Genomic DNA, 54,911 nt, shown 5'->3' with positions numbered 1-54,911 from the left:
TAGTGAAATCTTTGCCAGACGAAACACAATACTCATTTAATTTTTCAGAAACAGCTTTTATCTCAGATAATAGAAGTTTTTTAAGATGTTTAGGTTTCATATGCGACCTCCTTGCAATCAAGATTCCCTTAATTACAAGGGCCGCTTTCGCTACATCATTATCATTCAATAGCGAAAGCGGCCGCACATTTTGATTTTTGTGTCAAGTGTTTATATAAAAAAAAGACCCCAGTATTATTTCTAATACTGAGATCTTTGATTTTGTCACCTTAACTTAATGACATTGACCGAATCGGTGAGAATCTCTTAAAAATATTATTCCATATCACAGGAAATCTTTTTTTGGTTACGCTCCGTCAGTACCTCATCAATCGCCGCAAAATCAAAAATGCGGTTGCTGATTGCGACAATGAGACAGGCATCCCGCACATCTTTCGAATACAATTCCCGAAAGCCGTATAATTTCAATGCCCGGTTCGTCTCCTTCAAGTCAAATTTGCCGGCAAGACAGAAACGCAGAATCAGATCCCGGTTTTCGGTATGTTTTTCCATTCTCAGAATCTGTCCGCCATAGGATTCCGAAACACCGGACGCAATGTATATGTCTTTCAAGGAAATCTTTCTCTCATCGAAAACATATTTCATATAATAATAAAAGGCTTTCTTCTCATCAATCAGATCTCTTCGATGAATTATCAGATAGTCGTTTAACTGCTCCGGTCTCATCTTTTCCAACATTCGGTTTAATTCATCCGTGGATTTGTCTTTCTTCAAGTCTATTCCTCGATTACTTCCGTTACATCCAATGCCTCTAGTGCCTCAATTACTTCTCTTGCTGTAAACCGCTGGTCTGCATCCAATCGGATACACCGCTCAATAACATCCCATATTTTTCCGGATGCCTTCTTCTCTTTTGGAAATGTACCCGTAAGCATCACATTTAACAACATACCTACAGCATAGATATCCGATTTCTCACAGGAACCGGACAATCCGTATCCGACCTGTTCCGGTGCAGCGTAGTTCTCGGTTCCAAGATAACGCGTATCCTCTGACTGATCCGGTTTATACCATTTTGCCGCATTCATATCCAGCAGATAAACCTCCGCATCAAATGAAAGAATAATGTTCGACGGTTTGACATCACGATGTACAATCGGGGTCGGCAGATGATGCAGTGAATCCAAAATCTCGCAAATTCTCTTTACAATATCTATCGCGTGTTTTGGAGATATCAGCTTGTCCTTCAGAAGTTCTTCCAGAGTAATCCCATGAATATACTCCTCAATAACGATTAATCCATTATCTCCTTCATATAGTTCCACAATCCGCGGCATATGTGCTACCGGATGCTCTTTCAGGTACTGATACACGCTTTTATCATAAATCCGAAGGAACTTCTTAACATAGATGATACCCTGCTCCCTGTTATATACAAGAGAAATGTCGTCTCTTCCGGCAAGAGGTTCCTCATCGGTATAAACCGACAGCATCAATACCTCATCATCCGTCATTCCCTTGTACGGATTGTTTTTTTCTGCCAGGAATTCTTCTTCCGTAACGTATATTTCTCTCTGATCGAGTTTGTTTTCATATCCACAGAATATACATTTCCACTGGCCGAGCGTTTCATCAAAACCAGGCTGATCATTCATGGGTTCACCGCATTGATCACAACACCAGACAATGTCCGATTCCGTTTCAATGTCAGGATTGATCAGCATCTGACCACAGCCTTTGCAAACCCAGTAATTCATGCTGGGATCGAATCCCTTCTGAAGCAAAAGCGAGGCAAAACAGCGTGTGCAATAATCAAAGGATCCCTCTTCTTTTTCCGAAGAAAAAGCAGACGGATCCACATATTTTATCTTTTGAGTCGACGCAGAATTCATTTTTTTATCTTTCGTATCAGTTCATCCGCAATGATATCCGCCATATACAGCTTATACGCCAGTCTTGTCGGCTGCGGCGGAACCTTGCAATCATAGCCTTCCGTCTGCTCTCCTGTTGCAATCGCAAAATACACTTTCCCCGGAACACTGTCCGGGTTGTTCGGATCCGTGTTCCCGAAGCTTCCCGTCACGCCGATCCCGATATCGGTTCCATAGAAGTCGCGGCATACCCTGGCCATTTCCGACGCGGTCTCCTTTGAATAGACACCATATCGGTCAATGACCTCCGCTGGAACACCCTGACGGATTTTCGCCTCATTGCTGTATGTGACAAATGCACCCTTCATAATCGCGGAGGCCCCTTCCGTGTCCGTAAGCAGAGACGCAATCTGCCCGGAAGTACAGCTTTCCATTGTTGTGATCGTAATTTGTTTTTCAATCAGCTCACGGACAAGAATGTCATATTTTTTTCGAACCTTATCATAATCGAGCATTTGATCCTCTTCTTTTCCTGCCGTTTCCGCTGGGGTCTGCCTGGCTGCGGTCCCGCAACCGACAGCACAAATACATCCTGCCGCAAACACAGCAAACATGCATTTCCTATTCACCGAAAAAAACATCCTCTCTGCCTCTTGATTTTCGCGTCTTGCTCCGTATTATCCGTCATATTCCGGCCGACGGTCACGAAACACCCCCCAGGACATACGAAAGTCTTCCAACTCATCCAGATCATAGGAGGCGGTCAAAACTTCTTCCTTATCCCGGCTGCCGTCCCGAACGATCGCACCGGTCTGATCCGTAATAAAGGATGAACCGTAGAATTGGAGAGAAGAATCCTGCATATTGTTCTCCGGACACGGAGTTACATGCTCCAGTCCGATGCGGTTTGCTGCCGCCACCGGCATCAGATTGCTGCCGGAATGTCCCTGCATACATCTTCTCCAGTGCGGCATGCTGTCCGTTTCGAGAACCGGCTCCGAACCGATTGCCGTCGGATACAGCAGCACTTCTGCGCCAAGGAGCGCCATCTTCCTTGCCGGCTCCGGGAACCACTGATCCCAGCAGATTCCGACACCGATGGTGCCGAACTCTGTCTTCCAGACTCTGTAACCGGTGTCGCCCGGCGTAAAATAGAACTTCTCCTGATAGAAATGGTCATCCGGAATATGCGTTTTCCGGTAGACACCCATAATTTCACCATCGGTCCCGATCATTGCAATGCTGTTGTAGAGCACCGTTCCGTCCTTTTCGTAGAAACTGATCGGCATCGCCACATGGAGGTCTTTGCATACTTTTTGAAAATGCCTCACAGCGGCATTATCCTGAACAGGAGACGCAAACGCATAATATTCGTATCGTCTTTCCTGGCAGAAATACGGGCGCTCAAAGAGTTCCGGCAGCAGGATGACCTGCGCGCCGGAAGAAGCTGCCTTTCTGGTCAGCTGATCCGCTTTTTCAATGTTTTCCTCCGGAGAAGCGGTCATCGACATCTGAACCGTTCCGATTGTTATATTTCTCATCTTCGTTTCTCCCACCGTTTTCACAGATCTGCACAGCTTCCGGCATAGCCGCCGCCAGCCAAAACCCGCCGCATCCATCTTATTCGAACTTCGCAGTATCCGTCTCATGTACGCCGTAATTTATATGGGATACATGAGACGGTCCGGAATCAGGCGCCCTGTCCGGGAGTTCCCGGAATCTGCTGGGTGATGCAGTGAATATTGCCGCCTCCGACAATAATCGCTCTCGCCGGAACCGGAATCACTTCCCGTCCCGGAAAAAGCTGCTTCAAAAGTTCACATGCGCTGACGTCATTCTCATCCCCAAACTGCGGAACAAGAACACAGCCGTTTCCTACATAAAAATTTACATAGCTTGCCGCAAGACGTTCTCCAACTTCCCGCTCGTCTTCTCCCGGTTCCGCCTGAAGTCCTCTCAGGTCTTCTTCGCCGATACGAACCGGCTCTTTGGGAATCAGAAGTTTATGAACCCGGATTCTTCGTCCCATCGCGTCCGTCTCTTTTTCCAGCACGTCCAGATCCCGCTTACTGAGTTCGTACTGCGGATCCTCCGGGTCATCGGTCCAGGCAAGAACTGCCTCTCCCGGTGCGGTAAACGCAAAGATATTATCCACATGCCCATCTGTCTCATCATGATAGATTCCGCTCGGAAGCCAGATGACCTTTTCCGCATTCAGCATCTTCTTCAGACGTTCCGTAATCTTTCCCCGTGTCAGTTCCGGATTCCGTCCAGGACTGAGAAGACATTCCTCCGTCACGACAACGGTACCTTCGCCGTCGGTGTGGATGGAACCTCCCTCCAGAACAAAGTCCTGCGCGTCATAACAGTCGATATTCAGCGCTTCGCAGATCGAACGGGCTGCTGCATTATCTCTCTCCCAGGAAGCATACAGACCGTTGTATTCGCCGCCCCACGCATTAAACCGCCAGTCGATTCCGCGAACCGTACCCTCGGCATTCACGACGCAAGTCGGGCCGACGTCCCGCGCCCAACTGTCATCGGTGGGTATTGTCAGTACATGAATCGGGTAGTAAACCGAATCCAGAAGACGTTCCGCCTGTTCACGATGCTCCCCATCGGCCAGAACCCATACTTCCTCGAAACGGGAGAGCTCATGTGCAATCCCCGCAAAGACCTTCTGTGCGTCCTTTCCGTCATACGGCCAGGATCCCGGACGAACCGGCCAAATCAGAACCGTACCACGATGGTTTTCATATTCCGCCGGCATGCGGAACCCGTCATCCGCCGGCATTTTATTTTGTATAAGCATATCTGACTTTTTTCCTTCTCAACCATTTAAAAAAATGGTTCCGTCCGATCACTCAAATAATTTAATTAACGTTCAAATTATCTCCTGCGCTATTCTCAGGATAGACGGTTCTTAAAATCTTCATATCCGAATCTGCGGATGAGACGGCAGTCTCCGCTTTCATCCATCGCCCAAATAGATGGCAGACCGATGCCGTTAAACGTATTGTTTTTCACCATCGAATAGATCGCCATATCCTCAAAATAAAGCCGCTCTCCCTCTTTCACCTCATGGTCAAAGGAATAATCTCCGATGATGTCACCGGAAAGGCAGGTACAGGAAGACAGACGATAGGTGAAAGCCTTTTCGTCCGGTTCACCCGAATCCCGCAGCGGCGGCCGGTACGGCATCTCAATCACATCCGGCATATGGCAGGCGGCGGATGCATCCAAAATCAGCGTCGTGATCCCGTTTTCCACCTGATCCATCACCTCGGTAACAAGATATCCTGCATTCAGCGCAATCGCTTCTCCCGGTTCGAGATAAACTTCGACACGGTATGTTTCTTTCATATGACGAACCAGCCGGATCAGACGCTGCCGGTCATAATCCGGCCGCGTAATGTGATGACCGCCGCCCATGTTGAGCCAGCGGATCTGCGGCTGTGAAAGAATATCACCGAACTTGTCTTCGACCGCCTGAAGCGTTGTCTCCAGATCATCGGAATTCTGTTCGCACAGTGTGTGAAAATGAATTCCTTCCACATACTTCCAGGCCTCAGGATTCCGCCGGATCGCCTCTTTCAGCCGTATGGACGTCACTCCGAACCGGGATCCCGGCGCACACGGATCATAAATTGCATGGTCCGTCTGCGTGGAACACTCCGGATTGATCCGGAGACCGATGCCGGTGTGTCCTGCCGGATGAAGAGATGCTATCGTCTCTCCGTATTTCTCAAGCTGCGAATAGGAATTTACCACAATATGATCGCAGATTTCCGCAATCTCCCGGATTTCCTCCGGCCGGTATGCGCAGGAAAAGATATGGTTTTCTTTTCCCATCTCCTCATGCCCGAGCTTCGCCTCGTGAAGACTGCTGGCGGTCGCACCGGCAAGATACCGGGCGATCAGCGGATACTCACAGAAACCGGAAAACGCCTTCTGGGCAAGCAGAATTTTACAGCCGGCCTGATCGGCGGTATCCCGCAGAATCTCGAGATTCTCCTTCATTTTCTTCTCGTCGATTACATAGGCCGGTGTCGGAATCCTGCAAATATCCATTCTTCTGTCTCCTCGTATATTATCTCTTATAACCGTTACATTTCATACATCGTATCGCTGAATCTGTGACACGACGATCTCGCGGCCGTGGACTTTTTCCTTCGAATCTGCCGCAGCTCAACCGCATTTTCCCCGGATCAGTCTACGAGAGTCGGATTTTCGACAACCTTCCACGGGAGACCCCATTTGTTCAGTGCCTCCATGTAAGGATCCGGATCAAACTCGTCGGTGGTAAACACACCCGGTTTTCTCCACAGACCGTTTGCAACCAGCATGGTTCCGATCATCGCCGGAACACCGGTGGTATAGGAAATCGCCTGAGAGCCGACCTCGCGGTAGCACTCCTGATGATCACATACGTTGTAGATGTAAATGCTTCTCTCTTTTCCATCTTTTTTGCCGGTGAAAATGCAGCCGATGTTGGTCTTTCCCTTTGTGCGCGGGCCGAGAGAAGCCGGATCCGGAAGAAGCTCCTTCAGGAACTGAATCGGGACAATCTCCGTACCGTTGAAATTCACCGGCTCAGTGGAAAGCATGCCGACATCTTCCAGACAGCGCATATGATCCAGATAACTCTGACCAAAGGTCATGAAGAAACGGATGCGCTTTACCTCCGGCATATTTCTTCCCAGTGCCTCAATCTCCTCGTGATGAAGAAGGTACATATCCTTCTTCCCCACACCCTCGAAATCATACTCGCGATGAATACTCATCGCCGGGATCTCAATCCATTTGCCGTTCTCCATGTAGGAACCCGGTGCGGAAACTTCACGCAGATTGATTTCCGGATTGAAGTTGGTGGCAAACGCGTATCCGTGATCGCCGCCGTTGCAGTCCAGAATATCAATGGTGTCAATGGTGTCAAAATAGTGTTTCTTTGCATATGCCGCAAACACGGAAGTCACACCCGGATCAAAACCGGTTCCGAGAAGTGCGGTGAGACCGGCCTTTTTAAAACGCTCCTCATATGCCCACTGCCAGGAATAGTCAAAATAAGCGGAGAATCCCTTTTCTTTGCATCTCTTCTCATAGATCGGACGCCAGGTCGGATCCTCGGTATCTTCCGGCTCATAGTTTGCGGTATCAATGTAGTGAACGCCGGTCTCCAGGCAGGCATCCATAATCGTCAGATCCTGATACGGAAGCGCAACATTGAGAACTGCTTCCGGCTGATAGGAACGGATGAGTTTGACCAGTTCCTCTGTGTTGTCCGCATCCACCTTTGCGGTCGTAACCTTCGTTCTGGATCCGCTCTTTTCAATCTTATCCTTTAACTCGTCGCACTTGGATAACGTACGGCTTGCAATCATCAGTTCCGTGAAGACCTCATCGTTCTGACATGCTTTCTGAATTGCCACCTGCGCAACACCGCCGCATCCGATCACTAAAATTCTGCTCATCCTCTATGTTCCTCCTCTGACAAAATGTCCTCTACGTATTTCGGAAGCATAAATGCTCCCTGATGAAGATTTGTTGTATAATACCAGGTTTTTAACCCGCGTGCATTCCATCGCTTCGGATCAAAATCACGAAGCGGATGATATTTCTTCGAGGCAAATCCAAACATCCAGTATCCCGCCGGACAGGTCGGAATGCTCGCCTGATAGACTCTGCTGATGGGGAAACTGCGGAATGCTTTCCGATGCATCGCCCGAAATGCCGCCTCGTCCTCATCATAGAATGGACTTCCGTGCTGATAGACCATCACGCCGTCAGCGTGGAGGGCACGGCTGCAGTTTCCGTAAAATTCCCTGGTAAACAGTCCCTCGGTGTGGCCGAAAGGATCCGTCGAATCGTTGATGATCAGATCGTATTTATCCGCGCATCGGCGAAGGTAACGAAGTCCGTCCATATTGATGATATTCACCCGACTGTCGTCAAACCCTTTGGCGGTTTCCGGAAAGAACTCTCTGGAAACCGAGATAAACATCTCATCCGGTTCCACCACATCGATGGATTCAATCTCCGGATACTGTGTCAGTACCTTTGCGACGCCGCCGTCGCCGCCGCCGATGATCAACACGTTCTTTACATTCGGATGGACAGCCATCGGTACATGAACAACCATCTCGTTATAGATAAACTCGTCTGCTTCCGAAAAAACAATGTCGCCGTCCAAAACAATCATTTTTCCATATTCATCGGACTGAAATACATCAATCCGCTGATAATCACTCTGCCCGGAAAACAGCTGTTTTTCAACCCGGACCGTTGTCTTGACATTCTCGGTGTCAAGCTGCGAAAACCAGAATTCCATTTTATCCTCCAGCCTCAGGCAGTCTTGCCAGTCTGTCTGAGCCTCCAATCAACGTCTGAACGCTTACTTTCAAACGTTCCCTCTTCTTCCTGTCCGAACCGTTCTTATCGGATCACATTGAGTTTCCGGCATTCCGGATCCATCGTTCCCTGCAGAGAACAGCCCCGTTCTCTGGAGAACTCGATATATTCCACAATCTCCGGAGTGATCCGCTCACCCGGTGTCAGAATCGGAATCCCCGGCGGATAACACATGACAATCTCTGCGCAGATCCGGCCGATGGATTCCTGAAGCGGCAGCTGGACTTTATCCGCATAAAACGCTTCTTTCGGATTCACCACGAGCTCCGGACTGATGAAATCCCCACAGTAAAGGTCCGTGGAGTCTTTGCCGTACCGCTCTTTGATGTCTTCCATCGCACCGACAAGACGCTCGATATCCTGAAGACGGTCGCCGATGGAAATATACGCCAGAATATTGCCGATATCGCCGAACTCGATCTGAATGTCATATTCATCACGAAGCAGGTCATAGACCTCAATACCGGTCAGACCGATTCCCTGCGTGTATACCGAGAGTTTTGTCACATCAAAATCATAGACATCTTTTCCGTTTACGAGTTCCCTGCCGTAGGCGTAATATCCGCCGATCTCGTTGATCTCGGAACGGGCATATTCCGCCATTCCAAACACTTTACCGAAGGACTCGCGGCCATGGAGGGCAAGATTTCTTCTGGAAATATCCAGTGAAACCATGAGCAGATACGATGCACTCGTAGTCTGGGTCAGATTGATGATCTGACGCACATACTCCGGATCGATGTTCGGTCCGGTGAGAAGAACGGAACTCTGGGTCAGACTGCCGCCGGATTTGTGCATGGATACCGCCGCCATATCCGCGCCGGCCGCCATACCGGAAATCGGAAGATTTTCTCCAAAGTACAGATGAGTGCCATGGGCTTCATCCGCCAGAACCTTAATTCCCCTTGCATGGGCAAGTTCAACGATTCCCTTCAGATCGGAAGCGATTCCGTAGTAGGTCGGATTATTGACCAGAATCGCTTTGGCATCCGGATGGGCATCCATTGCTTTTCGGACTTCCTCCAGTTCCATACCGGTTGCAATGCCGATCTTTGGATTAACCTGAACCGGAACGTAAACCGGAATACCCCCGCACAAAACCAGCGCATTGATCACACTCTTATGTACGTTTCTCGGAAGAAGGACTTCTTCCCCTTCCCGGATGTTGGTAAAGATCATCGCCTGAACGGCGCTGGTCGTTCCGCCAACCATCAGGAATGCATGATTTGCACCGAACGCATCCGCCAGCAGATCCTCTGCTTCCCGGATCACGGAGATCGGATGGCCAAGATTGTCCAGCATTTTCATCGAATTGACATCGATTCCAACGCATTTTTCCCCCAAAAAATCCAGAAGCTCGGGATTTCCGCGTCCCCTCTTATGTCCCGGCACATCAAACGGAACAATTCTTCTTTTTCTGAGTTCTCTCATGGCATCGAGAATCGGTGCCGAGCGCTGAGCGATAAGATCCATTTCCTTTTCCCCCACAAAAAACAAAGCGGACACGTCCACTTCATATTACAGAACAAAGTCCGCAAGGGGACTTTGAATCCCCATCCCCTCAATCCTGAGGTTTTGTTTCATAGGGATTTCCGAAGAAAATCCCATGAAAAAAAGCAGACCGAAACTCGCGGTCTGCTTGTGCATTCTTCTGTAATAGTAAACAGATATCGCATTCTGAGTGTCCTGCATGCGATGGTGCCGACTGCTCTTATTGACCGTTCTATAGGATTCCTATCCTTATAAAATTTGAGTCCTCCTGAAACGAATATCCCGTTCAGGGTTGGCCGGAATTTGTCATCAGCCAACAACTTAATCAATAAAAACTTCGACGTGGGCAAACCCACATCATTGTTTACTGCTACAAAAGAAATAGTATCATTTCTGTGCTGTATCGTCAACAGAATAGTGTCCGTTATCCGGTATGTCTCAGACAAGCTTTGTGGTCCATTCCGAACAGTCAATCACTCTGGTCGCCAGTCCCTCATAGAAATCCGGTTCATGACAAACCATCAGGATACTTCCGTTGTACTCCTTCAGCGCTCTCTTCAGTTCGTCTTTCGCGTCGACATCCAGATGATTGGTCGGCTCGTCCAGAACCAGAATATTGGAAGGACGGTTCATCAGCTTACACAGACGAACCTTCGCCTGCTCTCCTCCGGAAAGAACCTTGACGCGGCTCTCGATATGCTTGGTTGTCAGACCGCACTTCGCAAGAGCTGCACGGATCTCTGCCTGATTCCATGACGGAAACTCATTCCAGATCTCCTCCAGACAGGTCGTCTCAATATCCTGAGACATCTCCTGCTCAAAATAACCGATCTCCATATAGGGATCCTTCTCGATCCCGCCCTTCAGCGGACGGATCAGTCCCAGAAGACTCTTCAACAGCGTCGTCTTACCGATACCGTTCGCACCGGTGAGCACCAATTTCTCCTTGCGCTCCATCGTAAAGTCAATCGGTTTTGAGAGGGGCGCCTCATAACCGATCACAAGGCCCTTTGTCTCAAAAAGAATTCTTCCCGGCGTACGGGAGGTCTGGAATCGGAATTCCGGCTTCGGTTTCTCCGCCGCAAGTTCAATCAGCTCCATCTTGTCAAGTTTTTTCTGCCGGGACATTGCCATATTACGGGTCGCAACTCTCGCCTTATTTCTTGCGACAAAGTCTTTCAAATCGGCGATTTCCTGCTGCTGACGGTTGTAGGCCGCCTCCATCTGTGCCTGCTGTACGGCAAATACTTCCTTAAAATGATCGTAATCTCCCACGTAGCGGTTCAACTCGCAGTTGTTCATATGATAGATGATGTTGACCACACTGTTCAGGAACGGAATGTCATGGGAGATCAGAATAAAGGCGTTCTCATATTCCTGGAGATATCTCTGAAGCCATGCAATATGTTCCTGATCCAGATAGTTTGTCGGCTCATCCAGAAGAAGAATGTCCGGTTTTTCCAGGAGAAGTTTGGCAAGAAGAACTTTTGTTCTCTGTCCTCCGGAAAGCTCCGTGACATCACGGTCCAGACCGAGATCGAGAAGACCGAGGGCTCTTGCCACTTCCTCTATCTTAACATCGATCATGTAGAAATCGTGAGCTGACAGAAGATCCTGAAGAAGCCCCGCTTCTTCCATCATCGCGTTCATCTCGTCCTCGGAGACTTCCGGATCTGCCATCTTCTCGTAGAGTCCGTTCATCTCCCGTTCCATATCGAACAGAGAATCAAAAGCCTTGCGGAGGATATCCCGGACGGTGTTCCCCTGCTCCAGAACAGCATGCTGATCCAGATATCCGGCCTTCACATGCTTGGACCACTCGACTTTTCCTTCCTCCGGCTGCATCTTTCCGGTCACAACGCTCATGAAGGTCGATTTTCCTTCTCCGTTTGCGCCGACAAGACCGATATGTTCCCCTTTCAGCAGGCGGAAAGAAACATCATTAAATATCTGCCGGTCTCCGAACCCGTGTGTCAGATGTTCTACATTTAATATGCTCATTCACTTTTTCTCCCTGATTGCAGTCTATGCGGGAAACAAACCATACGTATGACGGAAGTTTCACCGCGAATCCCGCCGGAACCCACGCATATCGCAGAATAACCGATAAACCGCGATGCCTCATCCGGCGAAAATACCTCCGTGTCAAAGCGGCACGATCCAGACAGCCGCCATGGCATTATACAGGAAAGAACAAGAACAGCGCAACAAAAACCGAGAAAAAAGAGAGGGAAGAATTCACTGGTAATAGAACACCGTGAGATAATGCCCCCGGTGAACTGTCGTCCCCTCCATCTGATTCATCCTCCGGATCTCATCAATATAGTCATGATGACTGATGTTCGTATTAACATTATACTTTCGCGCAAGAGACCACAGAGTATCACCATCCTGAAGTTGAACGCTGGTATAATACTTCTTCAGATTCGAAGTGTTGTGGTACGCTTCTGTCTCAATCCGGCCGATCCCGATCACCAAAGATGCTACTGCGGTCAGAATCATCAGGGCAAAAAACTGGACGCGGTGTCTCTTCTGCCTGCGGATTCTGCAGGCCTGACGGACACGGATGTTCCTACGGATATACCGGCGAAACTTCGAATCTTTCACCTCTTCTCTGTCCGAATTCCTGTCTGCCAAAAGACGAACCGATGCTTCCATAACCTGCCTCCCTGTTCTGCCGCTCTTCCAGCCGGCCGCAAATCATTTTCAAACAATCATTTCCGGACAATCGTTCCGCACATCCATCTCAAACATCTGCCCCGAACAATTGTCTCGAACATTTGTTCCTCATGGCATCATTATAATTCCCGAACATTTGTTTGTCAATAAGATTTTCGAACATTTGTTCCCAGGGTTCCATCCGGATTTTCCGAATGTTCTGTCAGCCATATTCATCCAAAGCAATACCGGCCGGCATTTTTTCCGGACCGGCGGAAATATTACCGAACAGCCGTTTGTAAAAAGAGAGAATCTGTGATAGGATAGAAACGAACAGAATTTCGATCACAGGATCTGAAACGATCGGTTCCTATGCCGAAAGTGAGGTATTACATATGAGCAGAGGAAAAGCTCTTCTGAAACAGGAAGAAATATTGGAATATATCAAAGATAACCTTCTCAGCAAAGGTTATCCTCCGACGGTCCGCGAGATCGGCGAAAAAGTCGGTCTCCGTTCCACATCATCCGTTCACTCTCATCTTGAACAGCTTGAGAAGCAGGGCCGGATCCGCCGTGACCCGTCGAAACCGCGTGCAATCGAGATTGTCGATGATGATTTCAATCTGACCCGCCGTGAGGTTGTCAATGTGCCGATCGTCGGAACGGTTGCAGCCGGAGCTCCGATCCTCGCCGAGGAAAACATCGAAAACTATTTTCCGATTCCGGCGGAGTTCCTGCCAAATGAGAAAACCTTTATGCTGACCGTAAAGGGTGAAAGCATGATCGACGCCGGAATCTACAACGGCGACCGTGTGATTGTCGAACAGACCGGCACCGCCTCCAACGGCGAGATTGTTGTGGCACTGATCGACGACGGCGCAACCGTAAAACGTTTTTATAAAGAAAACGGTCATATCCGTCTCCAACCGGAGAATTCAACCATGGATCCCATCATTGTGAAGGATGTCCGGATCCTCGGCAAAGTCATCGGCCTCTTCCGCATGATGAAGTAATTCTCTGCTTGACCGCTTTCGTATCGATGTTTATACTTGAATACGAAAAAAGGGCAGCGTGGTCCGATCTCGGTCGGATTATTCTGCCCTTTTCTGTATTATTTTTTTATGTCACAGGATTGTTTTCATACATGCTTTGTGACGTGAAACCCGTTGTTTTCTTTTTAAAGGAGATCCTATTATGTCATTTTCATTAACGGGCGTACACGAAGAATGCGGCGTTTTCGGCATCTATGATCCCGAAGGGCGTTCTGTTGCCTCCGACATCTATTACGGGCTGTCCGCGCTCCAGCACCGCGGCCAGGAATCCTGCGGAATCGCCGTCACAGACACCTCGGGCCCTGCCGGCAATGTCTGCTACGACCGTGGTCTCGGCTTAGTCAATGAAGTCTTTCACGAGACCAACCTGAATGCACTGAAAGGCAATCTTGGAATCGGACACGTCCGTTATTCCACCACCGGTTCTTCCGTCCTCGCCAACACACAGCCGCTCGTAATGAAATACCTGAAGGGAACGCTGTGCCTTGCGCACAACGGCAATCTGATCAATGCCGCCGAACTCCGTCACGAACTGGAACTGGGTGGAACCCTGTTCCGGACCACCATCGACTCGGAAGTCATCGCCTGTCTGGTTGCCAAGAACCGCGTCACCTCATCTTCTGCCGAGGAAGCTGTCAAGAAGACCTGTGCTTCCATCCGCGGCGCTTATGCCCTCACCGTCACCAGTTCGCGAAAGCTGATCGGCGTACGCGATCCGTACGGCTTAAAACCTCTCTGTCTCGGCAAAAAAGGATCCGGCTGGATCCTCGCATCCGAGAGCTGCGCGATCACATCCGTCGGCGGCGAATTCATCCGCGATATCGAGCCGGGTGAGATCGTCATCATTTCCCACGACGGAGTCCACTCGGATTATCTGGAGGAAAAGCCGTCCCAGCGCGCTCACTGTATCTTTGAATATATCTATTTTGCCCGCCTTGACAGCACCATCGACGGAGTGAGCGTCTATGACGCAAGACTTCGCGGCGGACGTTTTCTTGCCAGGGAATACCCGGTAGAAGCCGATCTGATTGCCGGCGTTCCGGACTCGGGCCTGATCTCAGCCTACGGCTATGCTCAGGAATCCGGAATTCCGTTCGGTTTCATTTTCCACAAAAACAGCTATGTGGGAAGAACCTTCATCAAGCCGACCCAGAAAGAACGGGAAAACGCGGTTAAGATCAAACTCAGCGTTATTCCGGCTGCCGTCAGGGGAAAGCGGATCGTGCTGGTCGATGACTCCATTGTGCGCGGAACCACCATCAAGAATCTGATCCGGGATCTAAAAAAAGCCGGTGCACTGGAGGTTCATGTCAGAATCTCCTCACCGCCTTTTCTTCACCCGTGTTTCTTCGGAACCGACGTTCCGGGAACCTCGTCCCTGATCGCACATGAGCACTCCGTAGAGGACATCCGCCGCGAGATCGGCGCAGACAGTCTTGGTTATATGACGGTCAGTGCGCTTTCCGAACTCTCCGGCGGACTGCCGATCTGCAGAGCCTGCTTCACCGGATCTTATCCGATGACCGTTCCGGATCACGATATCAGTATGGATCTGGAACAGTCAACCTGATCAGAGATCTTTTACGTCCCCGATCATTTTTCCATCCATCCACATTCTCTCCAGATCGTAGAATTCACGTTCTTCGGTCTGGAAAATGTGGACGATAATATCCCCGTAATCTTCGAGGATCCACGTTCCCTGTCCGTATCCTTCCGTCTTATGGACGCCTTTCCCCGCTTTCGCGAGTTTTTCTTCCAGATTGTCCGCAAGTGCATGAACCTGACTGGCTGATGCGCCGTCGCAGATGATAAAGTAATCCGCTATCACGGAGATCTCATGAATATCAATGATGCGGATATCATTTGCCTTTTTGTCTTCCAGTGCATCCACCGCGATTTTTACATATTCCTTCGTTGTCATTTCAGCCATGCAGTGCGTTCTCCTTTTCTTTTCTGCAGTATTCAAATGATGCCAGTGAGTTTGAATCAATGAAACTTCCGGTGGTCCTCAGATAATCCAGAATATTCTCCTGAATCTCATAAAATGCCTCGTCCAGATCCGTAAATGCCATCACCCGGAATTCCTCCATCCGCGGCAGCATTTTGCGCCCCGGTTCAATATAATCGGCAATATAGACGATCTTATCGAGAAGCGACATGCCGGGTTTTCCCGTCGTGTGATTTGCGATCGCGGAGAGAATCTCCGGATCATGGATCCCGTATTCATGTTCCGCCTTCCAGGCCCCAAGTTTTGCGTGGATGACGGCCGGCGCGGCAAGTTCATCCGCGGTCAGCCCGATCTTCCGTCTTCGGCATTCTTCAACAATCGCGGAATTATCATAACATTTCGCGCAGTCATGGAGAAGTCCTGCCGTCTCCGCCTTTTTCAGATCCGCTCCCCAGCGCATCGCAAGCGCGCAGGCTGTGTAGCAGACTCCCAGCGTGTGCTCATAGCGCGATGGCTTCAGAATCTTTTTTAACCGTTCCCGGATTTCTATATTATGATCATTCATCCTTAACCCTCACCCGCGGTATAACCGATGCCCTTCGATGTATTCCAGCGTCTTCTCCGGTACCATTCCGGTAATATCCAGTCCTTCTTCCACCCGCCTGCGAATCTCGGCTGACGAAACATCGATCTCACGGCAGTGCAGGACGGAAATCTTCGCGCCGTATTTTGCCTCAAGATACCGGATATGCGGCGTCAGTTCGTCCGTCTCCGGTCCATGTGTCTCATCATCTTCGCGCTGGGCCGCCAGAAACGGCACATGGCTCAGAATATAATCCGGATGATACCAGGTTTCAATGTGCCGGACAGAATCCTCCCCGACGATAAAATAAAACTCATCCGCGGGATAGTCTTCCGCGAGAAGCCGGAGTGTATCCGCCGTGTAAGTATATTCCGCATCCCGTCGCAGCTCATAGTCCGAGCAACGGAAATACGGGCGGTCGGCAATGGCTGCGCGAATCATGGCAGTCCGATCCTCCTCGTCCGTGATGCGGTGATCTTTTTTGTGCGGCGGAATCTTGGACGGCATGAACCAGATCTGATCCAGACCGTACTCGCGGTAGGCCTGTTCCGCCAGAACCAGATGACCGACGTGAATCGGATCAAAGGTCCCCCCCATTATGCCGATTTTTGCCATGTGATTTACTCCGGAAGCACGATTTTTCTCTTTTTCTCGTCTTTTGCCGGTTTATAGAGCACGATCTTTCTTCCGATTACCTGAACCACCTCGGAACGGGTGCGCTCGGACAGCATCCGGGCGAGCACATTGCCGTCATCCGCACAGTTCTTCAGAATATTGATCTTAATGAGCTCTCTCTTTTCCAGAATCTCTGCGATAGCCTCGGTAAACTCCGGGGTCAGACTGGATTTGCCGATCTGGAACGACGGCTCAATGTTCATTGCAAGTCCCTTTAGATAGGATCTCTGTTTGCTTGTCATGGAAAAACCTCCGTTTTTTGCCCACAGACTCAAACTGGCAATCTTGTTTGTCTGTTTGAGCCGCCAATCAAAGTTTGAAAAAATGATTCTCAAACTTACTCTCTGTAATAGTCAAATGCATGTCCGTACATTCGAACCGTATCGCCTTCGTTGATGCCCATCTCCTCAAGTTTATCGAGAATGCCGGCTTTCTTAAGGAATTTCTGGAAGAACTGGAAGCCCTTCTCCGACTCCAGATTGGTATATCCGAGCATCTTTTCAATCTTCGGACCTTCGACAACGAAATTGCCCTTGTCGTCAATCACCACCGTATACGGAAGATCTTCCACCTGCGGCACATATTCATACTCGGACTCATAGAACATGGCCTCCTTCGGAACGGTCTTCAGAACGTCATTGACGTACCACAGCAGTTCTTTCACACCCTCGCCGGATACTGCCGAAATCGGATACACCTTGAAGCCTTCCGGCTCAAATGTCTCACGGATACGGCGGATCGGGTCTTCTTCCCCTTCTTCCGTCACAATCGAATCCACCTTGTTGGCCGCGATAATCTGCGGCTTTTTGGAGACATCCACACTGTATTTTTCCAGCTCATGCTGAATCGCGCGGATATCCTCGATCGGGTCTCTTCCCTCCGTCGATGCGGCGTCCACCACATGAATCAGCACACGGGTTCTCTCGATATGGCGAAGGAAATCAAGGCCGAGCCCTGCGCCTTCCGCCGCACCCTCGATAATTCCCGGGATATCGGCCATCACAAAGCCTTCTCCCTGGGCGAGATCCACTACGCCGAGATGCGGCTGAAGCGTTGTAAAGTGGTAGTTGGCAATCTCCGGTCTTGCGTTGGAGCACCGGGAAAGCAGTGTGGATTTTCCGACGTTCGGGAAGCCCACCAGACCGACGTCCGCGATCATCTTCAGTTCCAGCACGACATAGAGTTCCTGTGCCGGTTTTCCCGGCTGGGCGTACTGCGGCACCTGCATGGTCGGAGTCGCAAAATGGTGGTTTCCGAGACCGCCCTTTCCGCCCTTCAGAACAACCACTCTCTGGTTTTCTCCGGACATATCGACGATCACCTGACCGGACTCCGCATCTCTGACCACGGTTCCCTCCGGAACCTTCAGGATAATATCCTCGCCGTCGGCACCGTGACGTTTTCTCTTTTCACCCGCGCCTCCGTCGCCTGCCTTGTATTTCCGGACGTGGCGGAAATCATTCAGCGTATTCAGGCCCTTATCGACCTGAAAAATGACGTCGCCGCCTTTTCCTCCGTCACCGCCGTCCGGGCCTCCCGCAGCCACAAACTTCTCACGGCGAAAGCTGACATGGCCGTCGCCGCCTTTTCCGGATCTGATATAAATTTTTGCATTGTCAGCAAACATGTCTTCTCCTCCGTATGTTTCGATCTATTCATTATTTTCCGTTGTTGTTTCGTTTTTGCGCGCAATGGCTTTTTTCTGTTATAGAAAATTCCCGTAATTTCCCATAACAGAAAAAAGCCCCGTACGCGCGAGACGTACGGGACTTCGGTTTGATTACTCGTTGATTGCTCTCGGGTAAACAGAAACCTGCTTCTTGTCTCTGCCTTTACGCTCGAACTTTACAACACCGTCAACCTTAGCGAATAATGTATCGTCCTTACCAAGACCTACATTAACTCCCGGATGGATATGTGTTCCACGCTGTCTGTACAGGATGTTGCCTGCCAGAACGAACTGTCCGTCTGCTCTCTTGGCGCCAAGTCTCTTGGACTCGGAATCACGGCCGTTCTTTGTAGAGCCGACACCCTTTTTATGAGCGAACAGCTGAAGGTTCATGTTGAACATAGTTTACACCTCCCTGTCAATTATCCTGATATACTCATCTCCGTACTGCTTTTCAATGCTCTCGAGACCGAGAACAAAGGAACGCGCAAGGAGAGCTGACTCTTTACTGATCTCACCGGTAAAGGAAAAGTGAAACACCCCGGAATCCTGATCCGCCGTGAACGGGTCCTCCGTGAATTCTTCCACCGAATTGGCAAAATTCAGAGCAAGAACCGAAACCGCAGCGCATACAATATCCCGGCCGTATTCGTCGAAACCGGCATGACCGTTCATCTCGACTTTTCTTACCTGACCCTCAGAGTCATAATACAACTTTGCTTCGACCATTTAGTCTCAAGCGTTGATCTTTTCGATCTTAACTTCTGTGAAGAGCTGTCTGTGACCGTTCTTCTTGTGGTAGCTCTTCTTCGGCTTGTACTTGTAGACAATAACCTTCTTAGCCTTGCCTTCCTTGACAACGGAAGCGGATACGCTTGCACCGTCAACAACCGGCGTACCGATCTTCAGGTCTCCGTCATTTCCGACAACCAGAACCTGATCAAAAGTTACAGTCTCGCCAGCATTTGCACCGAGCTTCTCAACGCGGATAACGTCGCCCTCGGCAACCTTGTACTGCTTACCACCGGTAGCTATAATCGCATACATCTGATGGCACCTCCTATTATAATTACTCGCCAGCTTTGGCGGCACCCCCAATGGGTGCACTTACAGCCTCGCTGTGCGGCATACTTTAGTAATATAACAATCGTGAAAATCTTTGTCAATCGTTATTTTTGTTTTTTTCGGGGAAATTTCACAGACAACGCCGGAACACTTCCGCAATCGGCCTTCTCTGTTTCTGTCGGGTAACCTCCACCAGCCCGAGTGCCGTCATGTCGACCACTACCGTTCGAACATGATCTTTCGAAACCGCATCCCGAAGGCATCTCAGAACTTCTTCCACGTCCTCTTTTTCTTTCATGTTGATGAAATCAATGAGGATCATTCCGGTCAGATTCCGGAGAGACATCTGCCGTGCCACCTCTTCTGCCGCTTCCAGATTGATTTTCCGGACGGCGTCGCGCATCTTTTTTCCGGTGATATATTTTCCGGTATTCACATCAACCACCGTCAGCGCCTCCGTGCGCTCAATGACAAGATTGGCGCCGGACTTCATCCATACAAGGCTTCGAAGCGCCCCGTCCAGTTCTTTTTCCAGCCCGCGCAGCTTTGCCAGAGGAATCATGGAGTCCTCGTAAAACCGAAGTTTTTCCAGTCCGTCCGGCGCTTCCTGCCGAAAATACTCTGCGATCCGCTCCCTGACTTCCGGCAGGTCCGTTACCACCTCTTCGAGAAAAGATGCCGTGTCGCGAAGCTGCCGGATGTACTCCGGATCACTGTCCCGAAGTCTGGTAAAGGGCGTGCGCATTCCGGCTTTCCGGACGGTTTCTTCCGCTGTCTTCCGCAGATTCCGGAGTTCCTCCGCAAGTTCCTCTTCCGGGACCCCGTCAGCGGCCGTCCGGATGATTGCCCCGTATTCTCCGTCAAGCAGCAGGCCGGCGATGCCCTTCAGCCGCTCCCGCTCCGCGTCGCTCCGGATTTTGGCCGAGACGCCGATTCCGCCGTCTCCCACGGTCACCACGGAATAACGCCCCGGAAAGGACAGCTCGCATGTCAGAACAGGATCCTTTGTCTTTACCGCCTCTTTTGCGATCTGAACCGGAAAGCATTCTCCGTTCCTCAGAGGACGGCCGTGGGCTTCCTTAAAGCTCAGATATCCGATTTTTCCCGGGAGATATTCGACAAATGCCGCATTGATGTTCTTCAGGACATTCTGAACTCTCCCGACAAAGATCTCACCGATTTTTCCATCTCCATCGTTTTCCTCCGGAATCAGGGCCATCAGCCGGCCGTTGTCATATCCCGCCGTGACCGTTTTTCCTTCGAGTTCCGTAATCACAAAACGGTTCAACGGATCTCCTTTCCGAAATCTTCCAGTGATTTCAGAACCGGTGCCTCCTCGGTACCGACATTGGCATAGAGTTCTTCCCTCTCCACCTGTATGTCAAATTTCGGATACTCCATTCCGATGGATGCGCAGTACGCTTCCAGAACCTGCTCCGGCTTCGTGTTGGCCGCGCTTCCGCTGGCAAGGCGCAGGAAATATCCGGATCTCTCGGACGGATCCGAAATCAGAACACGGTCAAAATCCCCGATCCTGGCATCGCCGAACATCACGGCCATAATACCGAGCGGTGTCGTCGGCCGCGCTTCCAGGATTCGTTCCCGGAGATCGAGTTCTTTTTCGCCCTTTTTCGTCTTCTTGACATAGGGGATGTGGTCCTGTTCCACAAATCTTCCGAATCCGGCCCAGAATTCCTCCTCGGATTCCGGAGCCGATCCCTCCTTGAACCAGACCTTGTAATCCGCAAACGCAACCTGACTCATCGCATTTTTAGTATTGTCATCGAGCTGGCGCCAGCTGAGAATATCCATACCTTCCGGCACACAGCTGTTCACCTGCTCCACCATCTCTGCGCTGGTTCCGCAATGTTCCACCTCGATATCCATATACTCGCCGTTACTGATCATTCCGACCGACAGCGGAGACGCAAAACTCATGATCTGATGCGGGCTGAAACCGCCGCTGTATTTGATCGCGACATCGGCTCTCTTCATGGTCTTCTGGTATGTGCGCATCAGATCCAGATGACCCACAAAGCGCACAAATCCCTGCTTACGAAATTTAATTCTGATCTTCAAAGCACACACCTCCTCCCATCTTCTTCATGCCGCAGCCGGAGCAGCGCTCCCGGCAGTTCGGCGTCACAATTCCTTTTTTCGCATTTGCCCACTCCCGTTCAAGGAAAGACCGGGTAACGCCGGCATCGATGAAATCCCACGGAAGAATCTCGTCCACCGGACGTTCTCTGCGGACATAGAAATCCGGATCCACACCGCACTCCTCAAACGAGGATGTCCAGTTTTCCAGCACGAATCTCTCATTCCACGCATCATAGATGGAACCTTTCCGGTACGCTTTTTCAATGACGTCTGCCACCCGGCGGTCGCCTCTGGCAAAGATGCCCTCCAGCACCGAGACATCGGATTCATGCCAGTGATAACGAAGACTCTTGCGGTTCAGCATTTCCTTCATCGCATGGTTGACGATGGCCGCCTTGTGAAGGAATTCGTCCGCCGAATCCATCTTTGCCCACTGGAACGGTGTGAACGGCTTCGGAACGAAGAACGAGGTGCTTGCCGTGACGGAACATTTACCGCTGCGCTCTTCTTTCGGAACGGTGTCGTAATAGAGTTCCGCAATTTTCTCGGACAACTCCGCAATTCCGCGGACATCGTCCTCATTTTCCCCCGGAAGACCGAGCATAAAATACAGTTTTACCTTATTCCAGCCGCCCTTAAACGCCAGCTCGGCACCGCCGAGAATCGTCTCTTCGGTCAGTCCCTTGTTGATGACGTCGCGCATCCTCTGGGAACCTGCCTCCGGTGCAAAGGTGAGGCTCGACTTCTTGATATCCTGAACCTTGCTCATGACATCCAGCGAGAACTGATCGATGCGAAGGGACGGAAGCGAAATATTGACGCCGTTTTTTCCGTGCTTCTCAATCAGATAATTCAGCAGTTCGTCCACCCCGCGGTAGTCACTCGTGGAGAGGGAACTTAGGGTGATCTCCTCATAGCCGGTATTATGAAGAAGGGCGTCCGCCAGTTTTTCCAAATGCTTCGGATCCTTTTCCCGGACCGGGCGGTAGATCATACCGGCCTGGCAGAAACGGCAGCCGCGGATGCAGCCTCGCATGACTTCCAGCGTAACCTTGTCCTGCGTTGCCTTGATAAACGGCACCACCGGCTTATCCGGATAAACCGCTTCCGTCATATCCATCCAGAGAACACGCTTCACGGTCTCCGGCACATCCGGCTCATTCGGTTTCATTGACCGGATCGTTCCGTCTTCCCGATATGTCACATCATAAAACATGGGGACATAGATACCCGGGATCTGCGCCGCAGCCAGAAGGAACTCCCGCCGCGTCTTGTTCTGCGCCCGGCAGAGCTTATAGGTGTCGAGCAGACGGTCATAACAGACCTCGCCTTCCCCGATATAGAACATATCGAAGAACGGGGCGATCGGTTCCGGATTCAGCGCACAGGGTCCGCCCCCGATGACGATCGGATCGTCCCAGGTTCTGTCTTCTGCATGGAACGGAATCCCCGAGAGATCCAGAATCTGCAGAATATTCGTGTAGCACATCTCGTACTGCAGGGTGATTCCGAGGAAATCAAATTCCCCGATCGGATCCTGGCTCTCCAGAGCGAACAGCGGAATCTTTCGCTGACGCATGATTTCATCCAGGTCCGTCCACGGCGAGTATACCCGCTCACACCAGACATCCTCTCTCCGGTTGAGCATATCGTACAGAATCTTGATTCCGAGATGGGACATTCCAATCTCATAGACATCCGGAAAGCACATGGCAAAGCGAATATCCACCTTGTCCTTCTCCTTCAGGACACTGTTGACTTCACCGCCGATATAACGTGCCGGTTCCGAGATCGAAAGCAGTATATCGTCCGTCAAAGCAAGTTTTCTCATATGTTATCCTCCAGGCTCCGGTGCGGGCCGGATTGGTCCGGCCCCGTATCCGAGCTGACAAATAAAGTCTGAACATTTGCGTTCAGGCTTTATCCTCTACAATTCTTCCGTATCATCCCTTGATTCGAGATCGCGGGCCAGCGGTTCCAGATAATGCACAAAAATCGCCCCTTTGGATTCGATTTTCCATGTCTTGTCCAGTTCCTCAAACGTGAAACTCTTTCGTCCGCCGTCTTTCATCCGATCCCAGAACCAGCTGAGATTTCGGAATGGAAGATAATACATTTCCCGTTTCTGTGTATAGCTGATGATCAGAAATGCCACTCCGCCCTGTTCTTCGAAGGCCCGCATGAATTCCACCTGATGTTCGTGAACATTGGCAAGGGGAAATGTGTCCTTCGCGCATTCCTTCGCGTCAAAGCAAACCGGCACCCCCTGAACCGCTCCGATGTAATCCACCGTACTCTGCTGGTCAAAATACGCCAGCGTAATCCGGCCGGTGCCGGAATCCAGCTGCACCGGCGTAATCGGAGTCGGAATCTTCTGAATCAGTGCCAGTTTCCGTTCCCCATAGATTTCATTTGTCCGGTTGATCAGTTCCTCCAGCGTGCTTCCGCGAAGTCCGTGTCCGTTCCAGGTTCCCATCCGCTCACCTCCGATTCCGAATCTCACGGATGAGCTGTTTCATCTTCAGCGGCGGTTCCGCCTCAAAGACCTTTCCGGAAAGCGCGTCCAGCCCCGCCGGCATGGTTTTCGGAAATTCCAGTCTTCTCGCATGAAGAAGCTGCATACGGACTCCGTAGCAGTCTCTCAGCATCCGGTTGAATGCGGCATCTCCGTACTTTGCATCGCCTCCGACCGGATGTCCCAGAGACGCCAGATGCGCGCGGATCTGATGGGTTTTTCCGGTAATCAGGCGGACTTCCATCAGTGTGGCGTAAACGTCTCCGTCCGGCCCAACCGGTGCAGTCAAAAGGGGCCGGTACGCCGTCTCAATCGGAACGGCATCCGGTCCTGCAGCTTTCTTATCCTCCGGCCCGTAAAGCCGGACCGTATTGCTCCGCTCATCCTTTTCCAGATATCCGCGGACGGTCATGCCGCGGTCCGATTTCCCGAGCACGATCGCATAATAGTATTTTCCGATGCTGCGATTCCGGATGAGTTCCGCCATTCCCTGAAGGCCCGGGAGTGTCTTTCCGCAGATCACAATTCCGCTGGTATTGCGGTCAAGACGGTTGGCCACCGAGGGATGAAACGTGCGAAATTCCTCCTCCGTCAGCGATCCCTGATCAAAAAGATACCGGATCAGATACTCATTCAGCGACTCATCGGTGTCCTTTGCCTTCTGTGTCAGCATCCCCTGCGGTTTGTTGACCAGAAGAATATGCTCATCCTCATAGATCACATTCAGCGGATGGGACGGATACCGGTCACGGATTCGAACCGCCGGAGTTCTTCGCCCATCCGGGGTTCCTCTCCCCTCCGGTGCTGCATCCGAAGCGGCACTGGAAGCCGGAAGCGGACTGCCGGAAAACTTCTCCATGGTCTCATCCGAGAAAAACAGCTTGATGACATCGCCGGCCAGAACCTTCTCGGTACCGTCGGCCTTTTTTCCGTTCAGCGTTATATTCTTTTTCCGAAGCATCTTATAAAGAAACCCCTTGGACGCGTTGGGAAGAAGTTTTGCAAGGTATTTGTCAAAACGCTGACCGGCGTCATTTTTTCCAATGATACGTTCTGTCATTTCTATATCCTTATTCTTCTTACGGATTCAGACGGAAATCTTTTCCAGAACTTCCACCGCGTAATTGACGGTACCGTCATCCTCGTATTCTGATGCCGGCTTCAGCGAATCAAACCGCTTGTCGAACACTTTCCTGTCCTTGATCACATGAAAATTCGGGTCCAGATGCATCGCGGCCAGTGTATTGTTGACATTGTCTTCCGCACGGTCCGTCACCACCTTCGGGTTGGTGCACCAGCCGTAGATCCCCGTCGGATGAACGACCAGCACATCCATCACCATCACGTCCTCCTTGGTTGTGATGATCAGATCATACAGTATGCGGAAATCCTTTTCCCGTGCGGAATACTGATCGTAATCTTCCTTCTTCATCGTCTTCCACGGATAAAGAACCACAAACGGGGACAGGATATTCGCGAGAGGAATCGCCGCCAGCACGGCCGCAATGGATCCGAGAGCCGTGTGATAGCTGAAATCCGCTAAAAAACGGACGCCAAGTCCCACCAGAATCAGCGCGCCGAAAAAGCTAATGTATCCGATCTGTCTCTTTTTATACTGGTCTCTGTACCCGTATGTTCCTTTCTCAATCCTGCTCAAGCATTTTCTCCTTTCATACTGCCTCCGGGCCGGGCAAATCCATGTTCCCGGGGCAAAATTTCATCCCATATTTCAAACCGTTTCCTGCCCGGACGAATCCGTATTCCCGGGGCGGAATTTCATCCCATATTTCAAACCGTTTCCTGCCCGGACGAATCCGTATTCCCGGGCGAAAATACATCCCAAATCTTCAATAACCATTCATGCGGAAGAATCGAGCACAGGAGACGAAATCCCTTCATGGTGATTCCGTACACCGAAATACTTTTCCCCGCCATACAGTCGCGGACAGCAGCCCTCGCGACACGCCCCGCATCTGCCATCACCAGTTTCTTGTAAACCGGAATCTCGCCGGTTCTCTCGGCAATGTCAAAGAATTCCGTGCGCACCGGCCCCGGGCAGACCGCCGTCACAGCGATCCGACGCGGTTTCAGTTCCGCTCCCAGAGCGCGGCTGTAAGAGAGAACGTATGCCTTCGTCGCTGCATAGACGGCAAATCCCGGCTGCGGCAGAAAAGCCGCGGCGGAAGCAAAGTTCAGAATACGGCTGTTCACAGGCATATACGGGAGAACCGTCTCCGTGATCCGCGTGAGGGATTCGCAGTTTACCCGAATCATGGACGCGGACAGGTCCGCGGAAATCTCCCCGGCCTTTCCGATGGCGCCGAACCCGGCCGCATTGACCAGAAAACGGACCCGAGGCGAAGTTTTTTCCAGTTCCTCCTGCAGAGTACGGACTGCCCCCTCTTTTCCCAGATCGACGGAAATTATTTTCGTCTTCACCGGAAGAGACTCAGACAGTTTCTCAAGCCGCTCTTTTCTGCGGGCGATGAGCCAGATCTCCGAGATACCCGAAAAACAGTCCGCAAGGATCTCCGCGCACTCTTTTCCCATTCCGGATGATGCGCCTGTGACAATGGCAATGTTCATTCCCGTTCTCCTTTCCGGAGTTTTCCTATCACAAAGGAAAGCCGGTGGGATAATCCCATCCGGCTTACTGTCGTTCGTATGCCTGAGAAGGAGCCAGCGGCCAATCTCGGTATGCGTTCCTATACGGCTGTCACATCAGCTCGCAAAATCCGCGGGCCTCCCATCAAGATTGAGAGGATGGCGGAGCCGAAGTCCGCTCGCGAACTTTGTCTGTCCGCCTGTTACCGGTTATCATCCGCTCCGGTGAGACTTCCGGCAAGCTCATTGCGGTTGCTCGAGACAATCTCATAACTGGACTGGAGAGAACCGCGAAGCGAATCAAAGCGGCTTTCCGCATCCTGAAGAGAATGCTGAATAATGCTCTGAAGTCCGCCGAGCATATCGTCCGTATATTTCAGAGACTGCTGTTTCAGCGTGTTGGCCTGAAGAACAGCGTTGTCCACGATCTCCTGAGCCTGTGCCTGCGCCTGGCTGATGATCTGCGCCGCTCTGGCCTGTGCCTGCTGTGTGATCTCGCTCTGCTCAACCATCTGTCCGGCCTGCGCCTGCGCTCTCGCAATCATGGTGTCCGCCTCTGTCTTTGCGGCATTTCTCGCCTTGTCGGCCTCCGCTCTGGATTCATTCAGAATCGCATCCTGATTGCTGATAATTTTCTGATACTGTTTAACCTCTTCCGGGGTCCTCATTCGAAGCTCGGTGAGAAGCTCTTCCATCTCCTCACGGTTAACAATGATCTTTTCATTGGAAAACGGCTGTGTTCTGCAGCTTGCAATATACTCCTCAATTTCTGAAATGATCTGCTCGATCTTGCTCATGACCCTTTTCTCCTCTGTTTATCGTTCTCCCTGGTATCCCAGGATTTTCCCCCTGAATTTATCTCTGACCTTTTTTGCTATTTCCGGATCAAGAAATGCGGAGATATCCCCGCCGTACATCGCGACTTCCTTCGCCATACTGGAACTGAGATAAGCATATTTGAGATTTGTGGTAAGAAATAATGTATCAAGTTCCGGTGCGATCACACGATTCATCTGCGCCAGCTGAAGCTCATACTCAAAATCCGTCACTGCGCGAAGCCCGCGGATGATGACATTGGCGCCGTTTAATCTCGCAAAATCAACGAGAAGCCCGTCAAATGACAGAACTTCGACGTTCGGAATATCCCTTGTTACGTACTTTAACATATTAACACGTTCTTCTTCGGAAAACAACGGAGATTTTGCGCTGTTGCGCAGAACTCCGACGATCACCTTATCAAAAATTTTTGCAGAACGCTCAATGATATCAACATGTCCCAGCGTCACCGGATCAAAACTGCCCGGATAAATCGCAGTCTTCATATACTATATATCCCCCAAACTCCGGAAAAATGAATCTTCATTTTTCCAAGCGATCACAGCAGTTTTCCGCTCGGAACGGTTCCGCTGTCTGCGTTTTTCACTCGTTCTCCGAAGCCTCCGCTGTGGCGCTTTTTCTCCGGAAGAACTCGTGCTTGCTGGATTTATACACTTTTTCTCTTTCCAGCTGATAGCCAAACTCCTGCGCGTAATCGAATTTGGTCTCTTTGGACGCCTCTACCACAATCAGGGTGGAGTCATCGACCAGCGATGAATTACTGAGCCGTTCGAGAACATTTTTCTCATACTCATGGTTGTACGGCGGATCCATGAAAATAATGTCCGCCTTCACGCCGCGGCCTTCCAGTTTCCGGATTCCGGCCATCACATCGCAGATCATCAACTCACCCTGTTCGGTAAAACGGGTGGTTTCCAGATTCTTCTGAATGCAGGCAGCCGCTTTCCGGTTATTCTCAACCAGATATGCCTTCTGTGCGCCGCGGCTCAGGGCCTCGATCGCAATGGCACCGCTCCCGGAATACAGATCCACAAAGACCGCACCCGGAAGTTCAAAATTAAGCATATTAAAAAGCGTCTCCTTGATCTTATCACCGGTTGGTCTGGTATCATTTCCATCCACCGTAACAAGAAGCAGACGCCTTGCAGATCCAGCAATAACTCTCATCCGCCTGTTCCCCCGCTCTGTCTGAAATTATGCGAGCAACGAGCCGGAACCCATACCCGCATGAGTCATCCGGCAACTGCCGCGAAACGGCCAAAAACCGCCATGTGGAATCCGGCCCGTCCGCATTCTGCGCATAGGTATCTTTATTATAAATGTTGCACCGGCTTTTCACAAGACCTTTCCGTTCTCAGAGCGATATTTACACGCGGAACGTGATTCACTGTCAAAACGAAAACGCATCCCGGATCAGGTGAATCCGGTTCCCGAGAATGGCCGCGACGTCAAACCGGATCGGCACATCGGGCGAAATCCCGTTTCTTGTCAGATAATACTGTGCCGTCATCCGAATCTTCTGCTGCTTCCGCGCGTCGACCGCCTCCGCTGGATCTCCGCTGCGGCCGTCCCTCCGGTATTTCACTTCCACAAAGACAAGATATTCGTTCTCCCGGCCGATCAGATCGATCTCGCCGAACCGGCTACGGAAATTCCGTTCCAGAATCCGGAAACCGATGGACTCTAGAAACACGGCACAGGCCGCTTCATATTTGCTTCCTTCTTTTCTTTGATTTCTGCTGGAACCCTCCGAAGCAATCGCCTTCTTTCTGATCAGTGGATGGTCTTCAGGAATGTCTTCCGGTGAATCGGACAAAGCCCGTTCTCCCGGATCGCCTCATAGTGCTGTTTTGTTCCGTATCCCTTGTGTTTGGCAAACCCGTACGCCGGCCAGACCCGGTCATATTCCTCCATCATGCGGTCCCTTGTCACTTTTGCCATGATGGAAGCGGCCGCAATGGAGACGCTCTTTGCATCTCCCTTGATGATCTTGATCTGCTTATCCTCCGGAAGTCCCGGCACAATCAGGGCATCGTTCAGAAAAAGATCCGGTGTCACGCCGAGACCGGCCACCGCTCTCCGCATCGCCTCATAGGTTGCCTGCAGAATATTCAGCGCGTCAATCTCCTCCGCGGTCACAATACCGACGGACCAGGCAACCGCCTTTTCGCGGATTTCGTCATAGAGCGCATCTCTTCTTGCCGGTGAAAGCTTCTTAGAATCATTCAGATGAAGGAGCGTGCAGTCTTTCGGAAGGATTACCGCACCGGCCGCCACCGGCCCTGCCAGAGGGCCGCGTCCCGCCTCGTCCAGACCACAGATCATTTCACAGTCCGGGTGCGCCTTTTCATATTCCTTCATACCTTCCAGCCGCACCAGTTCCTGTTCCAGCTTCTCACCTTTCAGTTCTCGCAATGCCATATACTTTCCTCCGGCGGTATCTCCAGTGTAACATGTCCCATTCTTCCCGCACGGAAATCCGTGAGAAAAAGTGCTGCCGCCCGGTCATAATCCAGCTCCGCGCCGGCCTTAAGGCAGCCTCTTGCCCGCGCCTCCTCGGTGAGCAGAGACGGAGCGTCCATCTCCTCCGTCAGTTCCGTCTTAAGCCACGCCCGGAAGGTGTCCGGATATGCCCGGCGCATATATTCGATCAGTTCCAGCACCAGTTCCGCCTGCGGAAGAACGTCATCGCTGATGGCACCGAGAAAGGCCAGATTGCGGCTGACCAGATTGTCATCGAATTTCGGCCACAGAATTCCCGGCGTGTCCAGCAGTTCCAGGGTCTTATCCAGGCGAATCCACTGATCGCTTCTGGTGACACCCGGCTTGTTTCCGGTCTTCGCTGCTGTCTTTCCGGCGATAGAGTTGATAAAGGTCGATTTTCCCACATTCGGAATGCCGGCTACCATCGCGCGGATCGGTTTATTCAGAATTCCTCTTCTGCGGTTGCGCTCAATCCGCTCCTTGGAGACATCCATAATGACCGCCCTCATCCGGCGGACGTCCTTTGTCACGCGGGAATCCAGCGGAACGGCGCGGATACCTCGTTTTCCGTACCACTCGATCCACTGTTTCACGAGCTGCTCATCCGCCAGATCCGCCTTATTCAGAAGAATCAGCCGGTCTTTGTTCGCGGCCATTTTGTCAATATCCGGATTGCGGCTTCCGAGAGGAAGTCGCGCGTCGGCGATCTCGATGACAAGGGTGACCAGTTTCAGGTCTTCGGTCATCGCACGCCGGGCTTTGGTCATGTGACCCGGGTACCACTGTATATTCATAGCTTCTCTCTTTCTATTCGCTTCTCGCGCAAACGGGTGAAACACTCTTCGCGTTTTTGTTTCATAGGGAATTTCGGAGAAATTTCCTATGAAACATTAAAGGAGGGACAATTTGCATTGCCCCTCCCCAGTCGTCACAGAAAAGTAAATTCGATTATCGGATAACTTCCTTAATCTTTGCAGCCTTACCGGTTCTCTGTCTAAGGTAGTTCAGCTTCGCTCTGCGAACCTTACCGTGTCTAACAACCTCGATCGCCTCAACGTTCGGGGAGTTAACCGGCCATGTTCTCTCAACGCCTACGCCGTGGGAAGACTTTCTTACGGTGAAGGTTTCTCTTGCGCCGCCGCCCTGTCTCTTCAGAACAGTGCCCTCGAATACCTGAGTTCTGGTGTTGGTACCCTCAACGATTCTTACGGAAACGCGAACAGTATCACCTACTGCAAACTCTGCTACTTCCTTTAACTGTGCTTCTTCGATCTTCTTAATGATCTCGTTCATCGGTATGAACCTCCTCAAAATATTTGATGCTCTTAATACTCATCCGTAACAGCGGAACATCTCTTCATTTCACGATTTAGTATATTATCATAAAACCCGCATAACTGCAAGCATTTTTCTTGTGCCGCAAAAGCGGATGCGAAGGCAGGGTTCCATGCCCTGCCGCAAAAATTTCAGCGTCAAACCTTCGGCTCTGACTCGCCGGACAGCGCTGCAGAATTCTCGGCGTCACGCCTTCGGCTCTGACTCGCCGGACGGTGCTGCAGAATTTTCGGCGTCAGCCGGTGTCTCTTTTTCCTTTCGGAGTTCTGCCAGAAACTTTTTTTCTTTCTTTGAAAGAAACGTTTCATCCAGCAGATCCGGCCGGTGTTCCAGCGTCCGCTCGATGGACCGCTCTCTTCTCCACTCATCGACCTTTTTGTGATCCCCCGAGAGAAGAATTGCCGGAACCTTCCGCCCCATGAATTCCTCCGGTCTCGTGTACTGCGGATACTCCAGAAGATTGTCGTGGAAGGTCTCAAACTCGGCCGAGACGTCGTTGTTTAGTACCCCCGGAACCAGACGGGATATGCAGTCGATCATCACCATGGCCGGAAGCTCGCCTCCCGTCAGCACATAGTCGCCGATGGAGAGATAATCCGTCACGCACATTTCCAGCGCCCGTTCGTCGATTCCCTCATAGTGACCGCAGAGAAAGACGAGATCTTCTTCTTGTGCCAGTTCTTGCGCAATCTTCTGGCTGAACACACGGCCCTGGGGCGTCATATAGATAACACGCGGTCTCTTCCGTCCCTCCTCGGTCACCCGGTTGCACACATGCTCCACCGCACCTACAACCGGCGCCGCCTGCATAACCATTCCGGCGCCGCCGCCGTACGGGTAATCGTCGACGTGATGATGTTTTTCATCCTCCGAGAAATCCCGGATGTTGGTGGCGTCAACGGAAATCAGTCCCTTGTCCATTGCCCGCCCCGTGATCGAGGTCGATACACCCTGATCGATCATTTCCGGAAACAGAGTCAGAACATGAAAATGCATAAAAAACCTCCAATAAGTGATGGGCAGCGTTCGTCAGGCCTGCCGGAATATCCGCTGAAATACTCCGGAATCCGCCCGCAGGACCTGACCGGAACTGTTTTTACAGATCCAGAAGCCCCGGCATCAGGTGAACTTCCACCAGTCCCGCTTCCAGATCAACCCGAAGTACGCAGTCCGGGATCACCGGCAGCAGGATCTCTTTTCCGCCGGCCGTCTTGACGATATAGACGTCATTTGCCCCTGTCTCCATGACATCCTTCAGAATTCCGAGTTCCTGACCGTCATCGGTCACAACCTTCAGCCCGATGAGATCCGCAATGAAGTATTCCCCTTCTTCCAGCTTCTGGGCATGTTCGCGGTCGACCATCAGATCGTTACTCTTCAGCAGTTCCGCCGCGTTCCGGTCATCGATGCCCTCCAGCTTCAGGATCACCATTTTCTTGAAATATTTGACATTCTCAATCCGGCGGATTGTCTCCTGCGCGCCCTTTTTGACAATGACGCTTTCCAGCTTCTCAAACCGTTCCGGATCATCGCTGGTCGGAAATACGTTAACCTCACCGCGAATGCCGTGTGCGGACGTAATCACGCCAACACGAAGTAAATCAACCATATTCTGTCCTTTCGGCGCATCTGTCTCAGAGCGCTTTTTCTGTCACCGCACGATATCCGAAGTAAGTGCCCGGTGATGTTTCTTTCCGCACTAAGCCTGAAAATCCCCCGCAAAATGCTCCACCAATGAAAAACCGCTGCCCCGAAAAAGGGCCGCGGTCTTTCCATTATTCTTCGATCTCTACCGTGACTTTCTTGTCGCTGCCGGAAGAAGCCGCTTTCACGACCGTACGGATCGCTTTTGCGATTCTTCCCTGCCTGCCGATCACTTTTCCCATATCGGAAGGTGCTACATGCAGCTGTACCACGATCTCATTATCCTGTTCGGATTCTGTGACAACAACCTCAGACGGGCTGTCTACAAGAGCCTTGGCGATGACCTCCACAAGTTCCTTCATGCGCACCACCTTTTCGTCAAGTCAGCAGTTGATTACTGAAGACCAGCTGTCTTGAGAAGACGTGCAACAGTCTCTGTCGGCTGAGCGCCGTTGGAGATCCAGGTCTTAACCTTCTCCTCATCGAACTTTACGGTAGCCGGCTCAGTGTTCGGATCGTAGGAACCGATCTCCTCGATGAAGCGGCCGTTTCTCGGATATCTGGAATCAGCAACTACGATTCTGTAGTACGGTGCCTTCTTCATACCAATTCTCTTCAGTCTCATCTTTACCATGATAATTTCCTCCTGATCATATCGATCTGTAATTTTCTTTATGTACAACGGCACAAAATGCCGATCATACGCTTATTTCTCTCAGAACGGGAACTTGTTTCTCCCGAACATTCCGCCCATGACGTTTAATCCGCCGAAGCCTCCGAAACCGCCATGTTTTTTTCCTTTTCCCATCATACCCGGAAGCTGTTTCATCATTTTCCGCATATCCGCAAACTGTTTTACCAGGCGGTTCACTTCCGCAATATCGACGCCTGCGCCCCTGGCAATGCGCTTTTTGCGGGACGGATTCATCAGATCCGGATGACTTCTCTCCTCCGCGGTCATGGAATGAATGATCGCCTCGATGCGGTGCATCTGTTTCTCACCGCTCTCAAGATCAATATCCTTCAGTTTTCCCATCCCCGGAAGCATTCCGAGAATGCCGCCCAGTCCGCCGAGTTTGCGGAGCTGCTGCATCTGTTTCAGGAAATCGTCGTAATCAAATTCCGCTTTGCGGATCTTCTGGGAAAGTTTCTTCGCCTCATCCTCGTCGACAATCGCCGTTGCCTTGTCGATCAGGGAAAGAACATCGCCCATTCCGAGGATTCTGGATGCCATGCGGTCCGGGTAGAACTGCTGGAGATCCTCCAGTTTCTCGCCCATGCCGACATAGAGAATCGGCTTTCCGGTTACGGCACGAATCGAAAGCGCTGCACCGCCTCGGGTGTCACCGTCAAGTTTCGTCAGAACCACGCCGTCCACGCCGATCTTCTCATCGAAGGTCGATGCGACATTGACCGCTTCCTGACCGGTCATGGAGTCAACCACAAGGATCGTCTCGTCAACCGCAACCGAAGCCTTGATGTTCTGAAGTTCTTCCATCAGCCTGTCATCAATCTGAAGACGGCCGGCTGTATCCAAAATCACCAGATTGCTTCCGGTGTTCTTCGCGTGTTCGATGGCCGCTTTCGCAATGTTGACCGGATCCGCCTTGCCCATGGCAAAAACCGGAACTCCGACCTTTTCTCCATTGCGCTGAAGCTGCTCGATCGCTGCCGGACGGTAGACATCCCCCGCAACCAGAAGCGGCTTTCTGCCGGCCTGTTTGAACTTTCCGGCGAGTTTTGCCGCCGTTGTCGTCTTACCGGCACCCTGAAGACCGATCATCATCAGAACCGTGATCTCGTTGGACGGGCGGAATTTAATCTCCGTCGTCTCCGAGCCCATCAGGCTGACCATCTCTTCATTGACGATCTTGATGACCATCTGTCCCGGGTTCAGGCCTTCCAGCACATCGGTGCCGACGGACCGTTCCTGAACTTTCTTTATAAAATCTTTGACAACCTTGAAGTTTACATCCGCCTCTAACAGCGCAAGCTTCACTTCCCGGAGACCTGCTTTCACATCTGCTTCCGACAATCTTCCCTTACCGGTCAGATTCCGGAAAATGTTCTGCAGTTTGTCTGAAAGACTCTCAAATGCCATATGTCCTCCTGCGGCTCACACGATATCAAGTATTTTTTCCGACAGCTCTTCAATCTTCGGAACAAGGGAAAGATCTCCGCTCCTGCGGCATTTCTCCGCCATCTCACGGATCTCCCCGGTCAGCTCCCGCGTCCTGCGGAACTTTTCATAGAGACCGAGTTTTTCCTCATATCCTTCCAGGAGCTTATCGCATCTGCGGAGCAGATCATGGACCGCCTGTCTCGTCACACCCTGCTCTTCGGCAATCTCGGCCAGAGACATATCATTCAGGACCAGATCCTCATACACTTCCCGCTGATGTTTCGTGAGAAGCTCGCCATAAAAATCATACAGGATTCCCTGCTTCACAATTTTTTCCAACTGCATCACCTGTGCTATCTTACAGGATAAAAAAAACGGTGTCAAGAGTTTTTTCTTGACACCGTAAAATATCTTCTAACCATCACAGGTACGGCCTTAATACTTCAATCAGTTCATAAACCTTCGTACCCGGGGCAGATGCGCTTGGTGTTTTTCCTGCGTTCATCCTATCGAGTTTTTTTGCATTTTCTATTGCAAAATCCATGTAAGGTCTAAGGACAGTATACATATCTTTCCTGTTTTTCTTATACTTACCTTTCCCTACGTAAGACAACCACTCCGTTAACTTGGGCCAATACTCTTTTCTATGAATATCGGTTTGATAAAATCCAAAATGAAGAAGAAACCATAATTCAATGCACTGATTGGACCAAATGGCATGAAACCGGGTGGTGTCTCCTTCCGTCTTTCTGCAAAGCTCTGCTGTCTTGTTAATACGTTCAGCCGGGAAATCATCCGTATCATAAACAATCCATACATGTTTATAATCATTTGGGCCAGTCGCACTTTGTCTTGCTTTTTCAAACAAATTCAAAGTATTGTCGCCCTTTCCTTCCACCTTGAGCACAATTCGGTCACTGTATTTTTCGTTTATGATCCTTCTGATTTCCTCAAAGTAATTTGGCTCGGTATCGGTTCCTTCCGTTACGATCAAATGATACTCCGGATTAATTCCTATCTTTCTGACATAACGATCATTTTTGACCCAATCCTTACCAAGATCACTCTTCTTTAACGGTTTTAGGCTCATAACCATTCTTCCCCGAGAAGATTCTCAAGATACGGATCCGCTCCATATCTTCCTTCCATGTACTGCTTATCGTACGCAGCAGAACTGCTGACATGCCGATCGTTTTCATCCCGAATATCATAGAGAGAATAGATCTTGCTCTCATGATTCCGATCCAATGCCGAAAACCAAATTTCATCCCTTCTGAAAACGCTGTTTTTCATCGTTGTAAGATCATGTGATGAAAACATAAGCTGTGCGCCACGACGATTAACCTCTGGATTTTTAAAAAGCCGGATGATGTATCGAAGAAGTTTCGGATGAAGTTTTGCATCAAGTTCATCAATGATGACAAGCCGTCCGTCCTGCAGTGCAATAAGAAGAATCGGAAGTGCGGCAAGTAGCTTCTTTGTACCGTCCGATTCCGAAGAAAATGGTAGTTCATACTCTTTTCCCTCAAGGATTCTTCTTGTATAAAGTTCCTTTTCCGCCGTGTCATATCGATAATCCATGATGTCGATATCCAGATCATTAAGAGCTCGTATAATTTTTTTCTTAAGCTCCACATTATCTGCCATCATGATTTGCCGGTCTACTTCAGGAACTGCATAGCTCTGAATAATGCAACTTTCAAACCAGGTAACAACCTCTGAAATGACCGGAATATTATAGTTGATCGCTAGAAACGACAGGTATGGCATCTTTGGATTCACAAGTCGGTTTACACTCACTTTATTTATGGTGCTTCCAAGTGTGATCTCAGACTTTTCCCGCTCAAAAACCGTCCCTGTCTTATGACCGCCTATCGCCCTCCAATACAGGCTTTCCGAAACAACCGTTCCATTTTTTACCGCAATATAGTAACGGTATTCATTCGTTTTTATCCTAAAGTATATTTGGAATTCGGTCGGCTCATTTTGCGACTCATCATCCAACAGATATGGCTGGCAGGATACATAATGCTGCAACACCAGGCTTTCCCTGTTCTTCTCCAGTTCTGCCACCGGTCGTACAACGATTGATATAAGACATGCAAGGGCCTGTAACAGGTTAGTTTTTCCGCCGCCGTTTGGTCCATACAGAACACTGACAGGTAATATATCCCCGTCCTTCTCCGATTCGATACTGCTAAGCAAACTTTCCTTGAATTCTGGGATTGCTGCTGCCTTAAAATCAAATATGGTTTCCGACCTATACGACTTAAAGTTCTTAAATGAAAAATATCGGATCATTCCCACACCTCGCGCAAGCCATGATGTTAATCAAAATCATCCTCAATGATACAATTGTATTTTAATCTTTTACAGATATCAATGTCAATCTGTATAATTTGTAATGCATATTTTTTTCTCTAAATTGATTTTATAGATTTGCTGCCGTGGTTTATGGCGTTTTTCGAGGTGGGAAACCCTACTCATCCATGTACCTGAAACGGGCACAGGTGGTGCCGGATTTGCTGAGAAATGCCGTCATCAAGCATCCGAATCAGGCATGGTCGCTCGGATATCACCTATATCCCGATCGAGCACGGCTTTCTGTATCTGACAGCCATTATTGACTATGCCGCATGATCGTCGGCCGGAACTGGATGACACGCTCCACACAAATGCCTGCATTCAGGCCTGCCAAAAGGTATTCAAGGTCGCAAGGCACAATATCCATAACTCGGATCAGGGATGTCAGTTCACCAGCGCGGAATACAAAGTGATGTCAGGAATCACTCCTTTGCAACTTGCAAATGATACTTATGAGCTCTCATACTGAATGCAAACTCACTACCTTCCATAACATCACATATTTCAGAACGTATTTCGGCTTGATCGAGCGTTCCTTCGTATTTCTTTTTTACAGAAACACTGTCTGAGTCCATTGAGGTTATGTACTCGGCATCGCCGTTTACCGGAATGTTTGCATTGTGTGTAATAACTATTATTTGACGATTACGTTTAGCTATCTTCAAGCGTTTTACAACAAGTTCATATACAAGTTTATTATCCAAATCATCTTCTGGCTGATCCAAAATTAACGGTACGTTCCCATAAGCCAATATAAAGGTTAATATAGCTGTAGTCTTTTGTCCTGCAGATGCCGTACTCAACGGAACATATTTCTTTCCACCTTCTGGTTTGTAACTTACGACGAGCTCGTCGTTAGGAATCAATTCCTCTAGTCTATAAAACTTATCCGTGTCCAGTTCTCGTATAGCCTTTTTAAATGTCGCTGAAAAAGATTCCTTTAACTCCTGATCCGTTCTTATCTGTCTTATGATATTACGATATTCATCAATACCTTTTTTACCAAATACAATTTCCTCAAGTTTCTGTATATCTTCATTTACTCTTACGCCATCTTTTCCGATCAGTTCTTTAATCTCTTTTTCAAACGATTCTCGATTAGCTGCAGGGATAAATTTTATCTGAACATTATCATCATCCCCCAAGACATTGCTGACAAATCCTTCTCTGGCATTTCTCAATACAATTAGTTGCTGCTCATATTGTTTTACCAACCTTCTGAGTTCACCATTTGCAGTCTTTAGTTTTTTCTTTACCTCTCCTATCTGTAAAAGTTGTTGCTCCTTCTCCGTTTTTAGGTTCATGAGCTCGCCTAACTTCGTTACTTCGATATTCTTTTCTTCCAAATCACTTTTTACTTTGTCAAATGCAACCTGTGTATCATTTTTCTTTTTTATCCACTCGCTATCCGTCAGAAACACGTCTATAGATTCTTGTATGTTCTTGATCTCAGCAATAGCAAGAAAGACCTTATTCAATTCATCTCCAACTTTTTGTGAAATAACATCATATACCCCAGCCAGCTCTTTCGAGCATTTATCCATCTCTATCTTCAACTCTAAAGAAGGCACGGAATTCACGGCATTTGTAAGTTTCGTCTCATATTCGCTTAACAAAAGCTTGATTCGATTTATTTCAGCTTCTTCGTTTGAGAAGTTCTGAACTGCTTCGATTTGGTCTGAAATACCACTTTTCTTAAATAACGTAATTTGATCATCCAAATCTCTAATTTCCGTCTTAAGCATTTCTTCGCCGGAACATAACAGTTCATATTCATGTATTTCTTTCTTTTTTCTTATTACCTCATCGAAAGCTTTGACACACTTCGCCTTTAGGGTGGCAGTTTCTTCAATTTCTTGATCAATAATCTTTAATAGGGCCTCTGAATCTTTTGCAATTTCAAAAATCTCTTTTTGCGTATAGACCTGAGCTTTCATAAACTCAAGGAAATTATCTTCTATTTCTATCCAGTCCTGTTCTTCGTCGTTATATCTATAAATTCTCCTAACCTGATCCTTAGATGATTTTATATTAGAAACAACGACTTTGTATAATCCGTTATTTCTAACCATTTCTATCACTATTTGAGATTTATCCTTTAAAATCCCCAATGATTCACCGGTTTTGGAATCTGTTTTTACACGTTTATAATAATTATCCTGTTCTGCCTGAATGGTTTCAGTCGATCTATCTGCCAATTGAAGGCCACCCGTCAGTGTTCTTACCACTGACGATTTTCCACTGCCTCTTCCACCAATAACACAATTTAACTGCGGGTTGAAATCAAGACTAATAGCTCTGTTTTGCGGATTTATCGTAGTATCGGTAATTGTAAGTGACTTAATCCATAATTCTGGAATTCTTTCAGGTATGGTATCCGAGTCAGTATCAATACAAACCCTCACATCAGTAGATAAGAAGGCTTGCCTTACACTTTCTAAACTAGGATTCTTATCCATTTTAATCCAAGTAAACCTACGCCCGATTCCCCAAAGACCATGCCTTGTTGAGCCTGCTTCACTGGGATTATCGGATGCAGCTATCATCGGTATTCTTGCTTTCAATACCTTCTCGTAAGTTTTTCTCCACGTTTCAATAGTCTTTTCATCCACACTTGGTCCGTATTTCTTTTTGAACGTATCAAACAGTTTTTGCTTATCCTTCGTTATCGCATACGCTTCCCATTCCATACTATTTACCACTTGAACAGCATCAACATAGTCTTCGTTCAAAAGCTTTTGAAGTTGCTGTGGCGCCATTTCACTTATGGAAGCCGGTTCATCTATATGAGCTGCAATAACCAAAGCGCCTTTTTCTTTTGCTAATTTACAAACATCAAAAACTGACTGTGAAGTCCCTATACTTTTTCCGATTAAGCCCGAATCAATATCTAATCGATTTAAAAAATCACGTACATTCTCTTGAGTTTTATCTACATCAAAAAGAATCAACATATGAATCTTGGATGTATCACAAGTAACCTCTACTCCAGGGAATACTGTAATTCCTTTTTTCTGTCCAATTTCTCGCACTGTGTCTATAGCACGATAATCATTATGATCTGTAACAGCTATGCAGTTTAATCCTTTTTTATAAACCTCTTCCATCCATTCTTCATATGTGTTTTTTTCTGCATAGCACTCACTACTCATTGTATGAATATGGAAGTCACATTTGTACCATCTTGTTCCTACGTATTCCATAGTATCCCCCTTACGCCGCTATCGCATTATCATTTATGCGTTCTATAACCTTCCGGATTCCCATCCAGACATTAAGATCTATAGATATCTCAACTACGCTGCCCTGATCTGTGAAGGAGATTCCTGAAGCACGGACAAATTCTTCTTTCTCACACGCTCGAGGATTCTCTTCCCGGCACTACTCAGGTTCATTATAAGGCGTTAAAAACTTGTCTTGAAAACTGACTCATTATAAATCTGCGCCGCTGGTTCGATCACGTTCATGGGATAATCGCAATAATCACACATGCGATACAAATTATGTCCTTCCACTAATTCGTTTAGCAGCTGCGGAGTCATTCGTTCATTTATGCTTAGCATATTTGCCAACATATCCTCATTATGACACCCTACAGCCTCCGCAAATAGTGTTCTACAACAGCAATACAATTTTCCATCATAAAGCATTATGTCATGTTTCCCAAACATACATTTTTGCTGAATGTCCCTATTCTCCTTCTCTTTTCTTCCATGTTTTCGCAACTCCCCATATGTCAACCATGATTCTGCCCTTGCATATATGTCACATGGAACCCCTTTTGCTGTGGCCTCATAAAACAATTCCTTCTTTTTATATGAGAGTTCTCCATAATTTGAGACACGAAAGATTGCGCCACACTCTCTCATTGCAATGCATGCTTCTTCTGATGGAACCATGGTACCATTGGTAGCCACCGTAATGAAAGCGATTCTTGGATTCTCCGCGTGTTTCCTCACCCACTTCGGAAAATACGGGTTCAACAATGGTTCCCCCCCTTGAATATTGCAATAAAGAATAGGTCGAATTGCAGTAATTAAATCTATACTATTCATCTGTTTTTCCATACTGATATGTTTCTTTTCTTTTCTATATGGAATCCCATTTGAACATTCCTTGCATCTAAGATTACAATACGTTGTTATAATGCTATCAATATTTGGAATACACTTATCCTCATCCATAGCTTTTATCGTTTTAGCAAGTTCTTCCCTGTCGCATGGACGATGAATAATCTCAGAAAGCCAAACGTAGTAAATTGCCAGGAAACTAAAACACGGACTACCTTGAAAGACTCGATCCGCTTCATTCCTCATACTCTCTCTGGTACTTTTTCGAATACCGCATAAAATTACAACTTTTTTGCTATCGGGAAGATATGTTTTTTCATCTTCTATTTTCCCTCCATCATACATGCGTGTTACATACCCACACCTTATATCTCGTAATGCTTGTTTTACAAGCGGGATGACGGAAGTTCTTCCATATAAGATAATCTCATCAGCACGATTAATAAGTATCATTTCATCTTCAAACTCACGTAGCCAATACTCTCTATCCGTGCCCATCGTCATCACCTCGTTATCGCTACATTTATTTGGATTCGACGTATTTTACCACTCTTTCAGTTCACACTGCAGTGCAATACCGTTATAACTTTACAAGATTCACAAAAACACTTTTACTTTCCTTTGGAAAAACATTGCATTTAAATCTTTTACTTTTAATCTCTTTATCCGTAGTAATAAAAACTTCGCCATCCGGAACCATAATATCCGCAAGACGATCCAAATCAGTTAAACTAATCCCATTCTTTCTAAACGGTTCTTCAACGACAATATAATGGTATTTCGTATTGCCAGCAAAGTTTATGACCTCGTCAATCGAAGCAACACGAGCTGTATGATCAGAAAATGCTTTCACTTCATCAAAGTATTTTTCATCCTGATCAACGAATGTTAAAGTCACGTCTATATTATGTCGTTTCTCTTTGTATAGTTCCCGTAGTTTCAGCGGATTTGCTCCAATTCCAGAATTGATTCCTAAAATTTCGATGTGCCCCTCAAATTTACAATCGAAGTCGCTAAAAATAGGATCATAGCAAAACCCTGTTCCCCAAGGATCAATACCGAAGTATTCTTCAAATTTTTTTCTATTCTCGGTATATAATCTATAACTTTCTTTCTGATCTTCTGTATGCTTTCCAGTCTCGTCCTTTATCGTAACACTTCCAAAATGGTAACAATACGCATCCTTTGCTAAGATTAAACGAAATCCCTTTCTTCTGTAGTTTAGTGCCATCGTATCATCCGGAAAAGAATATGATAACGAAGCCTCGGATAAATGATACCCTGTCGGTATATTATCTAAAATATACTCAGTACGGCCCATTTCAGCGGGATTGACCAATCTTGTTCGCTGCTCATGTCGGAAAGGATCATAAACATTGTTTTTTTCGGCCCACTTAATCATTTCTTCTATTCCATCAAATTCTGATGGAATGGACTGATAATTGCTTACATTAGGGGTTGTTGGCACCACAAGTGCAGTCTCAGGATCTTCCTTAAGTATTCTCATCATATTCTCAATAGCGTGCGGAGTTACGAGAACATCATTTGAAACCATGAGATAATACTCGCCCTCAAGAACCCTTTCCACTGGTCTGTGAATCGCCCGATTCTCCTGAATATCGAACTGTTTCGTTGGCATAACTGATTCAAAGTAGCCTTTTATATCTTCTGTACTACCATTATCAACTAAGATCAATTCGCAAGTTATATTCTTCGGAATATTATCGATCAAACATTCTATACACATTTTTGTTAATTCCAATTTGTTATATGCAAAAACAAAGATCGACAAATCATATTTATACCGCCCAGTTTTTCTGGATTCTTCTATGTATGGATTCCTTTGAAGCAAAGGCATCTCATTATTATAGTATTCTTCCCATTTCTCCTTATAAGGAAAGATACAAGTCCAAAAATAATACTCCGAGTACATATCGTTCACAAAAGGAATTAATTCAAATTCAATCTTGTGAAGAGCCTTGGATTGATTATAACAGGATAATCTCACTATTCTCGAAAGTGAATAGCGGCAACAGATTGCAGCTTTTTCAAGTCGCAATCCTTTATGATCATTATGTTGCAATACCCCTTCTTTTGAAAGATACTGCAAAATCACATCAATTCGTTCTGCCAACTGATAAAAAGTGTGTGTTTTCCCTGCTTCCAATTCCGTATGCATACTACTAACAGCGTTCTGAACCAGAGACAAAGAATGAATGGTTTCTTGAATTTTATTTCCTATCATAACATCTCCCATAAATCCCCCTGTTAGAACAAGCCCGATTTACCATATAATATCGTTTAAAAACATAACATCACATATTCCTGTTATCTTCTTGATCCATTGCATAACAAACAATGTCATGGCCAACCGTTGAATGTGCTCGAAGCCTTATCCTATATTCCGGATTCATTGATTTAAGAATAGCTGGCACCTCTATCAATTGTTTTAATCCGTGATAATTTGAGATCGCACATAGTGGTTTCTGTTCGGTGATAATCTTTCTAGCACCATACAAGGCCGGAATCTCACTATTCTCAATATCCATTTTCAAAAAGGTTACCTTCCTCCCTTCAAGACAATCATCCAATGTTTTCAACTCAACAATCTCACTTGCATCATATCCAATTGAATTAGTACCCATAACATAACTGGTATCGTTACGTAAATATGCCTTCATTTTCTCATTTTTATCATGCAATCCGCATCCGAACAATTCAATCCTAGAATGATTTTTTTCTATCTGGTAAATATTTGAACGAAGTCTTTTAAGATTTTTAGGGTCAAGTTCAAAGCCATAGTATTTCTCGTATTCTCCACCACTCCATTGGTAAAATAATTCGAAAGTATCTCCAACAAAAGCTCCACAATCTACAAAACACTCATCAGACCTTTTACCAACAAAATCTGTAAAATACTGATGCGGATCATAATACTCCTCAATATTATTTACAATATTAACGGTTCTATAATCGCAGAACAATTGTTCTAAGACGGCTGTAAAAACTCTTTTAGAAAAATCATCTTCACACCAATCAATAATTTGCATTACCCTGTCGAGAAAATACTCTTTGTCCACCTCCCCAATTTCGCGTAAAAGATAAACCATATTCTTCCATATCGGAGTGGATATTACATGGTCAAAGTTAGACTTTTGCAATTGGAGATTAATTGCCGTATTGGCTTTCACCGGTCCATTCGATGGACTTACAAATACAAGGCACTTGTCTTTGATTTTGCACAAATCATCAAAGCAAATCGGCTGAGGATTCTCCGAGAAACGATTTCTGATCTGTTCATAATTATTGTCACAAACATAATCTACCTCTAAACCAAAAGATTTTATCAAATCTATCATATCTATTCCGAGGGATCCTGCGCCAAATACGCAAAATGCACCATATTGTGTTTTTAGTTTTTTTAAATAGTCTCCAAACAAACCTTTTACAACCAGATCTTTCGAAACATCATACTTTGATTTGATCAGTTTAAATGCAATTTCTCTATAATCCACTTTATTACCTTTCTACAATGTACGGCCACATATTCTCTAATTCACCCGACATCATGGATCCATCTTTCGTGATGAATGCTTTAACTCTCGGGGACACGGTCTCTTCCGGATCAACCTTCAAAATGCATACGACGGAATTATCATCCCTCATAATCTTCGGCAAAAGCTGTTCCATCTCTTTTCCCGTTTGCAGAACATATGTCTCAAATCCGTAAGCTTCCGTGATTTTTGAAATATCCGGAAATGTGGAACCACTCTCCGCATCACTGGCAACATAGTGCCCGTCAAAATTATTTCTCTGCATGGAACGGATACTTGCATAACCGCCATTGTCCCAGATAAACATTTTAACAGGCAGACGTAGCCTGTGGATTGTTTCCAATTCCTGAATGTTTAACTGAAATGCACCGTCACCGTTGATCAGAATCGTCCGCCGTCTGTCATTTGCAAGACACGCACCGATCGTATACGGAACACCGAACCCCATGGATCCAAGACCGGCAGCATTTTTCATCTTCTGACCTTCCTTCAGCCGAAACGCCTGATAGGTGATCTCACCTGCCCCGCCGGAGCTTTCCGGAACAATAACGTCGTCCTCCCGAAGAAGCTCACAGAGGCAATCGATAAAATGATAAGCTGAAATACATCCTTCTCTGTTCCTGTGATCTTCCGTAACAACCGGATAACGATTCCGAATCTCTTTACAATGCAATATCCAATCCGCTCTCTCCGAAGCCTGTTCATTCAATAGAGTACCGTTCTCATCATCTGAACATGCTTTCATCATTTTTCGGAGAAATACTCCGGCATCGCTCGCATAATATGACGCATTCCGAAACTTCATTCTGGATAGCTCATGTTCATCGATATCAATGATGATCTTCGTTGCATTCTTACCGAAATTACCTTCGTCAAACGCGGTGATGCTGGTATCCAGCCTGCTGCCAATCGAAAGGATGAAGTCCGACTCCTGAAGAATCAGGTTTGCACCCCGGTCACCCATGATTCCCGGATGCCCCACGTATAGTTCATCCTCCTCTGCGAACATATCAATGGTCTTCCAGGTCGTTTCAACCGGAACTTTAATCTGTCCAATCAATTCTTTTAAATCATTATTCGCTCCGGATAACTTTATTCCGTTCCCAGCGATAATAAGCGGTTTTCTGCTTTCAGCTATTTTTTTCAGCGTATATCTTACTGCATCATCTGACTGATCGTTTAAATTCTCTTTCGGAAGATATCTCTTGAGTTTTTCCGGATCAATTTCGGCCGCCTGGACATCTAACGGAATATCGATCCACACCGGTCCCGGTCTCCCATTTGTCGCTCCGTACCACGCTTTTTCAAGCTCATACCGAATTTCATTTGGATCCAGAATCTGAACAGCAGACTTCGTGATCGGATGTACCATATCTACGATCTGGACTTCCTGAGAGCCGATCTGCCGAACACCGCTGTCTCCGACCAGATCCGATCGTTTTGCCTGTCCGGAAATGATGAACATCGGCGTCGAATCGATCCATCCAGCTGTCACTCCGGTGATCGCATTCGTTCCACCGGGGCCGCTGGTAACCAAAAGAACGCCCGGCATGTTCGTATGCTGCCCATATGCTTCCGCAGCGATTGCCGCTGCCTGCTCATGTAAAAACGGCACATAGCTGATCCCAGATTTCCCCAAAGAGTCCACCAGGTGCATAGCTCCGCCGCCAGGAAGCATAAAAATATGTCTTACATTTTTTTCTTTCAGAAACTCAAACAGATAATCCGATAATTTCATAATTCCCGTCCTGTCTTTTCCCGGTAGCTGTCCACTTCGTTATTTCTAAGCCGATATTGGCCGATCGTAGCGCATATAATTCCCATATCATCAAATTCGCGAATGGATGATTCACCGTAATATACTCAAAAGTCTTCAATATAATCTTTTCCAAAAACGCTTCATCTGGTATCGACGAACCAAAACCTTAATCACCTTATAAACCAGAAAACCTGCAAAAGCCGACCCTACGCCAAACCATCGAGGTGTTTTTGAAAGCGCTTTGACGCAGGGCCTCTTTTTATCTAGATAATCGATCAATTCCCAAATGCACCCTTCACCGCCATTCTTTTGTAATACCACATCTGCTGCCGATCTGGCGGAATCAATGGCATTTGCCGGGCAAAATCCCTTTCCGGCATACCTCAGTGGCTCCACATCATACTTTCCGTCACCGATATAAGCGATATTTTTTGCAGATACTCCGGAGTCCTTCTCGATCCGTTTTAATGTCTCAAGTTTTTCTTTGTTCCCGCGGTAGAAATATTCCCACGGAAAACGCTGTTCAAACCAATCGACAATCCGCGTGTCTTCTCCGGTGATCGCTGCGAGCCGAACGCCGCGACGATGTAGTTCAAAAATGGCGTCCACATCTTTGAGATTGATTCGTTTCAATTCATTTCCATCAGCGTCTACAGTAATGCATCCGTCTGTAAGCACGCCATCAATGTCAAAAACGATCAACTCGATTTTCTCCATCATATAATCGAACCTTTCCGACTATCCTCTCAGTTTCTTTTTGGTGATAAGTTCAGACTCCGAAAGAATCTTTTCTCCCGAACCGAGCATGGTTTCAATCAAGCGAATATTCTGTACCATTTCCATCAACTCATTCGGTTCAATGGAAGCAGCCTGATCCGATCCATACATCGTTTTATCCAGTGTGATATGCCGCTAAATAGAAGTTGCACCCAACGCCACAGCGCATTCGCTGACCAGAATCCCCTTCTCATGACCGCTGTAACCGACATTGCAACCATATTTCTTCCTGAGCGCGGGAATGAGATTCAGATTTGCTTCTTCCACCGGCATCGGATAAGTGCTGTTGCAATGAAGCAGCTCATAGTTACATTTATGCTTTTCAAAAATCGCAACTGCATGATTGATCTCTTCCAGCGTACTCATCCCGGTCGCAATGAACGTGTACTTTCCCTCCGAAGCGATTTCCTCCAAAAGAGCATCATTCACCAACATCGCAGAAGCAACTTTGTTGTACTTGAGATGAAATTGTCTGAGAAAAATCTGAGAGTCCACATCCCAGGCCGAAGCGAACCATTCGATGCCTTTCTTTTTGCAATACTGGTCGATCTCAGCATACTCTGGAGCGCCAAATTCCAAGCCTTCCTTTTGAGCTCTCTGGGTCGTCCCCCAAGGGCTCTCGCGCGGTCCGTCTAAGTATTCCTTTGTATAGACTTTATCCACGGTGCGTTTTTGGAATTTAACAGCATCACAGCCCGCATCCACTGCGACATCGATCAGTTGTTTTGCAATATTGAGATCACCGTTATGATTGATTCCGATTTCCGCAATAATGAATACATGACTCATATTCGTTCTCCTCGTGTTCTATTATTCAGCATGGTTTTAAAACTAATCATTATTTATTCTAAATATCGACTGTGCAATATCACTGATAATCCAATCGTCATACAATTAGACAATTTAGGAAATATGACTCCACAGTTTCTCCGCTCGGGTGTTTAAATTTATCCGGCACTTTTCCTTTCCATATTCTATCTTTGCCGCCGGATTAATCCGATCGCGAAATATCTCCACATATTCCCGAAGTGGTTTGCTCTCCGGAGATGCCACATTGTAAATCCCCGCCGGAACGGTTTCCGCTGCCAATGCCACGAGCGCTTTTGCGCACTCGTTTTCGTGAAGATAGTTCCAGATGTGATTGCCATCACTGGAAAGAGAGAAATTTTTTCCATTTTTTAACGATTTCATCAACTGCGAATATAGAGTGTGTTCATCGTCATGCTCTCCGTATACGCTGAATATCCGACTCCAGACCAGATCCATACCAGAAAATTGAGTATATCCCTCACACAAATGTCGGGCCGCACATTTTACCGCGCCGTATGCTGTGACCGGTCGAAGCGGTGTTTCTTCTACGATGTTCTCCGACGTCTCCCCATATTCCGCCTGGGAGCCCGTGCAGATAAAACGTCTGCATCCTGCCTTTTCAGCCGCCCGAAGAGCATTCACAGTATGAGTGAGGTTTCGATATTGTTCGTCAAAGTTATTTCTTCCGCCGCTCCATGCGAGATGAAAGAAAACATCATACTTCACTCCAATTGGAAGCGAAAAATCCTCATCAATCGAAATGTCGATCCGATAATAGCCCGTTAATTCTCTGAGACGATTTGCTCGTTTTGATCCCGGCCGAACAAGGACAGTAACTTCATCACCGCGTTCCAAGAGTTCATGGGTAAGTGCCAAGCCGATAAAACCGGTTGCCCCAGTCACCACTGCTTTCATCATTTCACCTCACAGGAAAATTATCGCGATCCTTCCGTCATTCCCACTTGATCCAAGGCGCATTGCCATCCTTGATGAGCTGTTCCAGCATAAGTTTTTCCTGAAGTGTATCCATGCACTGCCAAAACCCTTCATGTTCATAACTCATCAATTGACCTTCATCCGCCAGTTTTTCAAGTGCATCCGCTTCAAATACAGTATCCTCTTTTAAATAGTCAAATACTTTCGGTTCCAGAACCATGTATCCGGCATTGATCGGTTCTGCATCCTGATGACTCTTTTCACGGAACGAACGCACAGAATGATCCATCCCGATATCCAGCATGCCCTTTGTCTGTTTTCGCGCTACGGATGTGAGCGTCGCAAGTTTTCCATGACTTTTATGAAAACGAACGATATCGCTGATATTCACATCGCAGACGCCATCTCCATACGTCATGAGAAACGGCTCATTTCCGACATACGGCTGAATTTTTTTGATTCTTCCCCCGGTATTGGTATCAAGTCCTGTGTTAATCACGAGTACTTTCCACTGTTCCGTACCGTTGTTATGGATCAGTTCCTGCCGGTTCGAAGAAAAGTCAAACAACATATCTGAAGTATAGTATGCGTAATCCGCAAACCATTTCTTGATCATATAGTGCTTGTATCCGGCGCAGATAATGAAGTCATTAAAGCCGTAGTAAGAATACTCTTTCATGATATGCCAGAGGATAGGCATCCCACCGATCTCGATCATCGGTTTTGGCCGCATCTCGGATTCTTCCATAATTCTCGTTCCACGGCCGCCCGCAAGTAATACCACTTTCATAACTGCTTTCTCACTCTCCATTTCCAATACGATTTCAAGTGCAAGAATTAAGTTTTCAAACAATAATGTTCTTTGTTGTTATTATACTGATTATTTGTCATAATTTCAATACAATATTAAATTTAACCATGTTTTCAATTTTTTCTTCATAATTCCTCATGATTGAATTCATTGATTGGTTGTCAGATAATGAAAAGCAACATTATTTCATCTGCATTTATTCAAACACACTTTCCAGCGCGTTCATATACCGGTGAACTCTTGGATCCTCCGGAGCGTGAATATTCAACCGATCCAGAATATTGATCCAACTGATATCGTTCTGTTCAATGAGTTTCTCCATCAGCGGAATATTCTTATCTACATCAAATCTTTCCGCTCTGAGTTCATTGATTGCCCGTCGCTCTTCAGAAAAGAAATTCATCCGCGAGTAATACCGTTCATCCGTATCATGTCTTATGATTCGTTTGATCTGAGCAAAAATTTCGTAATAGAAAGAATTCTCATAATGAGCCCCGTTCAGATCATCCCACTTATTGCCATCTCCGATGTAATACTTGGAAAGATCGATCACCCATGGATCGTATTTCCGGATCACATAATCCTCCAATTCTTTTAATCGACTATTGTACTCCGGATTCGGATAATGTCTGGACACATAGCGCTCCGGCAACGGCTTTATGATCCCATCTTTATCCAGGAACAGATGGTTGCACCGGAAACGGTTCAATATAATACGGTCTTTCCCGTATTTCTGAACCATTTTTTCAAAAAACAAATCCACATATCCGTACCATAGACATGGCGGGATATCGAGAAAATGCAGCAATCGGATCTCTGATTGATATTTTCGGTATAAACCGGTATTGAACAGCTCTCTTGCCGAATTCGAGAAGGTTGTCGTCGCCATGGCTGCAACCTCTGTCTGCAGATCATACAGATCGACAAGAAGCCATTCAGAGTCCGAATTCATCAGAAGAGAGACCGTTTCTTTTCGCAGGCTCTGCTTGAACGCACGGAGAATCTGTTCATCATGGCACCATAACTGATCCACTGTTATACTGTCGATCTCTTCATCGGTAAAGATTCGCGGCTGCATAGCGGAGACAATATTCTCCCTTTGAATAAAGTATCCAAGTTCCAGCGAATCATCCGCGATTCCGCGCTTTTTCGTATCTCCATCCAAAAGTGAGACGCGAGTGACACAGCTTCCCCATACATCTAATTTTGTCTTCATTCCAAAGGGCTCTCCTTTTTTGTATCAGCATTTATTTGCTGTCGATCAATTTATCCGACATTCGTATGGTTTTCTCTCACTAAAGTATATCGACAATTCTTTATGATAAAAAAGCAGTAAAGCATACCTTTCTTATTTTTTACGATCCAATGCATATGTAAGAGTCTTAGAACGACTCAGGCTTTATTACGGCTCGTCTAAACGTCTGGTTGTTCATGCATGACAGCTTTCAGCATGCCCTTTTTCTAGAACAAAGTCCGCAAGCGGACTTCGGCTCCCCCATCCCCTCAGTCCTGAGGGGAGCCCCGCGGACTTTGCGCGCCGCCGCTGGTCACCGTTAGGTGACAGCTTCCTTACAGCGGCGTGCGCATCCTCGCGGAGCGTTTTTCATAGGGAATTTCGGAGAAATTTCCTATGAAAAAAAAGCGGACAGTCGAAACGACGTTCTGTCGCTTCGCTGTCCGCTACTTATACTTATTCTGTTTTGCTTCCTAGTAAATTTTTACCATCGTAACTTATTTTACTTCTTCAATCAACCCTTAAACGGGATAACCGCACCGTTGTAGTTCTTGTTGATGAACTCTGTGATCTTGTCGGAGGTCAGAGTCTCAACCAGCGCCTTGATCTTGTCGGAAGATTCATTTCCTTCCTTAACCGCAATGATATTCACGTAGGTCTTTGCCGCCTCGGAATCACTCTTCTCATACGCGATGGCATCCTTGGATACGGTAAATCCCGCTTCCATTGCGTAGTTTCCGTTCAGAACGACAAAAGCGCACTCATTGACAACGCGGGCAACCTGAGCTGCCTCAAGCGGCTGAATTTTGACGTTCTTCGGATTCTCGGCAATGTCATTCTCCGTTGCGGTGAGGCCTGCGCCGTCCTTCATCTTGATGATGCCGTTGTCCTGAAGAAGCAGAAGTGCTCTCGCCATGTTGGTGGTATCGTTCGGGATTGCGATGGTATCGCCCTCCGCGATGTCATCCAGGCTCTTCTTGGTTCCCGGATAGATGCCGAACGGCTCATAGTGGATGCCGCCCGCATTGATCAGGTGGGTTCCCTTTTCCTGATTGAAGGAATCAAGGTACGGAATGTGCTGGAAGTAGTTGGCGTCAAACTCACCGCTCTCTACAACCATGTTCGGCTGAACGTAATCTTCAAACTCGGTAACCTCAAGATCGTATCCTTTTTCTGCCAGCAGCGGCTTCGCCTCCGCCAGAATCTCCGCATGCGGGGTTGTGCTCGCCGCAACCGTGATCTTCTCCAGTTCACCGGCCGCCCTGGTGGTCTCTGCCTCCCCTGCCGCTGCGGTGGTCTCCGCCTTGGTCTCCTTTGCGGCTGCGGTTGTGGAAGCCGCGCCGGATGCGCCGCATCCGGCCAGTGCCGCTGCAGTGATGATTGCTGCTCCGACTGCTGCAAAAAGTCTCTTCTTCATAGTAGTTCTCCTCTCTTATTAAAAAACTCTTTTATTTTCTCTTATCCAGCGATGCCGCCAGCGTCGTTCCGATCAGCTGGAAAATCTGCATGAGCAGGATAAGCAAAATAACGGTGACAACCATGATATCACCCTGATACCGGTAATATCCGTAACGGATGGCAATATCGCCGAGTCCGCCGCCGCCTACGGTTCCGGCCATGGCCGAATAACCGAGAATGGTTCCGAGGGTAATGGTCGCGCCCGAAATCAGGGATACGCGGGCCTCCCCAAGAAGAACGGTACGGATGATCGTCATGTCATCCGCTCCCATCGCCTGAGCCGCCTCAATCACGCCGTGATCGACCTCTTTCAGCGACGTTTCAACCATCCTCGCAATCAGCGGAGCCGCCGACACAGTCAGCGGGACAATGGTTGCAGTGGATCCGTAGCTTTTTCCGACGATAAGGATTGTGAGCGGAATAATCAGGATCAGAAGGATCAGGAACGGAATACTGCGGAGAATATTGGCCGCCGCGTCCAGCACCCGGTACAGAGCCCGGTTCGGCCGGATTCCGTCCTCATCCGAGACGGCAAGGGCGATTCCCCACGGAAGGCCGAGTACATAACCCGCAAGGGTTGCGGCTCCGGTCATGTAAAGGGATTCGAGGATACCTCTGATCAGCATATTGGTTGTTTCGCTGCTCCACATATCAGTTCACCTCCTCGACCGCAAGGCCTCTCGCATTCAGATAATCAATCATTTTCTCCTGAAGTTCCCGTTCATCCGGGAGTCCGAGAATCATCTCGCCGCGGGCAACGCCGTCCACGTCTTTGGTGTCTGCCTTCAGAATATTGACCGGTGTCCCGAATTTCAGGACCATGTTTCCGATGACCGGTTCAAAGGAAGAATTGCTGGTGAAAACGATGCGGATGCGCCGTTTTTCCCGAAGTTCCTCCATCGTCCGGTCTGCGGCATGTCTCCCTGCAAATGTCTCCGAAGTCTCGCTCCCCTCAAATACCAGTTCTCTTGCCGCCCGTGACTTCGGATGTGTAAAGATCTCCTCCACGGATCCGTCCTCGACGATGCTGCCGTGTTCCACGATGGCAACGTTGTGACAGATTTCCCGCACCACCGACATCTGATGGGTAATGATGACGATCGTGATTCCCATCTCCTGATTGATTTTTTTCAGAAGCTGCAGAATCGAATTCGTGGTCTGGGGGTCCAGGGCACTGGTCGCCTCATCACACAGAAGAATCTTCGGATCACTGGCAATCGCTCTCGCGATGGCAACTCTCTGGCGCTGTCCGCCGGAAAGCTGCGACGGATATGCTTTTTCCTTGTCCGCAAGTCCCACGGTCTTGAGAAGGTCTCTTGCCCGTTCCAGACTTTCCGCCTTTCCTCTTCCCTGAATCTTCAGCGGGAAAAGAATATTATCCAGCACGGTTTTCTGCATCAGCAGATTAAAACTCTGGAATATCATTCCGATGCTGCCGCGGATCTGCCGAAGCTCCCGATCCGAGAGGGCTCCCAGTTCCTGTCCGTCCACGATGACCGATCCTTCGGTCGGAACTTCCAGAAAATTCAAACATCGAACCAGCGTGCTTTTTCCGGCGCCGGACATTCCGATTATTCCGTATATGTCGCCTTCCTCAATCCGGATATTGATATGATTCAGCGCCTGTACGGTCCGGTCTTTGTCCTGAAATGTCTTGGAGACATCCCGGACTTCGATCATACAACTCATACTCATCCTCCCTGACTTCAATGGTAATCGAAATCGGATAGGGGAGATTTGACACTCCCCTTCCACACCACCGTACGTACCGTTCGGTATACGGCGGTTCAATAGTTTACACGAACTTTTAGATAGTGGGCTGATAAGGATGGATATCCGAGTCTGACCACTATTATCGTTTTGGTAAGCGCTGTGTTTAGCATCATCGCCGCTCTCCATGTGCCTTTTCTACAGTTAGCCAGTTCATGTACCTTCCATTCTGGCAAGTGTAGCGCCCTCAGCATCTTGTACCTCGTTCGCACCTTTTTCCATTGTTTCCAATACACTGCCCGGATTCTGTGGCGAAGCCACTCGTCCAGTTCCTCCATCAGGCCTTTCATGTCCGCATACCGGAAGT

56 protein-coding genes and 1 pseudogene are annotated in these 54,911 nt (G+C 48.1%); 2 read left to right on the top strand and 55 right to left on the bottom strand.

Annotation, left to right across the window (positions count from 1 at the left end; genetic code table 11):
* Nucleotides 1-315: 315 nt before the first annotated feature.
* From BMW41_RS06595 to BMW41_RS14935, 11 genes are all read right to left on the bottom strand, one after another.
* Nucleotides 316-738: a hypothetical protein gene (locus tag BMW41_RS06595; RefSeq protein WP_177171177.1), complete on the bottom strand. Its 423-nt coding sequence runs from the start codon at nt 736-738 to the stop codon at nt 316-318.
* 38 nt (nt 739-776) lie between these two features.
* Nucleotides 777-1,757, bottom strand: coding sequence for a serine/threonine protein kinase (locus BMW41_RS06590; RefSeq protein WP_177171179.1), 981 nt, complete (start codon nt 1,755-1,757; stop codon nt 777-779).
* Between the two features lie 131 nt (nt 1,758-1,888).
* On the bottom strand, nt 1,889-2,386 hold the full coding sequence (locus BMW41_RS06585; RefSeq protein WP_031471471.1) for a CinA family protein: 498 nt from the start codon (nt 2,384-2,386) through the stop codon (nt 1,889-1,891).
* A gap of 162 nt (nt 2,387-2,548) precedes the next feature.
* The gene (gene aguB / locus BMW41_RS06580; protein ID WP_074649399.1) at nt 2,549-3,412 is read right to left on the bottom strand and encodes an N-carbamoylputrescine amidase; all 864 of its coding nucleotides are present in this window, start codon (nt 3,410-3,412) and stop codon (nt 2,549-2,551) included.
* Nucleotides 3,413-3,561: 149 nt separating this feature from the next.
* Complete coding sequence (gene aguA, locus BMW41_RS06575; protein WP_074649398.1) at nt 3,562-4,683, bottom strand: agmatine deiminase; 1,122 nt, start codon at nt 4,681-4,683, stop codon at nt 3,562-3,564.
* Nucleotides 4,684-4,778: 95 nt separating this feature from the next.
* Nucleotides 4,779-5,942 (bottom strand): carboxynorspermidine decarboxylase, encoded by a 1,164-nt coding sequence (gene nspC / locus BMW41_RS06570; protein ID WP_074649397.1) that lies wholly within the window; start codon nt 5,940-5,942, stop codon nt 4,779-4,781.
* A gap of 137 nt (nt 5,943-6,079) precedes the next feature.
* Nucleotides 6,080-7,342 (bottom strand): saccharopine dehydrogenase family protein, encoded by a 1,263-nt coding sequence (locus BMW41_RS06565; protein ID WP_074649396.1) that lies wholly within the window; start codon nt 7,340-7,342, stop codon nt 6,080-6,082.
* Nucleotides 7,339-8,199, bottom strand: a complete 861-nt coding sequence (speE, locus tag BMW41_RS06560; RefSeq protein WP_074649395.1) for a polyamine aminopropyltransferase — start codon at nt 8,197-8,199, stop codon at nt 7,339-7,341. The genes BMW41_RS06565 and speE overlap by 4 nt, the downstream gene beginning before the upstream one ends.
* A 104-nt stretch (nt 8,200-8,303) precedes the next feature.
* Nucleotides 8,304-9,752: an aminotransferase class I/II-fold pyridoxal phosphate-dependent enzyme gene (locus BMW41_RS06555; RefSeq protein WP_074649394.1), complete on the bottom strand. Its 1,449-nt coding sequence runs from the start codon at nt 9,750-9,752 to the stop codon at nt 8,304-8,306.
* A 456-nt stretch (nt 9,753-10,208) separates the two neighbouring features.
* The gene (locus BMW41_RS06550; RefSeq protein WP_074649393.1) at nt 10,209-11,771 is read right to left on the bottom strand and encodes an ABC-F family ATP-binding cassette domain-containing protein; all 1,563 of its coding nucleotides are present in this window, start codon (nt 11,769-11,771) and stop codon (nt 10,209-10,211) included.
* A gap of 237 nt (nt 11,772-12,008) precedes the next feature.
* A complete protein-coding gene (locus BMW41_RS14935) occupies nt 12,009-12,428 on the bottom strand; it encodes a LysM peptidoglycan-binding domain-containing protein (protein WP_242870302.1) in 420 nt (139 codons plus the stop codon).
* A 395-nt stretch (nt 12,429-12,823) separates the two neighbouring features.
* On the opposite strand from BMW41_RS14935, the gene lexA reads away from it, so the two are divergent.
* Nucleotides 12,824-13,441 carry a transcriptional repressor LexA gene (gene lexA / locus BMW41_RS06540; RefSeq protein WP_074649392.1) on the top strand — a complete coding sequence of 206 codons (618 nt, stop codon included), beginning with the start codon at nt 12,824-12,826 and terminating at the stop codon, nt 13,439-13,441.
* Nucleotides 13,442-13,622: 181 nt separating this feature from the next.
* Nucleotides 13,623-15,050, top strand: a complete 1,428-nt coding sequence (gene purF / locus BMW41_RS06535) for an amidophosphoribosyltransferase (RefSeq protein WP_074649391.1) — start codon at nt 13,623-13,625, stop codon at nt 15,048-15,050.
* On the opposite strand, the gene rsfS is transcribed toward purF, so the two are convergent.
* The 44 genes and pseudogenes from rsfS to BMW41_RS06315 all read right to left on the bottom strand — a co-directional run.
* Nucleotides 15,051-15,410, bottom strand: coding sequence for a ribosome silencing factor (gene rsfS, locus BMW41_RS06530; protein ID WP_330386950.1), 360 nt, complete (start codon nt 15,408-15,410; stop codon nt 15,051-15,053).
* Entirely contained in the window at nt 15,403-15,993 is a 591-nt protein-coding gene (gene yqeK, locus BMW41_RS06525) for a bis(5'-nucleosyl)-tetraphosphatase (symmetrical) YqeK (RefSeq protein ID WP_074649390.1), read from the bottom strand. Before yqeK ends, rsfS begins: the two co-directional genes overlap by 8 nt.
* A 9-nt stretch (nt 15,994-16,002) precedes the next feature.
* Nucleotides 16,003-16,626, bottom strand: a complete 624-nt coding sequence (nadD, locus tag BMW41_RS06520) for a nicotinate-nucleotide adenylyltransferase (protein ID WP_074649389.1) — start codon at nt 16,624-16,626, stop codon at nt 16,003-16,005.
* Nucleotides 16,627-16,631: 5 nt separating this feature from the next.
* Complete coding sequence (yhbY, locus tag BMW41_RS06515) at nt 16,632-16,928, bottom strand: ribosome assembly RNA-binding protein YhbY (RefSeq protein WP_031471457.1); 297 nt, start codon at nt 16,926-16,928, stop codon at nt 16,632-16,634.
* 95 nt (nt 16,929-17,023) lie between these two features.
* Nucleotides 17,024-18,313: a GTPase ObgE gene (obgE, locus tag BMW41_RS06510; protein ID WP_074649388.1), complete on the bottom strand. Its 1,290-nt coding sequence runs from the start codon at nt 18,311-18,313 to the stop codon at nt 17,024-17,026.
* Nucleotides 18,314-18,466: 153 nt separating this feature from the next.
* Entirely contained in the window at nt 18,467-18,757 is a 291-nt protein-coding gene (gene rpmA / locus BMW41_RS06505) for a 50S ribosomal protein L27 (protein WP_031471455.1), read from the bottom strand.
* 3 nt (nt 18,758-18,760) lie between these two features.
* Nucleotides 18,761-19,084 carry a ribosomal-processing cysteine protease Prp gene (locus tag BMW41_RS06500; protein WP_074649387.1) on the bottom strand — a complete coding sequence of 108 codons (324 nt, stop codon included), beginning with the start codon at nt 19,082-19,084 and terminating at the stop codon, nt 18,761-18,763.
* Between the two features lie 6 nt (nt 19,085-19,090).
* Nucleotides 19,091-19,402, bottom strand: coding sequence for a 50S ribosomal protein L21 (rplU, locus tag BMW41_RS06495; RefSeq protein WP_031471453.1), 312 nt, complete (start codon nt 19,400-19,402; stop codon nt 19,091-19,093).
* 148 nt (nt 19,403-19,550) lie between these two features.
* The gene (locus BMW41_RS06490; RefSeq protein ID WP_074649386.1) at nt 19,551-20,708 is read right to left on the bottom strand and encodes a ribonuclease E/G; all 1,158 of its coding nucleotides are present in this window, start codon (nt 20,706-20,708) and stop codon (nt 19,551-19,553) included.
* A complete protein-coding gene (locus tag BMW41_RS06485) occupies nt 20,705-21,508 on the bottom strand; it encodes a TIGR03936 family radical SAM-associated protein (RefSeq protein ID WP_334292495.1) in 804 nt (267 codons plus the stop codon). The genes BMW41_RS06490 and BMW41_RS06485 overlap by 4 nt, the downstream gene beginning before the upstream one ends.
* Nucleotides 21,483-23,351 (bottom strand): TIGR03960 family B12-binding radical SAM protein, encoded by a 1,869-nt coding sequence (locus BMW41_RS06480; RefSeq protein WP_074649384.1) that lies wholly within the window; start codon nt 23,349-23,351, stop codon nt 21,483-21,485. The genes BMW41_RS06485 and BMW41_RS06480 overlap by 26 nt, the downstream gene beginning before the upstream one ends.
* A gap of 96 nt (nt 23,352-23,447) precedes the next feature.
* Nucleotides 23,448-23,996, bottom strand: a complete 549-nt coding sequence (locus tag BMW41_RS06475; protein WP_074649383.1) for a Holliday junction resolvase RecU — start codon at nt 23,994-23,996, stop codon at nt 23,448-23,450.
* Between the two features lie 4 nt (nt 23,997-24,000).
* On the bottom strand, nt 24,001-25,095 hold the full coding sequence (locus BMW41_RS06470) for an RluA family pseudouridine synthase (RefSeq protein WP_074649382.1): 1,095 nt from the start codon (nt 25,093-25,095) through the stop codon (nt 24,001-24,003).
* A gap of 27 nt (nt 25,096-25,122) precedes the next feature.
* Nucleotides 25,123-25,692: a hypothetical protein gene (locus BMW41_RS06465; RefSeq protein WP_074649381.1), complete on the bottom strand. Its 570-nt coding sequence runs from the start codon at nt 25,690-25,692 to the stop codon at nt 25,123-25,125.
* Between the two features lie 131 nt (nt 25,693-25,823).
* Entirely contained in the window at nt 25,824-26,621 is a 798-nt protein-coding gene (locus BMW41_RS06460) for an SDR family NAD(P)-dependent oxidoreductase (protein ID WP_074649380.1), read from the bottom strand.
* A gap of 221 nt (nt 26,622-26,842) precedes the next feature.
* Nucleotides 26,843-27,436 (bottom strand): SPFH domain-containing protein, encoded by a 594-nt coding sequence (locus tag BMW41_RS06455; protein ID WP_031471446.1) that lies wholly within the window; start codon nt 27,434-27,436, stop codon nt 26,843-26,845.
* 18 nt (nt 27,437-27,454) lie between these two features.
* Complete coding sequence (gene coaD, locus BMW41_RS06450; RefSeq protein WP_074649379.1) at nt 27,455-27,961, bottom strand: pantetheine-phosphate adenylyltransferase; 507 nt, start codon at nt 27,959-27,961, stop codon at nt 27,455-27,457.
* 97 nt (nt 27,962-28,058) lie between these two features.
* Nucleotides 28,059-28,643 (bottom strand): 16S rRNA (guanine(966)-N(2))-methyltransferase RsmD, encoded by a 585-nt coding sequence (rsmD, locus tag BMW41_RS06445; protein WP_074649378.1) that lies wholly within the window; start codon nt 28,641-28,643, stop codon nt 28,059-28,061.
* Nucleotides 28,644-28,866: 223 nt separating this feature from the next.
* On the bottom strand, nt 28,867-29,253 hold the full coding sequence (locus BMW41_RS06440) for a YraN family protein (protein ID WP_420341568.1): 387 nt from the start codon (nt 29,251-29,253) through the stop codon (nt 28,867-28,869).
* On the bottom strand, nt 29,250-29,897 hold the full coding sequence (locus BMW41_RS06435) for a ribonuclease HII (protein WP_177171178.1): 648 nt from the start codon (nt 29,895-29,897) through the stop codon (nt 29,250-29,252). Before BMW41_RS06435 ends, BMW41_RS06440 begins: the two co-directional genes overlap by 4 nt.
* Nucleotides 29,879-30,754 (bottom strand): ribosome biogenesis GTPase YlqF, encoded by an 876-nt coding sequence (gene ylqF, locus BMW41_RS06430; protein ID WP_074649377.1) that lies wholly within the window; start codon nt 30,752-30,754, stop codon nt 29,879-29,881. Before ylqF ends, BMW41_RS06435 begins: the two co-directional genes overlap by 19 nt.
* A gap of 154 nt (nt 30,755-30,908) precedes the next feature.
* A complete protein-coding gene (gene rplS, locus BMW41_RS06425) occupies nt 30,909-31,253 on the bottom strand; it encodes a 50S ribosomal protein L19 (protein ID WP_074649376.1) in 345 nt (114 codons plus the stop codon).
* 228 nt (nt 31,254-31,481) lie between these two features.
* Nucleotides 31,482-32,291, bottom strand: a complete 810-nt coding sequence (trmD, locus tag BMW41_RS06420; protein ID WP_074649375.1) for a tRNA (guanosine(37)-N1)-methyltransferase TrmD — start codon at nt 32,289-32,291, stop codon at nt 31,482-31,484.
* 100 nt (nt 32,292-32,391) lie between these two features.
* The gene (gene rimM, locus BMW41_RS06415) at nt 32,392-32,904 is read right to left on the bottom strand and encodes a ribosome maturation factor RimM (protein WP_074649374.1); all 513 of its coding nucleotides are present in this window, start codon (nt 32,902-32,904) and stop codon (nt 32,392-32,394) included.
* A gap of 166 nt (nt 32,905-33,070) precedes the next feature.
* On the bottom strand, nt 33,071-33,301 hold the full coding sequence (locus BMW41_RS06410) for a KH domain-containing protein (protein WP_031471438.1): 231 nt from the start codon (nt 33,299-33,301) through the stop codon (nt 33,071-33,073).
* A 32-nt stretch (nt 33,302-33,333) separates the two neighbouring features.
* Nucleotides 33,334-33,576, bottom strand: coding sequence for a 30S ribosomal protein S16 (gene rpsP, locus BMW41_RS06405; RefSeq protein ID WP_031471437.1), 243 nt, complete (start codon nt 33,574-33,576; stop codon nt 33,334-33,336).
* Nucleotides 33,577-33,654: 78 nt separating this feature from the next.
* Nucleotides 33,655-35,040, bottom strand: coding sequence for a signal recognition particle protein (ffh, locus tag BMW41_RS06400; protein WP_074649373.1), 1,386 nt, complete (start codon nt 35,038-35,040; stop codon nt 33,655-33,657).
* Between the two features lie 15 nt (nt 35,041-35,055).
* Nucleotides 35,056-35,400 carry a YlxM family DNA-binding protein gene (gene ylxM, locus BMW41_RS06395; protein ID WP_083378813.1) on the bottom strand — a complete coding sequence of 115 codons (345 nt, stop codon included), beginning with the start codon at nt 35,398-35,400 and terminating at the stop codon, nt 35,056-35,058.
* 82 nt (nt 35,401-35,482) lie between these two features.
* Nucleotides 35,483-36,151, bottom strand: a complete 669-nt coding sequence (locus tag BMW41_RS06390; RefSeq protein ID WP_074649371.1) for an RloB family protein — start codon at nt 36,149-36,151, stop codon at nt 35,483-35,485.
* Nucleotides 36,148-37,362 (bottom strand): AAA family ATPase, encoded by a 1,215-nt coding sequence (locus BMW41_RS06385; RefSeq protein WP_074649370.1) that lies wholly within the window; start codon nt 37,360-37,362, stop codon nt 36,148-36,150. The genes BMW41_RS06390 and BMW41_RS06385 overlap by 4 nt, the downstream gene beginning before the upstream one ends.
* 485 nt (nt 37,363-37,847) lie before the next feature.
* The gene (locus BMW41_RS06380) at nt 37,848-40,628 is read right to left on the bottom strand and encodes a TrlF family AAA-like ATPase (RefSeq protein WP_074649369.1); all 2,781 of its coding nucleotides are present in this window, start codon (nt 40,626-40,628) and stop codon (nt 37,848-37,850) included.
* Nucleotides 40,629-40,829: 201 nt separating this feature from the next.
* On the bottom strand, nt 40,830-41,993 hold the full coding sequence (locus tag BMW41_RS06375) for a radical SAM protein (RefSeq protein ID WP_074649368.1): 1,164 nt from the start codon (nt 41,991-41,993) through the stop codon (nt 40,830-40,832).
* A gap of 82 nt (nt 41,994-42,075) precedes the next feature.
* Entirely contained in the window at nt 42,076-43,752 is a 1,677-nt protein-coding gene (locus BMW41_RS06370; protein WP_074649367.1) for a glycosyltransferase, read from the bottom strand.
* Between the two features lie 58 nt (nt 43,753-43,810).
* A complete protein-coding gene (locus BMW41_RS06365) occupies nt 43,811-45,010 on the bottom strand; it encodes an FkbM family methyltransferase (RefSeq protein WP_074649366.1) in 1,200 nt (399 codons plus the stop codon).
* Nucleotides 45,011-45,014: 4 nt separating this feature from the next.
* A complete protein-coding gene (locus tag BMW41_RS06360; protein ID WP_242870301.1) occupies nt 45,015-46,787 on the bottom strand; it encodes a thiamine pyrophosphate-binding protein in 1,773 nt (590 codons plus the stop codon).
* 135 nt (nt 46,788-46,922) lie between these two features.
* Nucleotides 46,923-47,528, bottom strand: a complete 606-nt coding sequence (locus BMW41_RS06355; protein WP_074649364.1) for a KdsC family phosphatase — start codon at nt 47,526-47,528, stop codon at nt 46,923-46,925.
* 18 nt (nt 47,529-47,546) lie between these two features.
* Nucleotides 47,547-48,374 (bottom strand): annotated as a pseudogene (locus BMW41_RS06350) (N-acetylneuraminate synthase family protein).
* Between the two features lie 114 nt (nt 48,375-48,488).
* Complete coding sequence (locus BMW41_RS06345; protein ID WP_207646872.1) at nt 48,489-49,310, bottom strand: NAD-dependent epimerase/dehydratase family protein; 822 nt, start codon at nt 49,308-49,310, stop codon at nt 48,489-48,491.
* Between the two features lie 37 nt (nt 49,311-49,347).
* Entirely contained in the window at nt 49,348-50,121 is a 774-nt protein-coding gene (gene rfbF, locus BMW41_RS06340; RefSeq protein ID WP_074649402.1) for a glucose-1-phosphate cytidylyltransferase, read from the bottom strand.
* 217 nt (nt 50,122-50,338) lie between these two features.
* Complete coding sequence (locus tag BMW41_RS06335) at nt 50,339-51,358, bottom strand: DUF6270 domain-containing protein (RefSeq protein ID WP_074649362.1); 1,020 nt, start codon at nt 51,356-51,358, stop codon at nt 50,339-50,341.
* A gap of 532 nt (nt 51,359-51,890) precedes the next feature.
* Nucleotides 51,891-52,793: a MetQ/NlpA family ABC transporter substrate-binding protein gene (locus BMW41_RS06330; RefSeq protein WP_074649361.1), complete on the bottom strand. Its 903-nt coding sequence runs from the start codon at nt 52,791-52,793 to the stop codon at nt 51,891-51,893.
* A 31-nt stretch (nt 52,794-52,824) separates the two neighbouring features.
* Nucleotides 52,825-53,484, bottom strand: coding sequence for a methionine ABC transporter permease (locus BMW41_RS06325; RefSeq protein WP_074649360.1), 660 nt, complete (start codon nt 53,482-53,484; stop codon nt 52,825-52,827).
* Nucleotide 53,485: 1 nt separating this feature from the next.
* Entirely contained in the window at nt 53,486-54,523 is a 1,038-nt protein-coding gene (locus BMW41_RS06320; RefSeq protein ID WP_074649359.1) for a methionine ABC transporter ATP-binding protein, read from the bottom strand.
* A gap of 98 nt (nt 54,524-54,621) precedes the next feature.
* On the bottom strand, nt 54,622-54,911 hold a 290-nt coding region (locus BMW41_RS06315; RefSeq protein ID WP_278280328.1), incomplete at its 5' end, for a group II intron maturase-specific domain-containing protein.

The organism is [Clostridium] aminophilum, assembly GCF_900101295.1.
Classification (GTDB): Bacteria; Bacillota; Clostridia; order Lachnospirales; family Lachnospiraceae; genus Clostridium_R; species Clostridium_R aminophilum_A.
The sequence above is the reverse complement of the archived record's forward strand: the minus strand, read 5'-3'. Positions and strand labels throughout refer to the sequence as shown.

Bases quoted from the DNA above. Each gene is read 5' to 3' on its own strand.
- obgE (WP_074649388.1), bottom strand. From the start codon at position 18,313: ATGTTTGCTGACAATGCAAAAATTTATATCAGATCCGGAAAAGGCGGC.
- aguA (WP_074649398.1), bottom strand. From the start codon at position 4,683: ATGCTTATACAAAATAAAATGCCGGCGGATGACGGGTTCCGCATGCCG.
- BMW41_RS06345 (WP_207646872.1), bottom strand. From the start codon at position 49,310: ATGAAAGCAGTGGTGACTGGGGCAACCGGTTTTATCGGCTTGGCACTT.
- yhbY (WP_031471457.1), bottom strand. From the start codon at position 16,928: ATGACAAGCAAACAGAGATCCTATCTAAAGGGACTTGCAATGAACATT.
- speE (WP_074649395.1), bottom strand. From the start codon at position 8,199: ATGGAATTCTGGTTTTCGCAGCTTGACACCGAGAATGTCAAGACAACG.
- BMW41_RS06325 (WP_074649360.1), bottom strand. From the start codon at position 53,484: ATGTGGAGCAGCGAAACAACCAATATGCTGATCAGAGGTATCCTCGAA.
- rplU (WP_031471453.1), bottom strand. From the start codon at position 19,402: ATGTATGCGATTATAGCTACCGGTGGTAAGCAGTACAAGGTTGCCGAG.
- BMW41_RS06565 (WP_074649396.1), bottom strand. From the start codon at position 7,342: ATGAGCAGAATTTTAGTGATCGGATGCGGCGGTGTTGCGCAGGTGGCA.
- aguB (WP_074649399.1), bottom strand. From the start codon at position 3,412: ATGAGAAATATAACAATCGGAACGGTTCAGATGTCGATGACCGCTTCT.
- BMW41_RS06455 (WP_031471446.1), bottom strand. From the start codon at position 27,436: ATGAGCAAGATCGAGCAGATCATTTCAGAAATTGAGGAGTATATTGCA.
- ylqF (WP_074649377.1), bottom strand. From the start codon at position 30,754: ATGAATATACAGTGGTACCCGGGTCACATGACCAAAGCCCGGCGTGCG.
- BMW41_RS06460 (WP_074649380.1), bottom strand. From the start codon at position 26,621: ATGAACATTGCCATTGTCACAGGCGCATCATCCGGAATGGGAAAAGAG.
- BMW41_RS06360 (WP_242870301.1), bottom strand. From the start codon at position 46,787: ATGAAATTATCGGATTATCTGTTTGAGTTTCTGAAAGAAAAAAATGTA.
- ffh (WP_074649373.1), bottom strand. From the start codon at position 35,040: ATGGCATTTGAGAGTCTTTCAGACAAACTGCAGAACATTTTCCGGAAT.
- rfbF (WP_074649402.1), bottom strand. From the start codon at position 50,121: ATGAAAGTGGTATTACTTGCGGGCGGCCGTGGAACGAGAATTATGGAA.
- BMW41_RS06555 (WP_074649394.1), bottom strand. From the start codon at position 9,752: ATGGATCTTATCGCTCAGCGCTCGGCACCGATTCTCGATGCCATGAGA.
- coaD (WP_074649379.1), bottom strand. From the start codon at position 27,961: ATGAAGACTGCGATTTATCCGGGCAGTTTTGATCCGGTGACGCTGGGA.
- BMW41_RS06335 (WP_074649362.1), bottom strand. From the start codon at position 51,358: ATGAAGACAAAATTAGATGTATGGGGAAGCTGTGTCACTCGCGTCTCA.
- BMW41_RS06480 (WP_074649384.1), bottom strand. From the start codon at position 23,351: ATGAGAAAACTTGCTTTGACGGACGATATACTGCTTTCGATCTCGGAA.
- BMW41_RS06585 (WP_031471471.1), bottom strand. From the start codon at position 2,386: ATGCTCGATTATGATAAGGTTCGAAAAAAATATGACATTCTTGTCCGT.
- BMW41_RS06390 (WP_074649371.1), bottom strand. From the start codon at position 36,151: ATGAGCCTAAAACCGTTAAAGAAGAGTGATCTTGGTAAGGATTGGGTC.
- BMW41_RS06385 (WP_074649370.1), bottom strand. From the start codon at position 37,362: ATGATCCGATATTTTTCATTTAAGAACTTTAAGTCGTATAGGTCGGAA.
- trmD (WP_074649375.1), bottom strand. From the start codon at position 32,291: ATGCATTTTCATGTTCTGACTCTGTTTCCGGAAATGATCGATCAGGGT.
- BMW41_RS06475 (WP_074649383.1), bottom strand. From the start codon at position 23,996: ATGGGAACCTGGAACGGACACGGACTTCGCGGAAGCACGCTGGAGGAA.
- BMW41_RS06500 (WP_074649387.1), bottom strand. From the start codon at position 19,084: ATGGTCGAAGCAAAGTTGTATTATGACTCTGAGGGTCAGGTAAGAAAA.
- rsmD (WP_074649378.1), bottom strand. From the start codon at position 28,643: ATGAGAGTTATTGCTGGATCTGCAAGGCGTCTGCTTCTTGTTACGGTG.
- BMW41_RS06375 (WP_074649368.1), bottom strand. From the start codon at position 41,993: ATGGGCACGGATAGAGAGTATTGGCTACGTGAGTTTGAAGATGAAATG.
- BMW41_RS06590 (WP_177171179.1), bottom strand. From the start codon at position 1,757: ATGAATTACTGGGTTTGCAAAGGCTGTGGTCAGATGCTGATCAATCCT.
- BMW41_RS06470 (WP_074649382.1), bottom strand. From the start codon at position 25,095: ATGACAGAACGTATCATTGGAAAAAATGACGCCGGTCAGCGTTTTGAC.
- BMW41_RS06355 (WP_074649364.1), bottom strand. From the start codon at position 47,528: ATGATGGAGAAAATCGAGTTGATCGTTTTTGACATTGATGGCGTGCTT.
- BMW41_RS14935 (WP_242870302.1), bottom strand. From the start codon at position 12,428: ATGGAAGCATCGGTTCGTCTTTTGGCAGACAGGAATTCGGACAGAGAA.
- BMW41_RS06435 (WP_177171178.1), bottom strand. From the start codon at position 29,897: ATGGCATTGCGAGAACTGAAAGGTGAGAAGCTGGAACAGGAACTGGTG.
- nspC (WP_074649397.1), bottom strand. From the start codon at position 5,942: ATGGATATTTGCAGGATTCCGACACCGGCCTATGTAATCGACGAGAAG.
- BMW41_RS06550 (WP_074649393.1), bottom strand. From the start codon at position 11,771: ATGAGCATATTAAATGTAGAACATCTGACACACGGGTTCGGAGACCGG.
- rsfS (WP_330386950.1), bottom strand. From the start codon at position 15,410: ATGGCTGAAATGACAACGAAGGAATATGTAAAAATCGCGGTGGATGCA.
- lexA (WP_074649392.1), top strand. From the start codon at position 12,824: ATGAGCAGAGGAAAAGCTCTTCTGAAACAGGAAGAAATATTGGAATAT.
- BMW41_RS06370 (WP_074649367.1), bottom strand. From the start codon at position 43,752: ATGGGAGATGTTATGATAGGAAATAAAATTCAAGAAACCATTCATTCT.
- purF (WP_074649391.1), top strand. From the start codon at position 13,623: ATGTCATTTTCATTAACGGGCGTACACGAAGAATGCGGCGTTTTCGGC.
- rplS (WP_074649376.1), bottom strand. From the start codon at position 31,253: ATGAACGAGATCATTAAGAAGATCGAAGAAGCACAGTTAAAGGAAGTA.
- BMW41_RS06410 (WP_031471438.1), bottom strand. From the start codon at position 33,301: ATGAAGGAACTTGTGGAGGTCATCGCCAAGGCTCTTGTAGACAGCCCG.
- BMW41_RS06380 (WP_074649369.1), bottom strand. From the start codon at position 40,628: ATGGAATACGTAGGAACAAGATGGTACAAATGTGACTTCCATATTCAT.
- rimM (WP_074649374.1), bottom strand. From the start codon at position 32,904: ATGGTTGATTTACTTCGTGTTGGCGTGATTACGTCCGCACACGGCATT.
- BMW41_RS06330 (WP_074649361.1), bottom strand. From the start codon at position 52,793: ATGAAGAAGAGACTTTTTGCAGCAGTCGGAGCAGCAATCATCACTGCA.
- rpmA (WP_031471455.1), bottom strand. From the start codon at position 18,757: ATGTTCAACATGAACCTTCAGCTGTTCGCTCATAAAAAGGGTGTCGGC.
- yqeK (WP_074649390.1), bottom strand. From the start codon at position 15,993: ATGAATGATCATAATATAGAAATCCGGGAACGGTTAAAAAAGATTCTG.
- BMW41_RS06595 (WP_177171177.1), bottom strand. From the start codon at position 738: ATGTTGGAAAAGATGAGACCGGAGCAGTTAAACGACTATCTGATAATT.
- BMW41_RS06320 (WP_074649359.1), bottom strand. From the start codon at position 54,523: ATGAGTTGTATGATCGAAGTCCGGGATGTCTCCAAGACATTTCAGGAC.
- nadD (WP_074649389.1), bottom strand. From the start codon at position 16,626: ATGGCAAAAATCGGCATAATGGGGGGGACCTTTGATCCGATTCACGTC.